This is a genomic window from Escherichia sp. MOD1-EC6162 (genome assembly GCF_002965125.1).
In the GTDB taxonomy this organism is placed as follows: Bacteria; Pseudomonadota; Gammaproteobacteria; order Enterobacterales; family Enterobacteriaceae; genus Escherichia; species Escherichia marmotae.
On record NZ_PTSB01000011.1, the window covers coordinates 1 to 55,284 of the forward strand.

General features: G+C 49.2%; 65 protein-coding genes and 3 tRNA genes. 36 read left to right on the forward strand and 32 right to left on the reverse strand.

Going from position 1 to position 55,284, the window contains the following annotated elements; translation table 11 throughout:
• The first annotated feature begins 522 nt into the window (after window positions 1–522).
• From drpB to A9587_RS11000, 4 genes are all read left to right on the forward strand, one after another.
• The gene (drpB, locus tag A9587_RS10985) at window positions 523–804 is read left to right on the forward strand and encodes a cell division protein DrpB (RefSeq protein ID WP_242664688.1); all 282 of its coding nucleotides are present in this window, start codon (window positions 523–525) and stop codon (window positions 802–804) included.
• A 39-nt stretch (window positions 805–843) separates the two neighbouring features.
• Entirely contained in the window at window positions 844–1,539 is a 696-nt protein-coding gene (locus tag A9587_RS10990) for a phosphohydrolase (RefSeq protein WP_016248840.1), read from the forward strand.
• 66 nt (window positions 1,540–1,605) lie between these two features.
• On the forward strand, window positions 1,606–3,024 hold the full coding sequence (gene dcm, locus A9587_RS10995; protein WP_001157228.1) for a DNA-cytosine methyltransferase: 1,419 nt from the start codon (window positions 1,606–1,608) through the stop codon (window positions 3,022–3,024).
• Window positions 3,005–3,475: a very short patch repair endonuclease gene (locus tag A9587_RS11000; protein ID WP_000785975.1), complete on the forward strand. Its 471-nt coding sequence runs from the start codon at window positions 3,005–3,007 to the stop codon at window positions 3,473–3,475. The genes dcm and A9587_RS11000 overlap by 20 nt, the downstream gene beginning before the upstream one ends.
• On the opposite strand, the gene yedA is transcribed toward A9587_RS11000, so the two are convergent.
• Window positions 3,464–4,384 carry a drug/metabolite exporter YedA gene (gene yedA, locus A9587_RS11005; RefSeq protein WP_001212246.1) on the reverse strand — a complete coding sequence of 307 codons (921 nt, stop codon included), beginning with the start codon at window positions 4,382–4,384 and terminating at the stop codon, window positions 3,464–3,466. The genes A9587_RS11000 and yedA overlap by 12 nt on opposite strands.
• A 172-nt stretch (window positions 4,385–4,556) precedes the next feature.
• Between yedA and A9587_RS11010 the strand changes: the two genes are divergently transcribed.
• The 3 genes from A9587_RS11010 (at window position 4,557) to dgcQ (ending at window position 7,622) form a co-directional block, all read left to right on the forward strand.
• Window positions 4,557–5,474, forward strand: coding sequence for a DUF808 domain-containing protein (locus A9587_RS11010; protein ID WP_105263867.1), 918 nt, complete (start codon window positions 4,557–4,559; stop codon window positions 5,472–5,474).
• A 78-nt stretch (window positions 5,475–5,552) separates the two neighbouring features.
• Window positions 5,553–5,735 (forward strand): YodC family protein, encoded by a 183-nt coding sequence (locus A9587_RS11015; protein WP_105263868.1) that lies wholly within the window; start codon window positions 5,553–5,555, stop codon window positions 5,733–5,735.
• Window positions 5,736–5,927: 192 nt separating this feature from the next.
• The gene (dgcQ, locus tag A9587_RS11025) at window positions 5,928–7,622 is read left to right on the forward strand and encodes a cellulose biosynthesis regulator diguanylate cyclase DgcQ (RefSeq protein WP_016248837.1); all 1,695 of its coding nucleotides are present in this window, start codon (window positions 5,928–5,930) and stop codon (window positions 7,620–7,622) included.
• On the opposite strand, the gene A9587_RS11030 is transcribed toward dgcQ, so the two are convergent.
• Together A9587_RS11030 and yodD are read right to left on the reverse strand one after the other, a co-directional pair.
• Entirely contained in the window at window positions 7,619–8,434 is an 816-nt protein-coding gene (locus A9587_RS11030) for a mannosyl-3-phosphoglycerate phosphatase-related protein (protein WP_000949098.1), read from the reverse strand. The two genes, dgcQ and A9587_RS11030, sit on opposite strands and share 4 nt — an antisense overlap.
• Window positions 8,435–8,730: 296 nt before the next feature.
• On the reverse strand, window positions 8,731–8,958 hold the full coding sequence (gene yodD, locus A9587_RS11035; RefSeq protein ID WP_001516578.1) for a peroxide/acid resistance protein YodD: 228 nt from the start codon (window positions 8,956–8,958) through the stop codon (window positions 8,731–8,733).
• Between the two features lie 162 nt (window positions 8,959–9,120).
• On the opposite strand from yodD, the gene dsrB reads away from it, so the two are divergent.
• Window positions 9,121–9,309 carry a protein DsrB gene (gene dsrB, locus A9587_RS11045; protein WP_000867217.1) on the forward strand — a complete coding sequence of 63 codons (189 nt, stop codon included), beginning with the start codon at window positions 9,121–9,123 and terminating at the stop codon, window positions 9,307–9,309.
• Window positions 9,310–9,352: 43 nt separating this feature from the next.
• On the opposite strand, the gene rcsA is transcribed toward dsrB, so the two are convergent.
• The 14 genes from rcsA to fliF form a co-directional block, all read right to left on the reverse strand.
• Window positions 9,353–9,976, reverse strand: a complete 624-nt coding sequence (rcsA, locus tag A9587_RS11050) for a transcriptional regulator RcsA (RefSeq protein WP_000103995.1) — start codon at window positions 9,974–9,976, stop codon at window positions 9,353–9,355.
• A 289-nt stretch (window positions 9,977–10,265) separates the two neighbouring features.
• Window positions 10,266–11,051, reverse strand: coding sequence for a flagellar biosynthetic protein FliR (fliR, locus tag A9587_RS11055; protein ID WP_105263869.1), 786 nt, complete (start codon window positions 11,049–11,051; stop codon window positions 10,266–10,268).
• A gap of 8 nt (window positions 11,052–11,059) precedes the next feature.
• Window positions 11,060–11,329, reverse strand: coding sequence for a flagellar biosynthesis protein FliQ (fliQ, locus tag A9587_RS11060; RefSeq protein WP_000187358.1), 270 nt, complete (start codon window positions 11,327–11,329; stop codon window positions 11,060–11,062).
• Window positions 11,330–11,339: 10 nt separating this feature from the next.
• Complete coding sequence (fliP, locus tag A9587_RS11065) at window positions 11,340–12,077, reverse strand: flagellar type III secretion system pore protein FliP (RefSeq protein ID WP_001253435.1); 738 nt, start codon at window positions 12,075–12,077, stop codon at window positions 11,340–11,342.
• Window positions 12,077–12,442, reverse strand: coding sequence for a flagellar biosynthetic protein FliO (gene fliO / locus A9587_RS11070; protein ID WP_001059112.1), 366 nt, complete (start codon window positions 12,440–12,442; stop codon window positions 12,077–12,079). The genes fliP and fliO overlap by 1 nt, the downstream gene beginning before the upstream one ends.
• Before the next feature lie 2 nt (window positions 12,443–12,444).
• Complete coding sequence (fliN, locus tag A9587_RS11075) at window positions 12,445–12,858, reverse strand: flagellar motor switch protein FliN (protein ID WP_105263870.1); 414 nt, start codon at window positions 12,856–12,858, stop codon at window positions 12,445–12,447.
• Window positions 12,855–13,859, reverse strand: a complete 1,005-nt coding sequence (fliM, locus tag A9587_RS11080) for a flagellar motor switch protein FliM (RefSeq protein WP_105263871.1) — start codon at window positions 13,857–13,859, stop codon at window positions 12,855–12,857. Before fliM ends, fliN begins: the two co-directional genes overlap by 4 nt.
• 4 nt (window positions 13,860–13,863) lie before the next feature.
• Window positions 13,864–14,328, reverse strand: coding sequence for a flagellar basal body-associated protein FliL (gene fliL / locus A9587_RS11085; RefSeq protein ID WP_000133098.1), 465 nt, complete (start codon window positions 14,326–14,328; stop codon window positions 13,864–13,866).
• Window positions 14,329–14,432: 104 nt separating this feature from the next.
• Window positions 14,433–15,560, reverse strand: coding sequence for a flagellar hook-length control protein FliK (locus tag A9587_RS11090; RefSeq protein WP_000620131.1), 1,128 nt, complete (start codon window positions 15,558–15,560; stop codon window positions 14,433–14,435).
• Window positions 15,557–16,000, reverse strand: a complete 444-nt coding sequence (fliJ, locus tag A9587_RS11095) for a flagellar export protein FliJ (RefSeq protein ID WP_000807573.1) — start codon at window positions 15,998–16,000, stop codon at window positions 15,557–15,559. The genes A9587_RS11090 and fliJ overlap by 4 nt, the downstream gene beginning before the upstream one ends.
• 18 nt (window positions 16,001–16,018) lie before the next feature.
• A complete protein-coding gene (fliI, locus tag A9587_RS11100) occupies window positions 16,019–17,392 on the reverse strand; it encodes a flagellar protein export ATPase FliI (RefSeq protein ID WP_000213265.1) in 1,374 nt (457 codons plus the stop codon).
• A complete protein-coding gene (gene fliH, locus A9587_RS11105; RefSeq protein ID WP_105263872.1) occupies window positions 17,392–18,078 on the reverse strand; it encodes a flagellar assembly protein FliH in 687 nt (228 codons plus the stop codon). Before fliH ends, fliI begins: the two co-directional genes overlap by 1 nt.
• Complete coding sequence (gene fliG, locus A9587_RS11110) at window positions 18,071–19,066, reverse strand: flagellar motor switch protein FliG (protein WP_105263873.1); 996 nt, start codon at window positions 19,064–19,066, stop codon at window positions 18,071–18,073. Before fliG ends, fliH begins: the two co-directional genes overlap by 8 nt.
• Complete coding sequence (gene fliF / locus A9587_RS11115) at window positions 19,059–20,717, reverse strand: flagellar basal-body MS-ring/collar protein FliF (RefSeq protein WP_105263874.1); 1,659 nt, start codon at window positions 20,715–20,717, stop codon at window positions 19,059–19,061. The genes fliG and fliF overlap by 8 nt, the downstream gene beginning before the upstream one ends.
• A 214-nt stretch (window positions 20,718–20,931) precedes the next feature.
• Here fliF and fliE point away from each other — a divergent pair, with 214 nt between their 5' ends.
• Window positions 20,932–21,246, forward strand: coding sequence for a flagellar hook-basal body complex protein FliE (fliE, locus tag A9587_RS11120; protein WP_001274304.1), 315 nt, complete (start codon window positions 20,932–20,934; stop codon window positions 21,244–21,246).
• 404 nt (window positions 21,247–21,650) lie between these two features.
• Here the strand turns inward: fliE and pliG are convergent, their stop codons facing one another.
• Both pliG and A9587_RS11130 read right to left on the reverse strand, forming a co-directional pair.
• Window positions 21,651–22,052 (reverse strand): g-type lysoyme inhibitor PliG, encoded by a 402-nt coding sequence (gene pliG / locus A9587_RS11125; RefSeq protein WP_000700038.1) that lies wholly within the window; start codon window positions 22,050–22,052, stop codon window positions 21,651–21,653.
• A gap of 192 nt (window positions 22,053–22,244) precedes the next feature.
• A complete protein-coding gene (locus tag A9587_RS11130; protein WP_000373061.1) occupies window positions 22,245–22,649 on the reverse strand; it encodes a DUF1398 domain-containing protein in 405 nt (134 codons plus the stop codon).
• Between the two features lie 326 nt (window positions 22,650–22,975).
• Between A9587_RS11130 and zinT the strand changes: the two genes are divergently transcribed.
• Window positions 22,976–23,623 carry a metal-binding protein ZinT gene (zinT, locus tag A9587_RS11135; protein WP_077784584.1) on the forward strand — a complete coding sequence of 216 codons (648 nt, stop codon included), beginning with the start codon at window positions 22,976–22,978 and terminating at the stop codon, window positions 23,621–23,623.
• A gap of 125 nt (window positions 23,624–23,748) precedes the next feature.
• On the opposite strand, the gene yedF is transcribed toward zinT, so the two are convergent.
• On the reverse strand, window positions 23,749–23,982 hold the full coding sequence (gene yedF, locus A9587_RS11140) for a sulfurtransferase-like selenium metabolism protein YedF (protein ID WP_000790504.1): 234 nt from the start codon (window positions 23,980–23,982) through the stop codon (window positions 23,749–23,751).
• Window positions 23,979–25,184, reverse strand: a complete 1,206-nt coding sequence (gene yedE / locus A9587_RS11145) for a selenium metabolism membrane protein YedE/FdhT (RefSeq protein WP_105263875.1) — start codon at window positions 25,182–25,184, stop codon at window positions 23,979–23,981. The genes yedF and yedE overlap by 4 nt, the downstream gene beginning before the upstream one ends.
• Before the next feature lie 186 nt (window positions 25,185–25,370).
• On the opposite strand from yedE, the gene yedD reads away from it, so the two are divergent.
• Window positions 25,371–25,784, forward strand: a complete 414-nt coding sequence (gene yedD / locus A9587_RS11155; RefSeq protein WP_001516567.1) for a lipoprotein YedD — start codon at window positions 25,371–25,373, stop codon at window positions 25,782–25,784.
• A 33-nt stretch (window positions 25,785–25,817) separates the two neighbouring features.
• Here yedD and amyA read toward each other — a convergent pair whose 3' ends face one another.
• The 4 genes from amyA to fliD all read right to left on the reverse strand — a co-directional run bounded on the left by amyA (window position 25,818) and on the right by fliD (window position 29,588).
• Window positions 25,818–27,305: an alpha-amylase gene (amyA, locus tag A9587_RS11160; protein WP_001516566.1), complete on the reverse strand. Its 1,488-nt coding sequence runs from the start codon at window positions 27,303–27,305 to the stop codon at window positions 25,818–25,820.
• 77 nt (window positions 27,306–27,382) lie between these two features.
• Window positions 27,383–27,748 carry a flagella biosynthesis regulatory protein FliT gene (gene fliT / locus A9587_RS11165; protein ID WP_001015042.1) on the reverse strand — a complete coding sequence of 122 codons (366 nt, stop codon included), beginning with the start codon at window positions 27,746–27,748 and terminating at the stop codon, window positions 27,383–27,385.
• Window positions 27,748–28,158, reverse strand: coding sequence for a flagellar export chaperone FliS (gene fliS, locus A9587_RS11170; protein WP_000286599.1), 411 nt, complete (start codon window positions 28,156–28,158; stop codon window positions 27,748–27,750). The genes fliT and fliS overlap by 1 nt, the downstream gene beginning before the upstream one ends.
• 14 nt (window positions 28,159–28,172) lie before the next feature.
• Window positions 28,173–29,588 carry a flagellar filament capping protein FliD gene (gene fliD / locus A9587_RS11175; RefSeq protein WP_001516565.1) on the reverse strand — a complete coding sequence of 472 codons (1,416 nt, stop codon included), beginning with the start codon at window positions 29,586–29,588 and terminating at the stop codon, window positions 28,173–28,175.
• A gap of 245 nt (window positions 29,589–29,833) precedes the next feature.
• Between fliD and A9587_RS11185 the strand changes: the two genes are divergently transcribed.
• The 8 genes from A9587_RS11185 (at window position 29,834) to sdiA (ending at window position 37,128) form a co-directional block, all read left to right on the forward strand.
• Entirely contained in the window at window positions 29,834–31,144 is a 1,311-nt protein-coding gene (locus tag A9587_RS11185) for a FliC/FljB family flagellin (protein ID WP_000079767.1), read from the forward strand.
• Window positions 31,145–31,449: 305 nt separating this feature from the next.
• Entirely contained in the window at window positions 31,450–32,169 is a 720-nt protein-coding gene (gene fliA / locus A9587_RS11190; protein ID WP_000839544.1) for an RNA polymerase sigma factor FliA, read from the forward strand.
• Between the two features lie 45 nt (window positions 32,170–32,214).
• Window positions 32,215–32,766 (forward strand): flagella biosynthesis regulatory protein FliZ, encoded by a 552-nt coding sequence (gene fliZ / locus A9587_RS11195; protein ID WP_024191890.1) that lies wholly within the window; start codon window positions 32,215–32,217, stop codon window positions 32,764–32,766.
• An 87-nt stretch (window positions 32,767–32,853) separates the two neighbouring features.
• Complete coding sequence (gene tcyJ / locus A9587_RS11200) at window positions 32,854–33,654, forward strand: cystine ABC transporter substrate-binding protein (RefSeq protein ID WP_000779811.1); 801 nt, start codon at window positions 32,854–32,856, stop codon at window positions 33,652–33,654.
• Window positions 33,655–33,758: 104 nt separating this feature from the next.
• Window positions 33,759–34,745 (forward strand): D-cysteine desulfhydrase, encoded by a 987-nt coding sequence (dcyD, locus tag A9587_RS11205; protein ID WP_001128252.1) that lies wholly within the window; start codon window positions 33,759–33,761, stop codon window positions 34,743–34,745.
• Between the two features lie 14 nt (window positions 34,746–34,759).
• Window positions 34,760–35,428 carry a cystine ABC transporter permease gene (tcyL, locus tag A9587_RS11210; RefSeq protein WP_001158227.1) on the forward strand — a complete coding sequence of 223 codons (669 nt, stop codon included), beginning with the start codon at window positions 34,760–34,762 and terminating at the stop codon, window positions 35,426–35,428.
• Window positions 35,425–36,177 (forward strand): L-cystine ABC transporter ATP-binding protein TcyN, encoded by a 753-nt coding sequence (gene tcyN / locus A9587_RS11215; RefSeq protein WP_001273019.1) that lies wholly within the window; start codon window positions 35,425–35,427, stop codon window positions 36,175–36,177. Before tcyL ends, tcyN begins: the two co-directional genes overlap by 4 nt.
• A 228-nt stretch (window positions 36,178–36,405) precedes the next feature.
• A complete protein-coding gene (sdiA, locus tag A9587_RS11220; RefSeq protein WP_001154282.1) occupies window positions 36,406–37,128 on the forward strand; it encodes a transcriptional regulator SdiA in 723 nt (240 codons plus the stop codon).
• Window positions 37,129–37,194: 66 nt separating this feature from the next.
• Here the strand turns inward: sdiA and yecF are convergent, their stop codons facing one another.
• Both yecF and A9587_RS24460 read right to left on the reverse strand, forming a co-directional pair.
• Entirely contained in the window at window positions 37,195–37,419 is a 225-nt protein-coding gene (gene yecF, locus A9587_RS11225) for a DUF2594 family protein YecF (RefSeq protein WP_000106471.1), read from the reverse strand.
• Entirely contained in the window at window positions 37,406–37,546 is a 141-nt protein-coding gene (locus A9587_RS24460; protein ID WP_228929308.1) for a hypothetical protein, read from the reverse strand. The genes yecF and A9587_RS24460 overlap by 14 nt, the downstream gene beginning before the upstream one ends.
• Before the next feature lie 332 nt (window positions 37,547–37,878).
• Here A9587_RS24460 and uvrY point away from each other — a divergent pair, with 332 nt between their 5' ends.
• The 7 genes from uvrY to yecA all read left to right on the forward strand — a co-directional run bounded on the left by uvrY (window position 37,879) and on the right by yecA (window position 42,282).
• Complete coding sequence (gene uvrY, locus A9587_RS11230) at window positions 37,879–38,535, forward strand: UvrY/SirA/GacA family response regulator transcription factor (RefSeq protein ID WP_000611331.1); 657 nt, start codon at window positions 37,879–37,881, stop codon at window positions 38,533–38,535.
• Window positions 38,532–40,364, forward strand: a complete 1,833-nt coding sequence (uvrC, locus tag A9587_RS11235) for an excinuclease ABC subunit UvrC (RefSeq protein ID WP_000116020.1) — start codon at window positions 38,532–38,534, stop codon at window positions 40,362–40,364. Before uvrY ends, uvrC begins: the two co-directional genes overlap by 4 nt.
• Window positions 40,365–40,420: 56 nt before the next feature.
• Window positions 40,421–40,969: a CDP-diacylglycerol--glycerol-3-phosphate 3-phosphatidyltransferase gene (gene pgsA / locus A9587_RS11240; RefSeq protein ID WP_001160187.1), complete on the forward strand. Its 549-nt coding sequence runs from the start codon at window positions 40,421–40,423 to the stop codon at window positions 40,967–40,969.
• A 151-nt stretch (window positions 40,970–41,120) separates the two neighbouring features.
• A tRNA-Gly gene (locus A9587_RS11245) sits at window positions 41,121–41,196 on the forward strand.
• A gap of 53 nt (window positions 41,197–41,249) precedes the next feature.
• Window positions 41,250–41,323, forward strand: a tRNA-Cys gene (locus tag A9587_RS11250).
• Window positions 41,324–41,335: 12 nt separating this feature from the next.
• Window positions 41,336–41,422, forward strand: a tRNA-Leu gene (locus tag A9587_RS11255).
• Window positions 41,423–41,616: 194 nt separating this feature from the next.
• Window positions 41,617–42,282 (forward strand): UPF0149 family protein YecA, encoded by a 666-nt coding sequence (gene yecA, locus A9587_RS11260; RefSeq protein WP_000847906.1) that lies wholly within the window; start codon window positions 41,617–41,619, stop codon window positions 42,280–42,282.
• A gap of 56 nt (window positions 42,283–42,338) precedes the next feature.
• Here yecA and tyrP read toward each other — a convergent pair whose 3' ends face one another.
• Window positions 42,339–43,550 (reverse strand): tyrosine transporter TyrP, encoded by a 1,212-nt coding sequence (gene tyrP / locus A9587_RS11265; RefSeq protein ID WP_000797551.1) that lies wholly within the window; start codon window positions 43,548–43,550, stop codon window positions 42,339–42,341.
• Between the two features lie 190 nt (window positions 43,551–43,740).
• On the opposite strand from tyrP, the gene A9587_RS11270 reads away from it, so the two are divergent.
• Window positions 43,741–43,980: a YecH family metal-binding protein gene (locus A9587_RS11270; RefSeq protein WP_000443798.1), complete on the forward strand. Its 240-nt coding sequence runs from the start codon at window positions 43,741–43,743 to the stop codon at window positions 43,978–43,980.
• A 37-nt stretch (window positions 43,981–44,017) separates the two neighbouring features.
• Here A9587_RS11270 and ftnA read toward each other — a convergent pair whose 3' ends face one another.
• Both ftnA and yecR read right to left on the reverse strand, forming a co-directional pair.
• Window positions 44,018–44,515, reverse strand: coding sequence for a non-heme ferritin (ftnA, locus tag A9587_RS11275; RefSeq protein WP_000917208.1), 498 nt, complete (start codon window positions 44,513–44,515; stop codon window positions 44,018–44,020).
• 178 nt (window positions 44,516–44,693) lie between these two features.
• On the reverse strand, window positions 44,694–45,017 hold the full coding sequence (gene yecR / locus A9587_RS11280) for a YecR family lipoprotein (protein WP_000681531.1): 324 nt from the start codon (window positions 45,015–45,017) through the stop codon (window positions 44,694–44,696).
• A gap of 263 nt (window positions 45,018–45,280) precedes the next feature.
• On the opposite strand from yecR, the gene azuC reads away from it, so the two are divergent.
• Both azuC and yecJ read left to right on the forward strand, forming a co-directional pair.
• On the forward strand, window positions 45,281–45,367 hold the full coding sequence (gene azuC / locus A9587_RS11290; protein WP_010723106.1) for a stress response protein AzuC: 87 nt from the start codon (window positions 45,281–45,283) through the stop codon (window positions 45,365–45,367).
• A gap of 112 nt (window positions 45,368–45,479) precedes the next feature.
• Window positions 45,480–45,731, forward strand: a complete 252-nt coding sequence (gene yecJ / locus A9587_RS11295; protein ID WP_000082115.1) for a DUF2766 family protein YecJ — start codon at window positions 45,480–45,482, stop codon at window positions 45,729–45,731.
• Between the two features lie 84 nt (window positions 45,732–45,815).
• On the opposite strand, the gene A9587_RS11300 is transcribed toward yecJ, so the two are convergent.
• Complete coding sequence (locus tag A9587_RS11300; RefSeq protein ID WP_000246123.1) at window positions 45,816–46,319, reverse strand: non-heme ferritin-like protein; 504 nt, start codon at window positions 46,317–46,319, stop codon at window positions 45,816–45,818.
• 782 nt (window positions 46,320–47,101) lie between these two features.
• Between A9587_RS11300 and araF the strand changes: the two genes are divergently transcribed.
• The 5 genes from araF to otsA all read left to right on the forward strand — a co-directional run bounded on the left by araF (window position 47,102) and on the right by otsA (window position 53,042).
• Window positions 47,102–48,091 carry an arabinose ABC transporter substrate-binding protein AraF gene (gene araF, locus A9587_RS11310; protein ID WP_000548681.1) on the forward strand — a complete coding sequence of 330 codons (990 nt, stop codon included), beginning with the start codon at window positions 47,102–47,104 and terminating at the stop codon, window positions 48,089–48,091.
• A gap of 69 nt (window positions 48,092–48,160) precedes the next feature.
• Window positions 48,161–49,675: an arabinose ABC transporter ATP-binding protein AraG gene (gene araG / locus A9587_RS11315; RefSeq protein WP_001187777.1), complete on the forward strand. Its 1,515-nt coding sequence runs from the start codon at window positions 48,161–48,163 to the stop codon at window positions 49,673–49,675.
• A 14-nt stretch (window positions 49,676–49,689) separates the two neighbouring features.
• Window positions 49,690–50,676, forward strand: coding sequence for an arabinose ABC transporter permease AraH (gene araH / locus A9587_RS11320; protein ID WP_000100211.1), 987 nt, complete (start codon window positions 49,690–49,692; stop codon window positions 50,674–50,676).
• Window positions 50,677–50,839: 163 nt separating this feature from the next.
• Complete coding sequence (otsB, locus tag A9587_RS11325; RefSeq protein WP_000138763.1) at window positions 50,840–51,643, forward strand: trehalose-phosphatase; 804 nt, start codon at window positions 50,840–50,842, stop codon at window positions 51,641–51,643.
• Window positions 51,618–53,042: an alpha,alpha-trehalose-phosphate synthase gene (gene otsA, locus A9587_RS11330; RefSeq protein WP_001516559.1), complete on the forward strand. Its 1,425-nt coding sequence runs from the start codon at window positions 51,618–51,620 to the stop codon at window positions 53,040–53,042. The genes otsB and otsA overlap by 26 nt, the downstream gene beginning before the upstream one ends.
• Before the next feature lie 6 nt (window positions 53,043–53,048).
• On the opposite strand, the gene uspC is transcribed toward otsA, so the two are convergent.
• Complete coding sequence (gene uspC, locus A9587_RS11335; protein WP_105263541.1) at window positions 53,049–53,477, reverse strand: universal stress protein UspC; 429 nt, start codon at window positions 53,475–53,477, stop codon at window positions 53,049–53,051.
• 778 nt (window positions 53,478–54,255) lie between these two features.
• Here uspC and flhD point away from each other — a divergent pair.
• Complete coding sequence (flhD, locus tag A9587_RS11340) at window positions 54,256–54,606, forward strand: flagellar transcriptional regulator FlhD (RefSeq protein ID WP_001516558.1); 351 nt, start codon at window positions 54,256–54,258, stop codon at window positions 54,604–54,606.
• Between the two features lie 2 nt (window positions 54,607–54,608).
• Window positions 54,609–55,187: a flagellar transcriptional regulator FlhC gene (flhC, locus tag A9587_RS11345; protein WP_016248815.1), complete on the forward strand. Its 579-nt coding sequence runs from the start codon at window positions 54,609–54,611 to the stop codon at window positions 55,185–55,187.
• Window positions 55,188–55,284: the final 97 nt, after the last annotated feature.

The window sequence follows — 55,284 nt, forward strand, 5'->3', positions numbered from 1 at the left end:
TTTAAAAGATTTCAAAATGTTTCTATCTTATTTAATATAATTCAAAATTATGAATTTCAGATACAAAAATTCATGTCATTTATGGTTGTATATCAATAGATTATTGATTTTGCGGAAGGATAGTTTGTGTCAATGAGTGTTGCACCAAAGACCCTGAGTGATCTTGCGCACATTATGAATGGCATAAAAAAAGCCGGCATCATGCCGGCCCAAAAATATAAACAAGACGATAAAGGCTAATAACGGAGTTATCATGACACAGAAAACGAAAAAGGTATAATTGTATTCAGTGCTAATATATTCAATATGTGAATTAATTAATTATCCACTGCCGAAAGGAAAATACTTTCTTATTTGTTTTTTCTACAAATAATAGCCATTGGCTAAGATTTATATATTTGTTCAAAAAATGAGTGAGACTTGACTGTCTCAACTAATGTGGAAAAATGTGACTTTTATCACATAATAGTGCTAAGTCTGAATTTCCCGGGTTATCTCAAAATGGAGTACGGTTCGACAACGATGGAAGAGAGACTTTCTCGCAGCCCTGGCGGCAAACTGGCTTTATGGGCTTTCTATACATGGTGTGGCTATTTCGTCTGGGTAATGGCGCGTTACATTTGGGTGATGAGCAGGATCCCGGATGCCCCCGTGTCGGGATTTGAAAGTGATTTAGGCTCTACCGCAGGAAAGTGGTTAGGGGCATTAGTGGGATTTTTGTTTATGGCCCTGGTCGGAGCGTTGTTAGGTGGTATTGCGTGGTACACCCGACCCCGACCCGTGCGTAGCAGACGCTATGAGTAAAAACTGCTAAGGTTGCGACTCATTTGCAGCGGAGCGTGTATGGATTTACAACACTGGCAGGCACAGTTTGAAAACTGGTTTAAAAACCATCAAACGCACCAGGACGTGGCCCATGACCTGTGTCATTTTCGTCGTGTCTGGGCGACAGCGCAGAAACTGGCGGCAGATGAAGACGTCGATATGCTGGTCATTTTAACCGCCTGTTATTTTCACGATATTGTGAGCCTGGCGAAAAATCATCCGCAACGGCAGCGCTCCTCATTACTGGCGGCAGAAGAGGCGCGTCGCATTTTAAGTGCGGAATTTGTCGATTTTCCGCCAGAGAAAATAGACGCCATTTGCCATGCTATCGCGGCACACAGTTTCAGCGCACAAATTACACCTTTAACGGCGGAAGCCAAAATCGTGCAGGATGCAGACAGACTGGAAGCCTTAGGCGCGATTGGTCTGGCGCGAGTGTTTGCGGTCTCAGGCTCGCTGGGTGTGGCGTTGTTTGACGGTGAAGACCCGTTCGCGCAGCATCGCCCGCTTGATGATAAACGCTACGCGCTGGATCATTTCCAGACTAAGCTGCTGAAACTACCGCAAACCATGCAAACGACAAAAGGTAAACAACTGGCGCAACACAACGCCCGTTTTCAGGTGGAGTTTATGGCTAAACTCAGCGCTGAACTGGCGGGCGAGAATGAAGGTGTGGATCATGACGTGATTCGTGCCTTTTCTCCAGCAGGCTGACCGCGTGGCCCTAAACTGAAGTAATTATGTTAACCTGTCGGCCATCTCAGATGGCCGGTTAAATCTATGCAGGAAAATATATCAGTAACCGATTCATACAGCACCGGGAATGCCGCACAGGCAATGCTGGAGAAACTGCTGCAAATTTATGATGTTAAAACATTGGTGGCACAACTTAATGGCGTGGGTGAGAATCACTGGAGCGCGGCGATTTTAAAACGTGCGCTGGCGAATGATTCGGCATGGCACCGTTTAAGTGAGAAAGAGTTCGCTCATCTGCAAACGTTGTTACCCAAACCACCTGCACATCATCCGCACTATGCGTTTCGTTTTATCGATCTGTTTGCCGGAATTGGTGGCATCCGTCGCGGTTTTGAGTCGATTGGCGGTCAATGCGTGTTTACCAGTGAATGGAATAAACATGCGGTACGCACCTACAAAGCGAATCATTATTGCGACCCGGCTACGCATCACTTTAATGAAGATATCCGCGACATTACCCTGAGCCATAAAGAGGGCGTGAGCGATGAAGCAGCGGCGGCACATATTCGTCAGCACATTCCTGAACATGATGTTTTATTGGCCGGTTTTCCTTGCCAGCCGTTTTCCCTGGCTGGCGTATCGAAAAAGAACTCTCTTGGTCGCGCGCACGGTTTTGCCTGCGATACCCAGGGGACGTTGTTTTTTGATGTGGTACGCATTATCGACGCCCGCCGTCCGGCGATTTTTGTACTTGAAAACGTCAAAAACCTGAAAAGTCACGACCAGGGCAAAACGTTCCGCATCATCATGCAGACGCTGGACGAACTGGGCTATGACGTAGCCGATGCAGAAGATAATGGCCCGAACGATCCGAAGATCATTGATGGCAAACATTTTTTACCGCAGCACCGTGAACGCATTGTGCTGGTGGGTTTCCGTCGCGATCTTAATCTGAAGCAAGATTTTACCCTGCGTGATATCAGCGATTGTTTCCCTGCGCAGCGAGTGACGCTGGCGGAGTTGCTGGATCCGATAGTCGAAGCGAAATATATTCTGACGCCGGTGCTGTGGAAGTACCTCTATCGCTATGCGAAAAAACATCAGGCGCGCGGTAACGGCTTCGGGTACGGGATGGTTTATCCGAACAATCCGCAAAGTGTCACGCGCACGCTTTCTGCCCGCTATTACAAAGATGGCGCAGAAATTTTAATCGATCGCGGCTGGGATATGGCAACAGGTGAGAAAGACTTTGACGATCCGCAGAATCAGCAACATCGTCCGCGTCGGTTAACACCTCGTGAATGCGCACGGTTGATGGGCTTTGAAGCGCCGCATGAAGCGAAATTCCGCATTCCGGTTTCTGACACTCAGGCCTATCGCCAGTTCGGCAACTCGGTAGTCGTACCGGTCTTTGCCGCGGTGGCAAAACTGCTCGAGCCAAAAATCAAACAGGCGGTAGCGTTGCGTCAGCAAGAGGCACAACATGGCCGACGTTCACGATAAGGCCACGCGTAGCAAAAATATGCGCGCGATTGCCACGCACGATACAGCAATCGAGAAGCGCCTGGCCAGCCTGTTAACCGGACAGGGGCTGATGTTTCGCGTTCAGGGTGCCAGTCTACCCGGACGTCCGGATTTTGTCCTCGATGAGTATCGCTGCGTGATATTTACCCACGGCTGCTTCTGGCACCATCATCATTGCCATTTGTTCAAAGTTCCTGCCACACGAACGGAGTTCTGGCTGGAGAAGATAGGTAAAAATGTCGAGCGCGATCGTCGTGATATTAATCGATTGCAGGAACTCGGCTGGCGTGTATTGATTGTCTGGGAGTGTGCGTTACGTGGGCGAGAGAAGTTGACGGACGCGGCGCTGACCGAGCGTCTGGAAGAGTGGATCTGCAGCGAGGGTGCCAGCGCGCAGATCGACTCTCTGGGGATTCATTTACTCGCTTGATGTGTCCTGAATGACGGGGGCGACAACGGGTTTAGCAGGAAAGAGATATTTCCCCAGCGTTACCAGCACCACCGCGAAGACAATCACGCCCAGTGCCAGCCATTCAATCCGCGATAGCGTTTCGCCACCCAGCCCCGTACCCAGCAATACCGCGACCACCGGGTTAACATAAGCGTAGCTGGTCGCCAGGGCCGGGCTGACATTGCGGATTAAATACATATAAGCGTTGATGGCGATGATCGAACCAAACAGCGCCAGATAGCCGACCGCCAGGAAGCCCGAAAGAGAAGGGAGCGCCGTCAGTTTTTCACCCGCAATCATCGATGCGATCATTAACACCACGCCTGCCGCCAGCATTTCAATGGCTCCCGCCATCATCCCCACTGGCAGAGTGATTCGTGAGCCATAAACTGAACCAAATGCCCAACTCACAGACCCGATCAAAATCAGGATCGCGCCCCACGGATTGCCGCTTAAATTACCGCCACTGTTGAGCATGATGATCCCCGCTAACCCAATGGCGATGCCAAGCCACTCCAGTTTGCGCGTTTTTATGCCAAACAGGCGGCTGAAGCACAGGGTAAAGAGTGGCACCGTTGCCACCACCACGGCGGCAATGCCGGAAGGGACGTTTTGATGTTCGGCTACCGTTACCATGCCGTTACCGACAGCCAGCAGTAACAGGCCAATAAGCGCGGCATTAAGCAGTGGACGTAGCGGCGGCAATTTGTGCCCGCGCAGCAGTAAAAATGCCATTAGTAAAATACCGGCTGCCAGAAAGCGCACGCCCGCCATCATTAACGGTGGCCAGCTTTCTACCCCAATCCGAATGACAAAATAGGTTGAGCCCCAAATGATATACAGCGCAAACAGTGCGCCAAAAAGCGGTAACAACTGGCGGAAACGCATAATCCCTCACGATGGAAATAAAAAGGCGGTTCATAGTAAACGTGAAAATCATTTCACTGGCGAGAGATATAATCGTAATTGATTGTTAATAAAATGTTGACTTGTGAAGCAAGTATCAGACAAGCCGATTTTGCTTCATACTTAGCACCGTCAACAATAAAAATGAGAGGGAATGCTTTTGGCCGGGAGTAGTTTATTGACGTTGCTCGATGATATCGCCACTTTGCTGGACGATATCTCCGTGATGGGCAAGCTGGCGGCGAAGAAAACCGCTGGTGTATTAGGGGATGACTTGTCGCTCAATGCGCAACAAGTTTCAGGTGTGCGTGCCAACCGGGAATTACCCGTGGTCTGGGGCGTGGCGAAGGGATCGCTCATCAACAAAGTGATTCTGGTGCCGTTGGCGCTGATCATCAGTGCGTTTATCCCGTGGGCGATTACACCGCTGTTGATGATTGGCGGTGCATTTCTCTGCTTTGAAGGGGTAGAGAAGGTGCTGCATATGCTGGAGGCGCGTAAGCATAAAGAGGATCCGGCACAGAGTCAGCAGCGTCTGGAAAAACTGGCAGCGCAGGATCCGCTGAAGTTCGAAAAGGACAAAATAAAAGGGGCGATTCGTACCGATTTTATTTTGTCTGCGGAAATTGTCGCTATCACGCTGGGGATTGTGGCGGAAGCGCCGTTGCTTAATCAGGTGCTGGTACTTTCAGGGATCGCACTGGTGGTTACCGTGGGCGTCTACGGTCTGGTGGGGATCATCGTTAAGATTGATGATCTGGGTTACTGGCTGGCGGAAAAATCCAGTACGGTTATACAGGCGCTGGGCAAGGGGTTATTGATTATCGCGCCCTGGCTGATGAAAGCGTTATCGATCGTCGGCACGCTGGCGATGTTTCTCGTCGGTGGTGGCATTGTGGTACATGGTATTGCGCCGCTGTATCATGCTATTGAACATTTCTCCGGGCAGCAGAGTGCGCTGGTGGCGATGATATTACCGACTGTTTTAAATCTGATTCTTGGTTTTATCATCGGTAGCATCGTCGTATTGGCAGTGAAAGCAGTAGCGAAAATGCGCGGTCAGGTACATTAATATTCTCACTGGCTGGTATGCAAAATTCGCCATTCTCGACTAAGGTGAACAAGTTTCACTCGAAAAAAGGAGGCGAGTATGAGCTTTGTGGTGAGTGAGGAAGTAACGGTTAAAGAGGGCGGCCCGCGGATGATTGTTACCGGGTATTCCAGCGGCATGGTTGAGTGTCGCTGGTATGACGGTTACGGCGTCAAACGGGAAGCCTTTCATGAAACTGAGCTTGTTCCGGGGGAGAAGCGTCGTTCATCGGAAGAAGTTTAAAAGCGTATAATTAACACCAGGGCAGATAAGGCGTTCACGCCGTATCCGGCGATTGTGCCAACGTTGGCATTGAAAGCCTGATGCGACGCTGGCGCGTCTTATCATGCCTCGTTATAAAAATATTGTTGTTTGGCGGTACGCTATTGCCAGGTTATGCCAGAATCATAAGAAAGCAGGTTGGGAGTTGTCAGGGTGCTGCACGAGACAGAAATGGAAAACCAGAGCTGGCTGAAAAAACTCGCGCGCCGCCTGGGGCCTGGTCATGTCGTTAATCTCTGCTTTATTGTGGTGTTGATCTTCTCAACTTTACTCACATGGCGTGAAGTCGTCGTACTGGAAGATGCCTATATTTCAAGTCAGCGTAACCATCTGGAAAATGTTGCCAACGCGCTTGATAAACAACTGCAATATAACGTTGATAAGTTATTATTTTTGCGTAACGGGATGCGCGAAGCCCTCGTTGCGCCGCTCGATTTCACCTCTCTGCGCAATGCCGTTACCGAGTTCGAACAACGTCGCGATGAACATGCCTGGCAGATAGAACTCAACAGACGACGTACCCTGCCGGTAAATGGCGTCTCTGATGCGTTAGTCAGCGAGGGGGATCTGCTTTCTCGCGAAAATGAATCCCTGGACAACGAAATTACCGCCGCGCTGGAAGTCGGTTACTTGCTGCGACTGGCGCACAACTCCTCGTCGATGGTTGAACAGGCGATGTATGTCTCGCGCGCCGGATTTTACGTTTCTACGCAGCCGACGCTGTTTATGCGAAGTGTGCCCGGGCGTTACTACGAATTTGTCACCCAACCCTGGTTTATCGGTCATTCACAACGAGAAAACCGCCAACGTGCGGTGCGTTGGTTTACCTCTCAGCATGACCATAACAATGTTACTGAACCACAAGTCACTGTAAGCGTGCCGGTTGACAGCAATAATTACTGGTATGGCGTGCTGGGAATGAGTATTCCCGTGCGTTCAATGCAGCAATTTTTACAAAATGCTATCGATAAAAATCTCGACGGTGAATATCAACTCTACGACAGTAAACTGAAATTATTGACCTCTTCCAACCCGGAGAATCCTACCGAAGATCTCTTTGATCCTCGCGAACTGGCATCACTTGCGCAGGCCATTGAACACGATACGCGCGGTGGAATCCGGATGAACAGTCGCTATGTTAGCTGGGAACGGCTGGATCATTTTGACGGGGTATTAGTGCGAATCCATACGCTTAGCGAAGGTGTGCGTGGTGATTTCGGCAGTATCAGCATTGCATTAACCCTGTTGTGGGCGCTCTTCACAACCATGTTACTTATCTCCTGGTATGTGATTCGCCAGATGGTCAGCAATATGTTTGTCCTGCAAAGCTCGTTGCAATGGCAGGCGTGGCACGACACTTTAACCCGCCTGTATAACCGTGGCGCACTGTTCGAAAAAGCGCGTCCGCTGGCCAAAATGTGCCAGACACACAAACATCCTTTTTCTGTCATTCAGGTCGACCTTGACCATTTTAAAGCGATTAATGACCGCTTTGGTCACCAGGCGGGCGACCGTGTGTTGTCACATGCTGCCGGATTAATTAGTCGTTCATTACGACCCCAGTATGTTGCCGGACGGGTTGGTGGTGAGGAGTTTTGTGTGATTCTGCCTGGCGCCAGCCTGGAGCAGGCAAAAGAAGTTGCCGAACATATTCGTCTGAAGCTGAATGAAAAAGAGATGTTGATTGCCAAGAGCAAGACTATCCGCATCAGTGCTTCATTGGGGGTGAGCAGCAGTGAAGAAACCGGTGATTATGATTTTGAACAATTGCAATCGCTGGCCGATCGTCGGCTGTATCTCGCTAAACAAGCAGGACGTAATCGGGTCTGCGCCAGTGATACCCCTTAACGGACGGTAAAAAAGTGATCCAACCCCTCGCGCCAGCCATCAGGACCTTCTCGCTGCGTTCGCCAGACACGAGGCGGATCCTCATTTTGCAGATGAATGCCTTCCCGGTTTAGCCCTTTCACAATGACCGCGTAATCCATCACTTCCAGTAATGGCGCGTCATTTGGACCATCGCCTAAGCCAAGCGTCGTCGGACGTTCTCCGCCTGATTGTTGATATGCCGCGATGATCCAGTTGGCGGCCTGATCTTTTCCGGCAGAGGCGTCCAACACATGCCAGAAGCGAGCGCCCTGGACAAACTGCAACCCTAACTCGTTCAGGCGAGCGGTAAATTGCGTCATTTGCTCGTCACTGTCGCGCCAGATGAGCGTGACCGAGGCTTCATGCAATTGCGTCAGCGCCGCCTGGCTACGGCTTAATCCAGTCCATTCAGCAATGGTTGTCTCATCGACATCATCAAAAGTGGTGAATTTGAAATGTTCTTTCTCGCGTAACGTATTCAACACCAGACTGATTTCACTATGGGCAATACCCGAGATGATACGGGGGAAACCATCTATATCTTGCCATTGATGATCCAGTTGGATCACCGCTCCGTTTTCGGCAATCAGCGGCAACCCTTGCAGACCCAGGATTTTTTGCAAGTACAGCATTTCCGCCGACGTTTTACTGCTGCAGAGAATCACTGGAACGTCTGCTTCTCGTAAACGGTTTAGCCAGGGAGCGGCAGGCTGCCAGTCATAGCTATGACTGTCCAACAGGGTGCCATCGAGATCGGTGAAAATCAGCAGTGGTTGTTGAATTGAAAGCATGGTAGCGCATACTCCCTTTACCAGGATGTTTCTCAAAATAGCACGATTTGTATTTGATCATTTTTTGGGAGCGATCCCGCCCGTAGCAGAGGCCATAAGGGGTGACGAAAGTCACAATTTCATTCATTAGTGATATTAATCATTCATGTAAAGAATATTTCCTTGTCAGCGAAAAAAATTGCAGATAAGGTGATGAACACATCAGATTTCCTGGTGTAACGAATTTTTTAAGTGCTTCTTGCTTAAGCAAGTTTGATCCCGACCCCCACAAGGGCCGGGATTTTTTTATGTCGCATTTAGCGGTTTACTTCCGAGACGCTAAAGTCATGAATATCCAGTTCAAAGGCATCCGCTAATTCACGCCATGTATGGTATTCACGACCATCGATACTGACGTGTTCTGAATCACTCTGGCTGCGATGAACTTCGCTTTCGCTAATTTCATTGATCGCCGCCAGCAGGGCATCGACATCGACGCTGACCTCACGTTTTGCGGTATCGCTGTACTCTTTTGCGGTTTTCATCATCTTTCCTCGCAACCGTTACTCATTTGATGCTGCTGACCGTGATGCACGCCTGGCATCTTTTAAGTATAGACCGTCGAGAAAATCAGCACTCGCGCTCATCCGGCGCTGCCAGCAAAAAGAAATTGTTCTACACTGGCACAAAGCCACAGGAGGAAAATGATGAAGGTGAATGATCGGGTAACAGTCAAAACGGATGGCGGTCCGCGTCGTCCTGGCGTGGTACTGGCAGTTGAGGAGTTTAGTGAAGGCACAATGTACCTGGTTTCGCTGGAAGACTACCCGCTCGGCATCTGGTTCTTTAATGAGGCAGGGCATCAGGACGGTATCTTTGTGGAGAAAGCAGAGTAATTTCATTCAGCCTGACTGGTGGGAAACCACCAGTCAGAATGTGTTAGCGCATGTTGACAAAAATACCATTAGTCACATTATCCGTCAGTCGGACGACATGATAGATAACCTGTTTATTATGCGTTTTGATCTTACGTTTAATATTGCCTTTATGCGATGAAACGGTCTTGGCTTTGATATTCATTTGGTCGGAGATCTGAATGGTTCCCTGACCAGCCATCCACATTCGCAACATACTCGATTCGGTTCGACTCAATGATAACGTCGGCATATTTAAAACAGTGGCCATTGTTGTCTCTTTTTTCAGAATATCGCCAAGGATATCATCGAGAGATTCCGGTTTAATTGATTTAGAACTAATCAATAAATTTTTTCTGACCAACAGATATTCATCAAAATGAACATTGGCAATTGCCATAAAAACGATAAATAACGTATTGGGATGTTGATTAATGATGTGCTTGATACGCTGACTGTTAGAAGCATCGTGGATAAAACAGTCCTCATTAATAAACACCACTGAAGGGCGCTGTGAATCACAAGCGATGGCAAGGTCATCAACGGTTTCGATGTCGTTGATTTCTCTTTTTTTAACCCCTCTACTCAACAGATACCCGGTCAAACCTAGCCGGGTGTAACTACATAAATCCATAATAATCGTTGACATGGCATACCCTCACTCAATGCGTAACGATAATTCCCCTTACCTGAATATTTCATCATGACTAAACGGAACAACAAGCATCACCTAATGCGGCACTCTCGCGATTTTTCAGGCGGACTTACTATCCCGTAAAGTTCTTTATAATTTGCCTGGAATTGTCTTAAAGTAAAGTAAATGTTGTGATATGTGAGTGAGACTAAAATAAATATTGCGCCAGCGGAGTATCCTGGAAGATGTAGCCTGATTTTATTTTTCGGATAATCCTTAGGATAACACGATAAACATTACGGAATCATATTGCTGGAAATTCGCTAATAATATCGGCAAGCAAATTAAAAATTTCACTGAATAAATGTTCGCAAAACGGAGCAATTAACGGCATTAATGCTGCCATTAATGAAATACCGACCGTCAGAGTTAATGGAAAACCGATAACGAAAATTGATAATTGCGGAGCCATACGATTAAGTAATCCCAGCGCCAGATTCAGTGTCAGCAGCAGGGTAATAATCGGTAATGCCAGCATCAATCCGCTGAGAAAAATTAAACTTCCTGCTTTGGTGAGCGCCAGAAACGCATTGTTGTTAAGCGGCTCGCCCCCAATAGGCAGAGTGTGAAACGTATCGACCAGCAGCGAAATCAACCATAAATGGCCGTTAAATGTCAGGAACAACAGCAGAGCCAGCATATCCATAATACGCGCCAGAACGGGCATATTAAGATGGCTGCCTGGATCGACGAATGTCGCAAATGAAAGCCCCATTTGCAGACCGATAATTTCTCCAGCAGTTCGCACAGCGGCAAAGGCAAATTGCATGGTAAACCCAAGGGCAATGCCAATCAGGATTTGCTGCACCGCCAGCCACAGGGCATGGAACGAAAAAACGGGAACATCGTTGGCTGGTAATGCCGGGGCAATAGCGAAAGTGATCATCATCGCGAGTCCCAGTTTCACCCGTTTCGGTATACTACGTTCGCTTAAAATGGGCGCGGTGGAGATCAGCGCCAGCACGCGCAGCAATGGCCAGAAATACAGACTTAACCAGGAAAGCCATTGTTCGCTTGTTACCTGCAACATAGCACGCGCTACCCGATGATATACGGCAGGTTAGTGAACAAGGTGCGGACGTAATCCAGCAACAGGTTGAGCATCCACGGCCCGGCAATAATAATGGCGATAAATACGGCGATGATTTTCGGAATAAACGATAGCGTCATTTCGTTAATCTGCGTGGCAGCCTGCAAAATGCTGATAATAAGGCCAGTCACCAGCGCCACCAGTAGCAGCGGGGCGGCCAGCGCCAGAGCGACTTTCATCGCTTCCGTCCCCATCATCATGACCGATTCAGGTGTCATTTTGCCCCCTCTAACTATAAAAGCTCTGCGCCAGCGAACCGACCAGCAATTGCCAGCCATCCACCAGCACAAACAGCATCAGTTTAAATGGTAGAGCAATGGTCGCGGGGGGCACCATCATCATCCCCAACGCCATCAACACGCTGGCGATCACCAGGTCGATAATCAGGAAAGGAATGAAAATTGTGAAGCCTATCTGGAATGCGGTTTTCAGCTCGCTGGTCACATAGGCCGGTAGCAAAATGCGCATCGGCACGGCTTCCGGTCCCGGCAAGGGGCTGGTATTTGCCAGTCTGGCAAACAACCCTAAATCTGCCTCGCGGGTCTGACGCAGCATAAACTCACGCAGCGGTTGCGCCCCTTTTTCCAGCGCCTCCTGCATTGAGATTTTCTCTTCGCTGAATGGCTGGTACGCATCGACATAAATTTTGTCGATAACCGGTGACATAATAAAAAAGGTCAAAAACAGCGCCAGCCCCAGCAATACCTGGTTGGGCGGGGCGGAGGGGGTTCCCAGCGCGTTACGCAGTAAACCAAAAACGATGATGATGCGAGTGAAACTGGTCATCATCAGTAAAATCGCCGGAATAAACGTCAGCGAGGTGATGAACACCAGCGTCTGCACCGGAAGCGACCAGCTTTGTCCTCCGCCAGGCAGCGGTTGGCTGGTGATGCCAGGCAGTTGCGCAAAGGCGAGGGGGCTGACCAGCCAGAGAAGAGCAGGAGCGACAGATAACAGACGACGCATCAGGATCTCCCGTTACGCTTGAGCAAATTTTTCATTAGCGACTGGAAATCGGCCTGTGGCATCTCTTCCGTTGGCGCAGAAGGGGGAAGTTTATGCAACAGATTGATTTGCCCTGCGGTGACGCCGAGTACCAGTCGTGCATCTTCCACATCGATCACCACTACCCGCTCGCGCGCGCCAAGTGAAGCGCTGGCGCTGACTCTTAACCCGCGGGCGTCGCTGCGTTTGGCGGCAAATCCCAGCCGTTTCACCAGCCACGCTGCAGCGAGAATCAGGACAATAATGGCAATTAATGCGCCACTCACCTGCAGGAGCGGCGCAGTGGAAACCGGCGTGGTTGGTTGCACGGTGGCGTGGTTATTCATCACTAACGGCTCAGGCGGCGCATCCGCTCAGACGGGGTAATGATATCGGTGATCCGCACGCCATATTTATCGGCAACGACCACAACTTCGCCCTGGGCGATTAAATAGCCATTGATCAGAATATCCAGCGGTTCGCCAGCCAGACCGTCCAGCGCCACCACTGATCCTTGCGTCAGGCGCAACAGCTCTTTGATAGTCATTCGTGTGCGACCCAGTTCGACGGTCAGTTTGACCGGAATATCCATAATCAGGTCGATATCCTGCAATGTTCCACTGACGTCGCCGCCACCAAGCTGTTGGAACACCGCCTCAGTGGCGCTTTTGCTGCTGGTTGATTTTTGTTCGCTCAACGCTTCAGCCCACAGATCGTCCATTGCGCCGTTGTTGTCATCGGCCGGATTATTCAAGTCACTCATTTGGGCTGTTCCTCGTTCAGAGAATTCAAAATCGGGTTAATCAAATGTTCTATCCGTAACGCATACTGGCCATTGATGGTGCCGTACTGGCTGGTCAGCACCGGAACGCTGTCAACGTGCGCGATGATACGATCGGGTTTTTCTATCGGCAGGACATCGCCGGGTTTCAGTTTCAAAATCTGCGACAGGCGCAGCGAAATATCGGCAAAGTTGGCGATCAACTCCAGTTGTGAATGCTGTACCTGACGCACCAGATTATCGCGCCAGTTCTGATCTTCATTACGCGAGTTTTCCAGTGGCGGGTTAACCAACAATTCCCGCAGCGGCTCGATCATGCTGAATGGCAGGCAGATATTAAATTCACCGGTCAGGTTGCCAATTTCGACATGAAAAGGCGTATTAACCACAATGTCGTTTGGTGAGGTGGTGATATTGGTAAATTTCACCTGCATTTCCGAACGTACATACTCGACTTCCAGCGGATTAATCGCCTTCCAGGCGTCGCTATAGCCTTCAAGCGCCAGCTTTAACATGCGGTTGATGACGCGCTGTTCGGTATGGGTAAACTCGCGACCTTCCACTTTGGTAGGGAACCGACCATCGCCGCCAAACAGGTTATCCACGGCAATAAACACCAGGCTTGGCGAGAACACCACCAGTCCTGTGCCGCGCAGCGGTTTCAGGTGGATAAGGTTAAGGTTGGTCGGCACCGGCAGGTTGCGGGCAAATTCATGATATGGCTGGATACGGATCGCCCCGACGGTGATGTCCGGGCTACGACGCAGCAGGTTAAACAGCCCCATGCGGAAATGTCGGGCAAAACGTTCATTAATGATTTCCAGCGCCTGCAAACGTTCGCGCACAACCCGTCGTTGCGTATTGGGATCGTAAGGCCGAATGTCATTGTCGCTGGTCACGCCGGAAGTCGGTTCGTCTTTGACCTCGCTGTCGCCATTCAACAGTGCATCAATTTCAGCTTGAGAAAGAATACTATCGCCCATGTCGTTATCGCAGAATAAAAGCGGTATACAGCACGTCGGTGACATCCTGTTTCGGTTGCCCGGCAACAAGCGGGGTGGAGAGTATGGCTTTAATCGCGGCAATCAGCTTTTGCTTGCCTTCTTCGGTTGCCAGCACGGCGGCATCCTGACGCGAAAACAGTAACAGCAAGCGACTACGGACTTCCGGCAAATACTCGCTCAGGCGCGAACGGGTGGTTTCATCTTTTAGTCGCAGAGTAATACCGATATAAAGCACACGATCCGCATCGCCCAGGTTGACCGTAAAAGTGTCCAGTGCGTAGAAGACCGGTGAGGGCATGACATGTTGCTGCGCATTGTCGTCAGTCGCCGCCTGATGCGAGTGCCAGTAGCTGTACCCCGCGCTGGCGCAGGCCGCGAGAGTAATGAATACCAGAATCGGGAACCAAAGCGATCGCTTGCTTTTCTTGCTTATCGCGTAATCAGTCATGTGTTGCGGTCTTCCTGTGTCGCTACTGCTTATCGGTTAATTATCCTGTGTCTTGATCGCGACAAAGCGGGGAAAAGACGCAGATTAAGGGGGTACCTCTGACGTTAGGCGAAAATATCAACGCCACTGTTGCCTGCTACACGCCCTCGTAAAGAGGCAGAAATTGGCAGTGCATCGTCATCTTCGCCAGCCTGGCGTTCATGGTTTATTGTGCGCTGGCCTTGCTGTTGCTGAGACGCTGCCTGTTGCTGACCGCTAGAACTTTCGCCGCTGATATTGCTCTGCCCCAACTGAATACCGCTTTCTGCCAGTTGTGTACGCAGTACCGGAAGAGCCGCTTCCAGGGCGGCGCGCACGTGCTGATGCGGCGAAACCATCTGGATTTGCGCCTGGTTGTCATCCACTTTGAGGGAGATGTGCACTTCACCTAAATCCTGCGGGTGCAAACGCAATTCAGCGCTTTGTTGCCCCTGACGGGTAAACAGTGAAATATGTTGGCTTAAGGATTGTTGCCATTCATGGGAACCCAGCGGGGCACTCAAAACAGGCGCTGCGACGGTGGGCAGAGGCTGCGTCTGGTGTGGAGTGATTAGCGGGCTGGCAGCAGCAGTCACTGGCGAAGGTGTGCTGATGACTTCCGCTTTGCTCTGGGCTTCAGCTACCAGCGGTGTTAATGGCTGGACTGACGCTTCAGCGGTGTCGCCAGGCTGTGCTGTTGTGCGTTGCGCAGAAGTCAGTTTTGTGGGGTGTGCTGGCTTTTCTGTCGGTAACACGGTTGATGGTGTGTCAGTTACTTTGGGCGTATTGTCAAAACCCGGCAACATTGCGAAAAGGGCGCTCAGGCTGGCCGCGGCGTCTTCATTAAGATCATCCGCTTTTTCGTCTTTTGCCGTGTCTTTGTCTGGCACCGCAGCCAGCGTAATCGCCTGAGCGGTGATTAATGGTGTTGATGTGGATTGTTCGTCGTTGATGACGGGCTGTGTTCCATCCACAGAGATCCGTAAATCTGGTTGTTGCGCGTCGTTCTGAATATCGCTGACCAGCGGCTCGACTTTGATGACAAGTTTATCTGTCGCCACCAACAATGGGGGCGTAGATTTGTTGTTTGTTGTCTCGCCTGCTAATGCTCCGCTCAACAAAACGAGAAAATCTTGTGCGCTATCGGTGGCTTTACCGCCGGACAGCGTGGTGGTGTCAACGTCAGCGGTAATCAAGGGCGCTAAGCGAATCATTCTGGTTTCCTCATGGCGGCGCGCTGGGCAAACTCATCCATCTTTTTCTGGTCGAGGCGGTTTTCTGCTAACAGTGCCGCCGTGGATTGCCGTTCCTGCAGTGTCTGCCAGGCCTGCAAACGTTGTTTCTTTTCCCGCCAGTTATTCAGGGCAACATCAACTTTCTGTGTCCACTGTGTAAGTTGCTGGTGGTGCTGAGTAATGGCTTTTTCCAGCGTCTGGATAAATTGCTGATAATTAATCCAGCGATTGCTGGTCATTCCTGCACTCATATCGCTATTCAGGTTGTTACGATATTCATTCTGATAATCGATCAGCATTTTGAGTTGCTCTTCTGCCTGCTGGCATCCGCGACGCATTTCACCCAACAGTCGTGCGGCGTTATCCACCTCTTTTTCTGCCAGATCTTTCAGGGTCGCCAGTGCGCCATGTTCTGCCATCTGCTGTTATCTCTTGAGTTATGACACCGTTGGGAAAATGTGCTCCAGCCCCTGGAGAGAGTCTTCCCAGTCCGCGCGTTCAAAAATGCCTTGTTGCAAATAGCCCTCAAGCTGCGGCCATAAGGCGATGGCTTTATCGAGCATGGGATCGCTGCCTTTGGCATAAGCACCAACGCTGACCAGGTCGCGGTTGCGCTGAAAACTCGACAACAACTGTTTGAATGTGCGCACCCGCGCGTAATGTTGCTCGCTGATCAGTGCTGTCATTGCACGGCTGATTGACGCTTCAATATCAATTGCCGGATAGTGTCCGGCTTCCGCCAGACGACGAGACAGTACGATGTGCCCGTCGAGGATCGCCCGCGCGGAGTCGGCAATCGGATCTTGCTGATCATCACCTTCGGTGAGCACGGTATAAAAAGCGGTAATCGAGCCGCCGCCGCTGATGCCGTTTCCGGCACGCTCGACCAACGCCGGTAGTTTGGCGAATACCGATGGAGGATAGCCTTTGGTGGCAGGCGGTTCGCCAATCGCCAGCGCAATTTCACGCTGAGCCATCGCGTAGCGGGTGAGGGAATCCATAATTAGCAACACATGCTGACCCCGATCGCGAAAATCTTCGGCAATGCGCGTGGCATAGGCGGCACCTTGCATTCGCAGGAGCGGAGAAACATCGGCTGGTGCGGCAATCACCACCGAGCGCGCACGCCCTTCAGCACCGAGGATATTCTCAATAAAATCTTTTACTTCGCGTCCACGTTCACCAATTAAACCAACGACAATCACATCTGCACGGGTGTAACGCGCCATCATCCCCAGCAACACACTTTTGCCGACGCCGGAACCGGCAAACAGCCCCATACGCTGCCCGCGTCCGACGGTAAGCAGGGCATTGATTGGACGCACGCCCGTATCCAGCACGTGCTCAATCGGCGTACGTTGCAATGGGTTAAACGGCGGGGTAATTAATGCACCGGTTTCGGTCGTATCGGGGGAGGGCTGGCCGTCGAGTGGTTTACCGCTACCGTCCAGAACGCGACCTAACAACGCCGGACCGAGCGGTAATTGCTTGCCGCTTTGCAACCCTTGTGGGGAGATGTTTTTGGCATAAACGCGTGCGCCAGGCAGTACACCTTCCACTTCCTCCAGCGGCATTAAAAACAGCCGTTGACCGTTAAAGCCAACCACTTCGCTTTCCACTTCGTGAGTTTCAGCGCCATTCTGGCGTTCAATCACACAGGTTGCGCCGAGCGGTAGTTGTAATCCGGTGGCTTCCAGCACCAGCCCGGTAGCGCGGGTTAATCGCCCGTAGCGGCGTACCGCAGGAAGTTGCGCAATTTTGGCTTCAAAGCTATCCAGCGAGGTTAACCAGCGTGTCAGGCGAGTGGTCATCACACCACTCCAGGTGCTGCCAGACGGCAGAGTTCTTGCCAACGGGTGGCGACACTGGCATCGAGATCGCCTTCATCGGCAGAGACTTTACAGCCGCCGGGATGCAGAGTTGGATCGCCGCGCAACCGCCAGCCGTGCAGGCTTAACGTTGCGCCAAGCATCTCATCGACGCGTTGCAGGTCATCCGGATGCACGCGTAACTGTGGTTTGCCGCTGAATAACGGTTCCTGCTGTAGCAACTGCTGGATCTGTTTGATCAGTGCCTGGCTGTCCACCGTGGGCGTCTGACCGATCACCTGACGCGCCGCCTCCAGAGCCATTTGCATCAGCCGCGAAGCTATCACGCTATCCAGCGCGTCAAGGGTGGTCTGGAATTCGCTGACCAGTTGCTGTATCCGCGCATGAATCGGTGCTTGCTGAGATTTCGCCTGCACCAGTCCTTGTTCCAGCCCCTGTGCCAGACCCTCCTGATAGCCTTGTTCATGGCCTGTCTGGCGACCTTCGGCAATCCCCGCCTGATAACCTTGCTCGTGAGCCTGCATTTGCAGTTGTGCCAGTTGTTGTTCAAGGCTGGGCTCGATCTCTTCAGTGACGGTTTCTTCCGGCTCCATCAGCGGCACAAACTCTGCCTGTGGCGGCGCAAGATCGTCAGGCGTCCAGGTTTTCCACGGCAGGTTATCAGACATAGGTGTCCTCGCCGCTGCCAATCACCATCTCGCCGGTTTCGGCAAGACGGCGCACAATCAGCAGAATCGCTTTCTGCTCGTTCTCCACCTGCGACAAACGTACCGGACCACGGTTGGCGAGGTCGTCGCGCAGGATATCGGCGGCGCGTTGCGACATATTGCGCAGGAACTTCTCGCGCAGTGGCTGTTCGGCACCTTTCAGGGCGATCAGCAGCGATTCGGAATCCACTTCCTGCAACAGACGCTGGATACTGCGATCGTCGACATCCACCAGATTTTCGAACAGGAACATTTCGTCGATGATTTTCTGCGCCAGCTCACCGTCAAATTCACGCACGGCGGTAATAACCGCCTCTTCCTGCTGGGTTTTCATCAGGTTGATAATTTCGGCTGCTGTTCTCACGCCGCCTATTTTGCTGCGTTTGAGATTCTGACCGTCGAGCAGACCATTCAGCACTTCGGTCAGTTCCGCCAGCGCGGCAGGCTGTACACCGCCAAAGGTGGCGATACGCAGCATCACGTCGTGACGCAGACGTTCATCGAACAACGCCAGAATATCGGCGGCCTGGGCGCGCTTCAGATGTACCAGAATGGTGGCGATAATCTGTGGATGTTCATCGCGAATAAGATCGGCGGCACTCTGCGGCTCCATGAAGTTGAGCGTTTCTATGCCGCTGGCGGTGTCGCGGGTTTCGAGAATATCTTCCAGCAGGCTGGCGGCACGCTCTTCGCCCAGCGCTTTCACCAGCACCGAACGCAGATAATCGTTGGCGTTAATATTCAGGGCGGCGAACTGTTCAGCTTCTTGTTCAAACTCCGCCAGCACTTCAGTTAACTGTTTATTGGAGATCTGCGTGACATTTGCCATCGCTGCGCTCAGGGTTTGCACTTCGCGCTGGGAGAGGTGCTTGAACACTTCAGCCGCCCGATCTTCGCCAATGGTCATTAGCAAGATGACGCTTTTATCGGTGCCTGTCAGGTTACTCATGATCGTTATTTATCCACTGGCGAATGACCAGCGCTACTACGCGCGGATCGTTATCAGACATGTCACGGATACGCTGGCTCATTACTTCCGCTCCCAGACGTTGGTTAGCACGGCGTTGCTGCAATTGTTCGTCTTTGCTGAGGCGTACTTCCACCGCATCTTCCACTTCCTGGCGAGCCTGTGGCTGCTGTTGTACGGCGCTCGCCGCCTCGGCGCGGCGTGTTAACTGCGGGCGTACCGCTTTACGCCACAGCAGCCACGCCACCAGTAGCACCAGCAACCAGCGACCGGCAGCCAGCAGTTGATCGATAAACACTTGTTGTTGCCAGAACGGCAGTTCTCCACCGCTTTCGTCACCGCTGTTGAAGTGGGAGTTGACGACATTGAGTGAATCGCCGCGCTTTTCAGAAAAGCCCATCGCCTCGCGGGTCAGATCTTCAATTTGCTTCATCTGTTCGGCGCTCAGTGGCAGCGGTTTACCATCCGGCAGCGTTTTGTAATTCACCACGACGGCGACCGACAAACGTTGCACGTCGCCTACGTTCATTTTGGTATGACGAATAGTGCGATCGACTTCGTAGTTGCTGGTTTCATTACGCTGGGTGCTGCGCGGGCCGCTATTACTGGTGGTGCTTGTTTGTTGCTGACGGTTGTTTTGATTTGCCGGAGGCGTACTGATTGGCGCGTTATTGGCAGGCGCGGGCTGATTCGATAATGCGCCAGGCACGCCGCCAGGGTAACCGGAACCGCTTTGTTCGCTCTCATTCAGTTGACGGGAACGGAGCGCCGCCTGTGACGCATTGCCATTAGGGCGATACTGTTCTTCGGTTTGCTCTTTACTGGCGAAATCCAGTTGTGCCGTCACCTGAGCGTGAATATTGCCGTTGCCGACAACTGGTGACAGGATCGCTTCAATACGCCGCTGAATGCGACCTTCGACATCACTGGCATATTTTAACTGGACGTCATTAAGATCGCGCCCGCTGGTGCTGGACTGGGTTAACAGATGCCCACCCTGATCCACCAGCGTGACGTTACCCGGTGGCAATCCGGCTACCGCACTGGAAACCAGATGCACAATGGCACTGATTTGCCCTTCATCCAGCGCGCGACCAGGTAAAAGATTTACCGTCACTGATGCCGAAGGGGATTTTTGTTCACGGACAAATAAAGACGGTTTCGGCATCGCCAGATGCACGCGCGCTCCTTTTACCGGGCCGATAGTTTCGATGGTACGGGAAAGTTCACCTTCCAGCGCTCGCTGATAATTCACCTGTTCGCTGAACTGGCTGATACCAAACTTTTCCTGATCGAGCAGTTCAAAACCGACCGCGCCGCCTTTAGGCAAGCCTTGCTGTGCCAGACGCAGACGTAGCTCGTGAACTTTATCTGCCGGAACTTCAATCGCGCCGCTGGCTTCGCTGAAGCGGTAAGGAATATTCATTTGTGTCAGTTGGCTGACGATCGCACCGCCATCCTGATCGGAAAGATTGCTGAATAACGTGCGGTAATCAGGGGCTTTTGCCCACAGAATTAACGCGACCATCACTGCAACCGCCGCGGAAGCAGCAACAACCAAAGGTATTTTCGGATTTGCGCGCAGGCGATTAAGCCACTCAAGAGATTTTGTCTGGGCTGCAGTCGCATTCATCGCGCACCTCGTGGCAGATGATAGACAGCGGTATTGGCAAAGTGGAACAAGACGCACTCCCGGGTCAGCAAACTCGAAAAATTAACGGCCTCATTATTTGTGGTTTTATTTTTTTCTATGCGCCAATTAACCCATTTTTTTGTCTCTATTTAGCGCCTTTATCTTATTGACTTACTGGTAGGCTCTGCTACCAAGAATTGTCCGGGAGATGAATATGTCAGCGATACAGGGGATTGAAGGGGTTATCAGCCAGTTACAGGCCACGGCGATGAGTGCGCGTGCGCAGGGGACTCTGCCGCAACCGACCATCAGTTTTGCCGGACAGCTTCATGCTGCGCTCGATCGCATTAGCGATACGCAAACCACCGCCCGCACACAGGCAGAAAAATTTACCCTCGGTGAACCCGGCGTAGCGCTAAACGATGTGATGACCGAGATGCAAAAAGCGTCGGTTTCGATGCAAATGGGGATTCAGGTGCGTAATAAGCTGGTGGCGGCGTATCAGGAAGTGATGTCCATGCAGGTGTAGGTTTTGTAACCTGTTGACTATGAGAGTGAAAAGAAGCGCGGCTGTCGGATTGGAGCCGCGGGACAAGGTCCAAAATTATCTAAGAGTTGTTGAATTTCCCAGCTTCTGTTGAAGCATATGCATCTTACTAATAACTAAAAAAGGTTTAAACTAAAAAATTAACCGTATTTTCAGGTAAGTCTTACCGACATATCCTCACCGCATTCAGACGGTTAAAGAAGCCGTATTTAGCGCGTAAACAGGGCGCGGGGGTGTCCCTTATGCCAGCAGATTCAATCGGGTGGGAAGACTCCGGGTCATATTTCATGTGGCAGGAACAGCGTCATAGACAGCCTCTGTCTGTTACTGACAGTTATCCTCAGGTACAGGAAAGCAATGACGGGGATAGCCCCGTCAATTTCTGTTTACTCAATCTGTATGTTGACGCTGTATTTTTTTACTTTGTTTTTACGAGCGTCATTACGGGTTTGAAGCACTCTTAGCTCATATTTACCGGAAGCGGGAAGGATGTACTGACCATTGTCATCAAGCTCGGGAGAATATCTGGAGAGATCAACAGAGTCGCTAATTCCTGGCCCAAAGAGGACAATATCAGCACCCTCATTGGAGATACTGATGTGCACCTTCTGGCCTTTTTTGGCATAGAAGTTATATGTGTCGTAATCGTACCCCTTTATCTCTCCTGAGTACTGGGCGCTACTATGCCCCTTTCTGAACTCAACATTAATGTCCTTGCCAGCGGCAGAGGCCGTTGAGGTTAGCAGTGCAAAAAGAAAAATGGCTTTACCTATGGCATTGATTTTCATGTGTGTTCTCCTCAGTCAGGGTAAAACTGTTCGCTGTTATAATATAACAATTTTTGGCAGGCATTTTCCATGAACTTACCGTCTGGGAGCTGCTATGAGCGTGAGTGGTGTCAGAGAAGAGAAAATCAAGCCAGAGATAATCTGACAGATACCTGTACGGATAACTGTCAGATCTGAAATGAGCTAATACATCTAAATTAAGGGTTTATTGTTCTCAACATCTTCAATATATAAGAGTGTATTATCGATAGAATAGTAACGACGTTTATTATCGTTAACGTCAGTAACCCACCGGAAGACACCCGCATTCGCGAGCGTTATACAATATTCCCGAAAAGTAGATCTTCTGGCAATGTGAGTCCGGGCTGCTTTTATTACTTGCTCAGGGTTCTTAGTGGCACTGACTTTTAATAGATTTCTGCTTCCTCTTATTAACAATACCTTGTCATCGTGTGTAACGATCCTAATGTTATCTGTAGCAAGATAGTAAATGTAATGCGCAATATGATGACGTTTTAACTCTGTGTAAAACCAGGAAAAGTTTAGCTCCGTTCTCACTTGCTCAAACATCTTTTGGAAAATAGCAACCTGATCCATCAGGGGGAATAATCTCTTGTTGGTTGTGAGAGTTTGTAGTTTGCATGATTGGTGCTATTCCTTCAATCAGATCCGATGACTTAATGTTGTCTCTGTACTGCATTCATGATTTCCCGTTATTACTGGCAGCGCAGTAAGACAAAATCATTACAATAAAAGCTTTCAACGGCGCATTTTTTCAACGGTTGTAGTTGGTGATAAAGACGTACTAAATGTAGGGTTATGGTGCGTGTGTTTGGTTAGGTTTTGCTATTCGTTCTTCAGTGTTGTCTTTATTGAATGTTATGTTATAACATTATGTGATATTGAAGCGGAGGACAAACTGGATGATGGTTGTTAATAAATTGGCTTTTGCTCTGGGGTTACTATTAGCAGGCAACTATGCACTTGCTCATGGGCATCATTCACATGGGGCACCACTGACAGAAATGGAACAAAAAGCAGCAGAGGGTATTTTTGATGATAATAACGTGAAGGATAGATCCCTCGCTGATTGGGAGGGTATTTGGCAATCGGTGTACCCCTTGCTTCAAAGTGGTGATCTTGATCCTGTCTTTAAAATGAAAGCAGAAAAAGAACCGGGTAAATCATTCGCAGATATTAAAGCCTACTATCAGAAGGGATACATAACAGATGTTGACACAATTGGCATCGAAAATGGTGTTATGGAGTTCCATCGAGGGGAGGAGATGACTTCCTGTAAATATAATTACAGTGGGTTTAAAATACTGACATATAAATCAGGGAAGAAAGGTGTGCGTTATCTGTTTGAGTGCCGGGAACCAGCCAGTAAAGCCCCTAAGTTTGTGCAGTTTAGTGATCATATTATTGCCCCTCGTAAATCATCCCATTTTCATATATTTATGGGGAATACGTCACAACAGCAGTTACTTGAAGAAATGGACAACTGGCCAACTTATTATCCTTATCAGTTACAGACGAAAGAAATTGTGGATGAGATGCTTCACCACTAATTCATTCCTGCATGGTCATCAAATATTGAGACTATTTTTCTGATATACCACGGACTTTCTGTACGTCCACAATGGAGAATTCGTAGCAAAGATACTCCCGCTGCCTGAAACAGCGGGAGAAAAGATTACTTCTGAATTAAATAACGAATGGTCGGCCCGTCTTGTTGGATATCCAGTACGGTATAGCCGTGGTTACGTGCGTCCAGTGGAATATTATTAATTGACTGCGGACAGTCGCTGACCACTTCGAGGATCTCGCCTTTTTTTAACTGCGGCATCGCCTCAAGGGTCGCGACCGCCGGATAAGGGCAGGGTTCGCCCACCATATCAAGACGGTAATCAGGAACGATATTTTTCATGCAATCTCCTTAGCAGTTTGCAGCGCCGCGCGGCGGAATAAGCGTTTCTCCCAGCCGATAATCAACATCAGGGCAGCGAACAACAGTAAATATGTCACCAGCAGGCCGCCCATTGGGCCAAAGGTTTTCAGCAGGTTGATTTTGTCCCAGTCGGTGGCCAGTGCCGGGGCGAAGTCATCCCAGTAATAAGCCAGAATCGTTGAGCCGATAACATTACCCAGCCCAACCCACCAGTAGTGCACCTGGCCTTCCACTGCACGGTACATCCAGCCAGTTTCGCAGCCGCCCGCCAGCACAATACCAAAGCCAAACAGTAACCCGCCAATGACGGCGTTCGGGCCAGCCCACATGATTTTCGGTTCTACACCTAACTGTACGTAACTGAAAATACCGATGGCACTTACCGCCATACCGATAATGATCGCTTTCGCCATATGGGTACGCCCGGTGATCCACATATCGCGGAACGCCGAAGTAAAGCAGATTTGCGCGCGTTCAATCAGTAAGCCAAAGCCGACGCCAAACAGCATTGCCAGCCCCAGCTTCGGTTGATTCATCGCCGTTAACAGCGCCCAGCCCAACATACCAAAAAAGACCAGCATCCCGAGGCGGAAACGACGCCGTGCCTGATCTGGTTTTTGTGTTAGCGGTGAGGCGGCAGAGACTTTTTGCATTTTTACCGGGATACGGAAGACTGGCAGCAGAGTAAAGCGTGCACCAAACCATGAGCCAATGGCGGTGGCAATGGCAAAGAACCAGGCGTGCAGTGAGAACTGCGGAATGCCAGTGAAAAATGCAGCCAGGTTACAGCCCATCGCCAGACGCGCGCCGAAACCAGCGATAATCCCGCCAATAATAGCCTGCATAATGCGGATACGGCTGCGCGGCATACGTAATTTAACGTTGTTGGCCCACAGAGCCGCGGCAAAACAGCCGCCAAACATACCAAGAATCATCATCCCGTCAATGCGGGTTAATGGCGATCCTTCCAGATGGATAATTTTAAAATAGCCCCACTCTTCGGCATGGACGCCAAACAGTTGCAGGAGCTGACCACCCCAACGGGTAAATTCGCCGGTAACAGCCCAAAAGGTGCCGGTGATGCCAAAATAATAAGTGGAGAGAATACCCGCCGCGATGACCGCAGGGATGGGGGCCCAGAATTTAATCAACCAGGCTTGTTTGAATTGCTGCCATGACATGTATATAGCCTCTGAACTCAGAAGGTTTGAAACAAGAGCCGCGAATAATACACCAGACAAATTCTTTTTCGTGGTAATAATTCACAAAAATAATGGTTAGATCAAATTTCTCTTTGGGCCTGGAAAGGCTGGCAGCATCAAGGCATTAATGCCACAATCTTCTTTTCTTCTCATGCAGGATGAATGATGAAAAAACTCGCAATTGCAGGCGCACTTATGCTGCTGGCTGGCTGTGCCGAAGTTGAAAATTATAACAATGTTGTGAAAACGCCCGCGCCAGACTGGCTGGCGGGCTACTGGCAGACTAAAGGGCCGCAACGTGCTCTGGTCAGCCCGGAAGCGATAGGTAGCCTGATTGTCACTAAAGAGGGTGATACGCTGGATTGCCGTCAGTGGCAGCGGGTGATTGCTTTACCGGGTAAGTTGACGCTGATATCTGATGATCTCACTAACGTTACTGTCAAACGTGAACTGTACGAGATTGAGCGTGACGGTAACACTATTGAATACGATGGCATGACGATGGAACGCGTGGATCGACCAACGGCTGAATGTGCTGCTGTGCTGGAAAAAGCGCCGTTGCCGACGCCACTACCGTAATGAAATATCCCCGGTTTGCCGCCGGGGATGTGTTTAAATCACCTCTTCGATAACCCACACACTGACGCTACCGCCGTTGCAAAAAAAGGTCGCTTCGCCATTTTCATCGGTCACCACGCTCTCTTGCCGATTGCCCAGAAAATCACGCCAGGTTTTATTGCCGTAATTCTCTCCCAGATGAATGGTTTTTTCGCCATCGTCACCGTTTGACATCACCACCACACAGCCTGGATATTCGTCGGTGCCGCTGCGACTAAAGGCAATACAGTTCGGATGATCGAAAAATAACGTCTGTACACCGTGGGCGAAGCGCTGGCGGGCGAGGATTAACTCATCGAGCTGTTCGATTATTGGCATATCTATCGGATAGGTTTGCCCGTCACCGCCGACATCTTCGTAATGAGCACCGTACAGATCAGGGTAGAACACTGAAGGGACGCCATTTTCCCGCAGCAAAATAAGGGCATACGCCAGCGGTTTAAACCACGGTTCTACCGGAGCTTCAAGGGCTTGTAACGGTTGGGTATCGTGGTTGGCGACCAGTGTAACGGCATGGAAAGGATCGGCTTCCACCAGCGTACCGGTGAATATCTGCGTCATATCGTAGTTGCGCCCCATTCGGGATGCTTCATGGAATTTCATTTGCAGCGGCGCATCAAATAGCATGGTTTTGCCTTCTACCTGGGCAATATATGTTTGCAGCTTATCTACTTCACGCGACCAGTATTCCGCCACAATAAATAGCGGTTTTGGCGCGACTTCCTGCACGTGTTCGATCCACTCTTTATAAAACCAGGCTGGAATATGTTTTACTGCGTCGAGACGAAAACCGTCGCACTGCGTTTGCTCCATCACCCAGCGTGCCCAGTATTTAAGCTCTTCCGTGACGGCATGGTTGCGAAAATCGATATTTTCGCCCATCAGATAGTCGAAATTACCTAACTCATCATCAACCTGGTCATTCCAGCCTTCGCCGGTGTAGTCGTTGACGATTTTAAAAATGCCATCTTCGTTTGGATTTTCGATATGGTCGATGCCGCTAAAACATTTGAAGTCCCAGATGAACTGCGAGTATTGACCGGCACGAGCCGGGAAGGTGTAACGGGTCCAGCCTTCGCACTCAATGATTTCATCATCAATTTGCGTGCGATCATCTGCATTGACGCGCTGTACGCGAATGGCTTCTTTTTCGTCAGCCCCCATTTTGTGGTTGACGACCACGTCCAGCAGTACGGCAATATCATTGCGTTTGAGTGCGTCAATGGCCGCCAGCAACTGTGCTTTATCGCCATATTTGGTGGGGATGCTGCCTTTCTGATCAAACTCGCCTAAATCAAATAAATCATAGGAGTCGTAGCCAACAGAATACCCGCCCGATGCGCCTTTATAGGCGGGCGGCAGCCAGATCATATTGATACCAATATCATTTAAACCGTCGGCGCGCTCGGCCAGTTCAGGCCAGAGCTTGCCGCCTTCCGGGTAATACCAATGAAAACATTGCAACAGCGTGGGGTTACGCATTCTTCGACTCCGCTCAAGGGGAACATTAGAAGCGTAGCCGTAATCGGATTATTCGCGAGCAATCAGCTCTTTAAGCTTCAAAAGAGATTTTCCTGCGGCGCCAGCACGTAGCCACCCTGATCGCCGTAGGTGCTTAACACCGATTTTTGCATTGATGACTGACCGACCAGTTTCGCCAGTTCATCCATCCGAATCTGCAATAACTGTTTTACTTTGTTTTCGTTTTCCAGAACGAGGCGCAGCATAGGTCTGAGTTGCTCCTGGATCATGGCAGAGGGTTCCATTTCTTCCGTTAAATGTGCAATTTTTTGCACCGCATTGACATATTCCATTTCGCTGGCGATGAGTTCATCCCACCGTCCTTCTGTCGCCAGGCGTAACATGAGCTGGCTTTTTTCGACGAGTTGTTGCCAGGCAAAATACAAGTGCGGTGCATGGTTCATCAGACAGGGTCCTGAATCAATGAAGGGGAGAGTAGAGACTCTTTCCAGGCATCGGCAAGATTGCGCATTAAAGTTTCCACTTCTGCGACTGCGGAGACATCGTTGCGTAAATTAGCTTGCAGCAAACGCCTGATCATATAGCTATAGAGTGCAATCAAATTCTGGGTTAATTCGTCCTGACTTTCTTCGTCAAGACTGAGTCTCAGCCCGTTCTCAATAATGTTGATCGCTTTTGACAAAGAGACGCCTTTGCCTTCCTGATTGTTGTCCTGCATAAACAAGCGCGCTCTTACCAGCGCACTCAACACGCCGTCAAATAGCATGGTGACCAGTTGCTGTTGGCTGGCACTCATTACGGCGCTTTCGACGCCAATTTGTGCGTAGGCCTGGGTGCCTTTTGCGCTGTACATTGTCTCTCCTGAGATTATTTCGAACTGCTATTTGAGGTGTCGAACTGTTGTGTCAGATAGCTGCTGGTGGAGTTCAGCGAGTTCATTAACACATCTAATTGGGTGAACTGGGCTTTATAGCGCGCCATTAATGTATCGATACGTTCGCTGGCGGCATTGTATTGATCGGTCAAATTGTTCAGCGTTTTGCTGACGCCATCTTTTGCGGCCTGGATTATCCCGGTGGAGGAGAGCCAACTGGTCAGGTTGCTGCTAATGCTGGTGGTTACGCCTGTACTTTTACCGTCACCAATAAACATTTCACCGACGCCAGCAGCATCTTTTTTCAGCGCTGTTTGCAGTTTGTCGGTCGCTATTTCCAGCTTTCCGGTACTGGCATCGCTGGTAATGCCAATTTGTGCCAGCGTTTTATAGTTTGAACTGCTGTGGGTATTGGCGAGCAAGGTTTTAAGCTGAGTCTGGATGGTACGCAGTGTGGAGTCACCGAGTAATGCACCATTGCTGGAATCCTGGTTTTCAGCACCGGCATCGACGGCTGTGTATTTCGTTAAGTTGCTGAAGGTATCCTGTAATGCGTTATAGGCATCCACCCACGCTTTAACCGCATTTTCAGCTTTGGATGTATCTTTACTGATGGTCAGTGTCTGATTACCGGTGGTGACGTCATTCAGGTTGAGGGTGATATCTTCCAGCGCGTCACTGATAGTATTGCTGCTGTTTTCAATCTCAACGTTATTGACCGTCAGTTTGGCGTTCTGCGCGGTGACGCTTTCAACCATGCCATTGCTGCTATCACCCGAAGTTCCGTTGTAACCCATAAAACTTTGCAGGGTGCTGTCACCGCTGACGCTGAGCTTCATGGCGTTGTCGCTACCGGTATCATTGGCGGTGATGGACAAACGATACTCGCCGTTACCCACATTGATGATACTGGCGCTGACACCAGCTTTGGCGTTGTTAATGGCATCGCGAATACCGGAGAGCGACGAATCAGCCGCACTGATATCAATCGTGACCGGCTCTTTACCGCCGCCTTGCTGGATGGTCAGTACGCTATCGCTGGTGGCGATGGCGGCTTTACTGTCTTTTTGACTATTTTGGGTGGTCAGCGTCTGCGCCTGCGCCAGTTGGCTGACGCTAATGGTGTATTTCCCGGCAATCGCGCTGCCCGTGGTCGTGGCGCTGAAAGCTGATGAACTGCTGGTGGTTGAGGTGGCGGTAAATAAATCGGCTTTATTCAGTGCTGTATTGGCCGTCTGGAAACTCTCCAGCGCGCTTTTCAGCGTCCCGTAGGCGCTCAGTTTCGCGGTGTAAGAACTTTGCTGTTTCGATATCGGCGTCAGGGTAGATTTTTCTGCCGCCTCCAGACTGTCGAGGATGCTGCTTAAGTCCAGCCCCGACCCAACCCCAAGCGTTGAAATACTCGCCATATAGATTCCTTAATCATGCGACATGTAGAACGAATACCGGGGTTATCGGCGTAAGTGGGGCAAAGTTTACGATTTATTTTTGGGCTTAATGACACGAACAGCAACGAGGAAGGGGAGTATTTCGACCGCTAGAAAAAAATTCTAAAGGTTGTGAGTGACCAGACGATAACAGGGTTGACGGCGACGAAGCCGAAGGGTGGAAGCCCAATACTTAAACCGTAGACTTGAAAACAGGAAAATGAATTATGGCACAAGTCATTAATACCAACAGCCTCTCGCTGATCACTCAAAACAACATCAACAAAAACCAGTCTGCGCTGTCGACTTCTATCGAACGCCTCTCTTCTGGCCTGCGTATTAACAGTGCGAAAGATGACGCTGCCGGTCAGGCGATTGCTAACCGTTTCACCTCTAACATTAAAGGCCTGACTCAGGCTGCGCGTAACGCCAACGACGGTATTTCTCTGGCGCAGACCACAGAAGGTGCGTTGTCTGAAATCAACAACAACTTGCAACGTGTGCGTGAGTTGACCGTTCAGGCGACGACCGGTACTAACTCTGATTCTGACCTGTCATCTATTCAGGACGAAATCAAATCCCGTCTGGATGAGATTGACCGTGTTTCCGGTCAGACCCAGTTCAACGGCGTGAATGTACTGGCAAAAGACGGTTCGATGAAGATTCAGGTTGGCGCGAATGATGGCCAGACTATTAGCATTGATTTACAGAAAATTGACTCTTCTACATTAGGGTTGAATGGTTTCTCCGTTTCTGCTCAATCACTTAACGTTGGTGATTCAATTACTCAAATTACAGGAGCCGCTGGGACAAAACCTGTTGGTGTTGATTTCACTGCTGTTGCGAAAGATCTGACTACTGCGACAGGTAAAACTGTCGATGTTTCCAGCCTGACGTTACACAACACCCTGGATGCGAAAGGGGCTGCCACCGCACAGTTCGTCGTTCAATCCGGTAGTGATTTCTACTCCGCGTCCATTGACCATGCAAGTGGTGAAGTGACGTTGAATAAAGCCGATGTCGAATACAAAGACACCGATAATGGACTAACGACTGCAGCTACTCAGAAAGATCAGCTGATTAAAGTTGCCGCTGACTCTGACGGCGCGGCTGCGGGATATGTAACATTCCAGGGTAAAAACTACGCTACAACGGCTCCAGCGGCGCTTAATGATGACACTACGGCAACAGCCACAGCGAACAAAGTTGTTGTTGAATTATCTACAGCAACTCCGACTGCGCAGTTCTCGGGGGCTTCTTCTGCTGATCCACTGGCACTTTTAGACAAAGCCATTGCACAGGTTGATACTTTCCGCTCCTCCCTCGGTGCCGTTCAAAACCGTCTGGACTCTGCGGTAACCAACCTGAACAACACCACCACCAACCTGTCTGAAGCGCAGTCCCGTATTCAGGACGCCGACTATGCGACCGAAGTGTCTAACATGTCGAAAGCGCAGATCATCCAGCAGGCGGGTAACTCTGTGCTGTCTAAAGCTAACCAGGTGCCGCAGCAAGTTCTGTCTCTGCTGCAGGGCTAATCGTCGTAATATAATGACAGCAAACGCCAAATTGCCTGATGCGCTACGCTTATCATGCCTACAAGGTGAATCGCAATTAATTAAATTTGCATATTCGCGTAGGTCGGATAAGGCGTTTACGCCGCATCCGGCAAGATGAGGCGGACTTTGTCAGCTATCTTAACCCCGCTCCAGCGGGGTTATTCTGCTCGCTATTTACCGATTACCCCAAATAACCCCTTATTTCACCCATTAATCGTCCGATTAAAAAACCTGCAGAAACGGATAATTATGCCGATTATTTATATAACGCAGGGCTGTTTATCGTGAAATCACTCTATACCGCTGAAGGTGTAATGGATAAACATTCGCTGTGGCAGCGTTATATCCCGCTGGTGCGTCACGAAGCATTGCGCCTGCAGGTTCGACTGCCCGCGAGTGTAGAACTTGACGATCTGCTACAGGCAGGCGGCATTGGATTACTTAATGCTGTTGAACGTTATGATGCCCTGCAAGGAACGGCATTTACAACTTACGCAGTGCAGCGTATCCGTGGTGCTATGCTGGATGAACTTCGCAGCCGTGACTGGGTGCCGCGCAGCGTGCGACGCAATGCACGTGAAGTGGCGCAGGCAATAGGGCAACTGGAGCAGGAACTTGGCCGCAACGCCACAGAAACGGAAGTGGCAGAACGTTTAGGGATTGAAATCGCTGATTACCGGCAAATGTTGCTTGATACTAATAACAGCCAACTTTTCTCCTATGATGAGTGGCGCGAAGAGCACGGTGATAGCATCGAACTGGTTACTGACGATCATCAGCGGGATAACCCGTTACAGCAGTTACTGGACAGTAATTTGCGCCAGCGGGTAATGGAAGCCATCGAAATGTTGCCGGAGCGTGAACAGTTGGTATTAACGCTCTATTACCAGGAAGAGCTTAATCTCAAAGAGATTGGCGCGGTGCTTGAGGTCGGTGAATCGCGGGTTAGTCAGTTACACAGCCAGGCTATTAAACGGTTACGCACCAAACTGGGTAAGTTATAACTCAGGTAAATGCCGCACATTAATTTTGAATACCAGGAGTTCTTAATAATGATGCAGCACCAGAAAAGGCGGCCATTAAGCCGCTATCTTAAAGATTTTAAACACAGCCAGACTCATTGCGCATATTGCCGTAAATTACTCGATCGCATTACCCTGGTTCACGATGGCAAAATAGTCAATAAAATCGAGATTTCCCGTCTTGATACACTGCTTGATGAAAATGGCTGGTATGAGGAACAAAAATCATGGGCAGCGTTATGCCGTTTCTGCGGTGATTTACACTGCAAAACCCAGAGTGATTTTTTTGATATTATCGGCTTTAAGCAGTTTCTTTTTGACCATACTGAAATGAGCCCCGGTACAGTGCGCGAATATGTGGTTCGTCTACGTCGTTTGGGTAATTATTTAAGCGAACACGATATTTCCTCTGACCTGTTGCAGGATGGTTTTCTTGATGAAAACCTCGCACCCTGGCTGCCCACCACCAGCACCAATAATTATCGCATCGCATTACGTAAGTACCAGTGTTACCAGATGCAAACCCGCGGCGACCTTGCGCAGAAATCCCCCAGTCTGTCAGCTTCTGATATATATTAAATAAGAATAAGATGTAGCAGAGTTGTTTTTGTGTCTACGAACAATGGCTCTACACTGCAAACCAACATAACAACATTCGGGGTGAATATGAAATTAGTACATCTGGGGCGTCAGGCGTTGATGGGTGTTATGGCCGTGGCGCTGGTTGCGGGTATGAGCGTGAAAAGTTTTGCCAACGAAGGCCTGCTCAATAAAGTGAAAGAGCGAGGCACTTTGCTGGTAGGACTGGAAGGGACTTACCCGCCGTTTAGCTTTCAGGGCGATGACGGTAAATTGACCGGTTTTGAAGTGGAGTTTGCTCAACAACTGGCAAAACATCTGGGCGTTGAAGCCGCATTAAAACCGACCAAGTGGGATGGTATGCTGGCGTCCCTGGATTCTAAGCGCATCGATGTGGTGATTAATCAGGTTACCATCTCAGATGAACGTAAGAAAAAATACGATTTCTCTACCCCTTACACCATTTCCGGTATTCAGGCGCTGGTGAAAAAAGGTAATGAAGGCACAATAAAAACCGCAGACGACCTGAAAGGTAAAAAAGTTGGCGTTGGTTTAGGCACCAACTATGAAGAGTGGCTGCGTCAGAATGTTCAGGGTGTTGATGTGCGCACCTATGATGATGACCCGACCAAATATCAGGATCTGCGCGTAGGCCGTATTGATGCCATCCTGGTTGACCGTCTGGCGGCGCTGGATTTGGTGAAGAAAACCAATGATACGCTGGCAGTAACCGGCGAAGCCTTCTCCCGCCAGGAGTCAGGTGTCGCGCTGCGTAAAGGTAACGAAGACTTGCTGAAAGCAGTCAACGATGCCATTGCAGAAATGCAAAAAGATGGAACCTTGCAAGCTCTTTCCGAAAAATGGTTTGGTGCTGATGTGACCAGGTAATCAGCATAATGACAAAAAAGGGCGCTTTAATCGGCGCCTTTTTTATTTAAGCGTTTTCAGCGTGCATAATAACAATATCACAACAACAGACATCGGAGGCTTTTATGCCACTGCATAATTTAACTCGTTTTCCACGGTTGGAGTTTATCGGCACACCGACACCGCTCGAATATCTGCCACGTTTTTCTGATTATCTCGGTCGGGACATTTTCATCAAACGGGATGACGTCACCCCGTTGGCAATGGGCGGAAATAAGTTACGTAAACTGGAATTTCTCGCAGCAGACGCCTTGCGCGAAGGTGCTGACACACTGATTACAGCCGGAGCGATTCAGTCTAACCATGTGCGCCAGACTGCCGCAGTGGCCGCAAAACTTGGTCTGCATTGCGTGGCGCTGCTGGAAAATCCCATTGGCACTACTGCAGAAAATTATTTAACCAACGGCAACCGCTTGTTGTTAGATCTCTTCAATACCCAGATTGAAATGTGCGACGCGCTGACCGATCCCAATGCCCAACTGGAAGAGCTGGCGACTCGCGTCGAAGCGCAAGGCTTTCGCCCATACGTCATTCCGGTTGGCGGTTCCAATGCTTTAGGCGCGTTGGGCTATGTGGAGAGCGCGCTGGAAATCGCGCAACAGTGTGAAGGGGCGGTTAATATTTCTTCGGTGGTGGTGGCGTCGGGCAGTGCCGGAACGCATGCCGGGCTTGCAGTAGGGCTGGAACAACTGATGCCAGAAAGCGAACTGATTGGCGTGACCGTGTCACGTTCCGTTGCTGACCAGTTGCCAAAAGTGGTTAGCCTGCAACAGGCAATCGCGAAAGAGCTGGAACTGACCGCGTCAGCAGAAATTTTACTCTGGGATGACTACTTTGCCCCTGGCTACGGCGTGCCAAATGACGAAGGCATGGAAGCGGTGAAACTGCTGGCGCGGTTGGAAGGCATTCTGCTTGATCCTGTGTATACCGGAAAAGCGATGGCGGGGCTGATTGATGGCATCAGTCAGAAACGCTTCAAAGACGAAGGGCCGATTCTGTTTATTCATACTGGCGGTGCACCTGCGCTGTTCGCCTATCATCCTCACGTCTAGCTCCGGAAACGCTCATGCAAGAAAGTATACAACTGGTTATTGATTCTTTGCCGTTCCTGCTAAAAGGGGCTGGGTATACGCTGCAACTCAGCATCGGCGGTATGTTTTTCGGTTTGCTGTTGGGGTTTATTCTCGCGCTGATGCGCCTGTCACCCATATGGCCCGTACGCTGGCTGGCGCGTTTTTACATCTCCATTTTTCGCGGTACGCCGCTCATTGCACAACTGTTTATGATCTACTACGGTCTGCCGCAGTTTGGCATTGAATTAGATCCGGTTCCGTCAGCGATGATTGGACTGTCACTGAACACCGCCGCCTATGCTGCCGAAACGCTGCGGGCAGCGATTTCGTCTATTGATAAAGGTCAGTGGGAGGCGGCTGCCAGTATTGGCATGACGCCGTGGCAAACTATGCGTCGCGCAATTTTGCCGCAGGCGGCGCGGGTGGCACTGCCGCCGCTGTCGAACAGCTTTATCAGCCTGGTGAAAGATACCTCACTGGCCGCGACGATTCAGGTGCCGGAACTGTTTCGTCAGGCGCAGTTGATAACCTCGCGTACTCTGGAAGTGTTCACCATGTATCTGGCGGCTTCGCTCATCTACTGGATTATGGCGACAGTGTTATCGACGTTGCAGAACCATTTTGAGAATCAACTAAATCGCCAGGAGAGAGAGCCAAAATGAGTGCCATTGAAGTTAAAAACCTGGTGAAAAAATTCCACGGTCAGACGGTGCTGCACGGTATCGATCTGGAGGTCAAAACCGGCGAAGTGGTGGCAATTATCGGCCCGAGTGGTTCCGGCAAAACCACGTTGCTACGCAGCATAAATTTGCTGGAACAGCCAGAGGCGGGGACCATCACCGTTGGCGATATTACTATTGATACCGCACGTTCGTTAAGTCAGCAAAAATCGCTGATTCGCCAGTTGCGCCAGCACGTCGGGTTTGTGTTCCAGAACTTTAATCTGTTCCCGCATCGTACGGTGCTGGAAAACATTATTGAAGGGCCTGTGATCGTTAAAGGCGAACCGAAAGAAGAGGCCACGACACGCGCCCGCGAACTGCTGGCGAAGGTCGGGCTGACGGGGAAAGAGACCAGCTATCCGCGTCGTTTGTCCGGCGGTCAACAGCAACGTGTGGCGATTGCGCGTGCGCTGGCGATGCGCCCGGAAGTCATTCTGTTTGACGAACCTACCTCGGCGCTGGATCCGGAGCTGGTGGGCGAAGTCCTGAATACCATCCGCCAACTGGCGCAGGAAAAGCGCACGATGGTCATTGTGACGCACGAAATGAGCTTTGCTCGTGACGTTGCTGACCGCGCGATCTTTATGGACCAGGGGCGGATAGTCGAGCAGGGGCCAGCAAAAGCGTTATTTGCTGATCCGCAGCAGCCCCGTACCCGCCAGTTCCTTGAGAAGTTTCTGTTGCAATAATAAGAAAAAATCAGCCCCGTCGGCTTTCCAGACGGGGCGAGAACGCGCTCTCAATCTGGTGAATTGCTTAACAAATCAGCATAACTTATTAATAACATAAAAGAATGCTATGTCTTGCAAAAGTAATTCATTGTCTGAATAATATAAATTATATATAAATCTTATTTATGTGATAGTTTGAGTTATCAATATAAATGATACTCACTCTCAGGAGCGTTGCGGTTAACTATGCAGGATACGGATTTTTTCAGTTGGCGTCGCACGATGCTGTTACGTTTTCAGAGAATGGAGGCCGCGGAAGAGGTCTACCATGAAATAGAGCGGCAGGCTCAACAACTCGAGTACGATTTCTATTCATTATGTGTGCGTCACCCGGTGCCATTCACGCGACCGAAAGTGGCCTTCTACACCAATTACCCGAAATCATGGATTAGTTATTATCAGGCAAAAAACTTTCTTGCCATTGATCCGGTGCTTAACCATGAAAACTTCAGTCAGGGGCATTTATTGTGGAATGATGACTTATTTAGCGAAGCGCAGCCGCTATGGGAAGCCGCGCGTGCACATGGTATACGCCGTGGTGTCACTCAGTATTTAATGCTGCCAAACCGGGCGCTGGGTTTTTTGTCCTTTTCCCGTAGTAGTACGCGTGAAATACCTGGCCTTAGTGATGAACTGCAATTAAAAATGCAGTTATTGGTGCGCGAAAGTCTGATGGCGTTGATACGCTTAAATGATGAAATAGTGATGACGCCAGAGATGAATTTCAGCAAGCGGGAAAAAGAAATTCTGAAATGGACCGCGGAAGGAAAAACGTCAGCAGAGATAGCGATGATCTTGTCAATCTCTGAAAATACGGTCAATTTTCATCAGAAAAACATGCAGAAAAAAATCAATGCACCGAATAAGACGCAGGTTGCCTGCTACGCTGCTGCAACTGGCTTAATATGACATCAATTACATTCTGCGTGCCAGATGCAAAACCGGCTGAAAGGCGCGCTTTCAGCCGGTTTTATATTACTGACGGTAGGCTTGTTTAATTTGCTTAACCGTTTTGGAAAATATTGCAGCCTGGGTTTCGTCTTCGATCAGCGCAAGCTGTTTTTCCATCTTTAACATCACGCGGCCCGCGTCAGCTTGTCCCATCGCCTGCAGCATCAGCGTCAGCATCGCTTTCAGGCAGGAGACTTCATTTGCCAGATCTTGATTATTCTCGGCAGTAGAAAAATCAGGCGTACTCATTTATTTTCCTCGTCATGTTGCAATAAAAATTTGCGGTGAAAAATGTTAAGGCGGCGGAGTATACCATAAGCTTTGCTAAAAATATTAGTGGTTGTTTTTTGTGCGCTGTATCGTCAACTATATTAATTCAGTCAATATAATGACCAATAAATATTTTTATCATGAATGTTTTTTGCTCGTATTGTTCGGGTTAATTAATGTTACATATTCATACCGCTGATTTTTCATTTGTGCTGAATAAAGTCAATTTTTGTCACATCTCGCCGTTGGTTGTGCTGTGAAACGAACCGGCAAACCTTTGATGACGGGCGTGATCATAACTGTGGACAATCGAATTTACAAAAACGAGAGAAAAATCGAATACCCACCATTTTTAACGTTTCAAAGTTGCAATAAAACCCGCTAATATACTAATGACTAACTATCAGTAGCGTTATCCCTATTTCTGGAGATATTCCTTTGATCAACGTTCTACTTGTTGATGACCACGAACTGGTGCGCGCAGGGATACGACGCATTCTGGAAGATATAAAGGGTATTAAAGTTGTCGGTGAGGCATCCTGCGGTGAAGACGCCGTTAAGTGGTGCCGGGCAAATACCGTTGACGTTGTGCTAATGGACATGAGTATGCCTGGCATTGGTGGTCTTGAGGCGACGCGTAAAATCGCCCGCTCGACAGCCGATGTCAAAATCATCATGCTTACGGTTCATACCGAAAACCCTTTACCAGCGAAAGTGATGCAGGCCGGTGCCGCGGGCTATCTCAGCAAAGGCGCAGCCCCGCAGGAAGTCGTGAGCGCGATTCGTTCTGTTTATTCAGGGCAGCGTTATATTGCTTCTGACATTGCTCAACAAATGGCGTTAAGCCAAATCGAACCAGAAAAAACAGAAAGCCCGTTTGCCAGTTTGTCGGAACGTGAATTGCAGATTATGCTGATGATTACCAAAGGCCAGAAGGTCAATGAGATCTCAGAACAGCTTAATCTCAGCCCGAAAACGGTGAACAGCTATCGCTACCGTATGTTTAGTAAATTAAACATACATGGCGATGTTGAGTTGACTCACCTGGCAATTCGCCATGGTCTGTGTAATGCGGAGACATTAACAAGTCAGTGAGTGTTCAGTTTGACGCAAAAGCGTTTTTAAAAACCGTAACCAGCCAGCCGGGCGTTTATCGCATGTATGATGCTGGTGGTACGGTTATTTATGTCGGCAAAGCGAAAGACCTGAAAAAACGGCTTTCCAGTTATTTCCGTAGCAACCTCGCTTCGCGCAAAACCGAAGCGTTGGTCGCCCAGATCCAGCAAATCGATGTCACGGTTACCCACACCGAAACAGAAGCGTTATTGCTGGAGCACAACTACATTAAACTCTATCAACCGCGTTACAACGTTCTGTTACGCGATGATAAATCTTATCCCTTTATCTTCCTGAGTGGCGATACCCATCCGCGTCTGGCTATGCATCGCGGCGCGAAACATGCCAAAGGTGAATATTTCGGCCCGTTCCCAAACGGTTATGCCGTGCGTGAAACCCTGGCGCTGCTACAAAAAATTTTCCCGATTCGCCAGTGTGAAAATAGTGTTTATCGCAACCGCTCGCGTCCGTGTCTGCAATATCAGATAGGGCGTTGTCTGGGGCCGTGCGTTGAAGGGCTGGTGAGTGAAGAAGAATACGCCCAGCAGGTAGAGTATGTGCGCCTGTTTTTATCCGGCAAGGACGATCAGGTGCTTACCCAACTGATTAGCCGCATGGAAACAGCCAGCCAGAATCTGGAATTTGAAGAGGCTGCACGTATTCGCGACCAAATCCAGGCGGTGCGGCGCGTAACCGAAAAACAGTTTGTCTCCAATACTGGTGATGATCTTGACGTTATTGGCGTGGCGTTTGATGCAGGCATGGCTTGTGTCCACGTCCTGTTTATTCGTCAGGGCAAGGTGCTCGGTAGCCGTAGTTATTTCCCGAAAGTACCTGGCGGTACGGAATTGGGCGAAGTGGTGGAAACTTTTGTCGGCCAGTTCTATTTACAGGGTAGTCAGATGCGCACTTTGCCGGGTGAGATCCTGCTCGACTTTAATCTTAGCGATAAAACGCTGCTTGCCGATTCTCTTTCGGAACTGGCGGGGAGAAAGATTAACGTTCAGACCAAACCACGTGGCGATCGGGCACGTTACCTGAAGCTGGCGCGCACCAATGCGGCGACTGCGTTAACCAGCAAACTTTCGCAGCAATCTACTGTTCACCAGCGTCTGTCTGCGCTTGCCAGCGTGTTGAAACTGCCGGAAGTGAAGCGGATGGAGTGTTTTGATATCAGCCATACCATGGGCGAACAAACAGTCGCTTCGTGTGTGGTGTTCGATGCTAACGGCCCGCTGCGAGCGGAGTATCGACGCTATAACATTACTGGTATTACGCCGGGCGATGATTATGCGGCGATGAATCAGGTGCTGCGTCGGCGTTACGGAAAAGCTATCGACGACAGTAAGATCCCGGACGTGATCCTTATCGACGGTGGCAAAGGACAGCTTGCGCAGGCGAAAAATGTTTTCGCTGAGCTGGATGTCTCATGGGATAAAAACCATCCGCTGTTACTTGGGGTAGCGAAAGGGGCCGATCGTAAGGCTGGTCTGGAAACGCTGTTCTTCGAGCCGGAAGGAGAGGGATTCAGCCTGCCGCCAGATTCACCTGCGCTGCATGTCATCCAGCATATTCGCGATGAATCACACAATCATGCGATTGGTGGTCACCGCAAAAAACGGGCAAAGGTCAAAAATACCAGCACCCTGGAAACCATCGAAGGTGTCGGGCCAAAACGCCGGCAAATGTTGTTGAAATATATGGGCGGTTTGCAAGGTTTACGTAACGCCAGCGTCGAGGAAATTGCAAAAGTGCCGGGTATTTCGCAAGGTCTGGCAGAAAAGATCTTCTGGTCGTTGAAACATTGATGTCTCTGTAGCAACATAGGGGTAATCTTACTGACAACAGATAGTTACCCGTCATTATGCAATTTAATATCCCTACGTTGCTCACACTGTTCCGTGTCATCCTTATCCCATTCTTTGTATTGGTTTTTTATCTACCTGTTACCTGGTCACCGTTTGCTGCTGCGCTCATTTTCTGTGTCGCAGCGGTGACTGACTGGTTCGACGGTTTTCTGGCGCGTCGCTGGAACCAGAGTACCCGGTTTGGTGCTTTCCTTGATCCAGTAGCAGATAAAGTGCTGGTAGCCATCGCTATGGTGCTGGTAACAGAACATTACCATAGCTGGTGGGTGACTTTACCGGCAGCAACGATGATTGCCCGTGAAATTATCATCTCCGCGTTGCGCGAATGGATGGCTGAATTGGGTAAACGCAGCAGCGTGGCCGTATCCTGGATCGGTAAAGTTAAAACTACTGCTCAAATGGTAGCGTTGGCCTGGCTGTTATGGCGCCCGAACATTTGGGTTGAATACGCTGGTATTGCACTTTTCTTTGTGGCAGCGGTACTGACTTTGTGGTCAATGTTGCAATATTTGAGCGCTGCGCGCGCAGATCTGCTTGATCAGTGATCGTTTCGACGCAAAATTCAGCAAACGATCAAAACTGGTGAAAAATATCGTTGACTCATCGCGTCAGGTAAGTAGAATGCAACGCATCGAACGGCGGCACTGATTGCCAGACGATAATAAAATCAAGTGATTAGCTGATTGCTTGATGAATGCGGGAATAGCTCAGTTGGTAGAGCACGACCTTGCCAAGGTCGGGGTCGCGAGTTCGAGTCTCGTTTCCCGCTCCAGTTTAAAAGACATCGGCTCAAGCGGGTGTCTGGCTGAAAAGCCTGAAGAATTTGGCGCGTTAACAAAGCGGTTATGTAGCGGATTGCAAATCCGTCTAGTCCGGTTCGACTCCGGAACGCGCCTCCACTTTTTTCCCGAGCCCGGATGGTGGAATCGGTAGACACAAGGGATTTAAAATCCCTCGGCGTTCGCGCTGTGCGGGTTCAAGTCCCGCTCCGGGTACCATGGGAAAGATAAGAATAAAATCAAAGCAATAAGCAGTGTCGTGAAACCACCTTCGGGTGGTTTTTTTGTGTCTGCAACTTGTCGTTACACCCCTCTTATTTTTAATCACCGGGTAATCCACGCAAAAAGTATCTCTCTGCCAGACCGACATGTAAGATAGGCGCTGGCGAGTCGAGATCCACAAGGAAAAGCGTATGAAAACTGGACCGTTAAACGAAAGTGAGTTGGAATGGCTGGATGATATCCTGACCAAATACAACACTGAACACGCCATCCTTGATGTGGCTGAGCTGGACGGTTTATTGACGGCGGTGTTGAGTTCTCCGCAAGAAATTGAACCAGAACAGTGGCTGGTTGCTGTCTGGGGCGGGGCGGATTATGTGCCGCGCTGGGCGTCAGAAAAAGAGATGACGCGCTTTATGAATCTGGCTTTTCAACATATGGCCGATACCGCAGAACGTCTGAACGAATTTCCTGAGCAGTTTGAACCGTTGTTTGGCCTGCGAGAAGTTGACGGTAGCGAGCTGACGATTGTTGAGGAGTGGTGCTTTGGCTATATGCGTGGCGTTGCCCTCGCTGACTGGTCGGCATTGCCAGATTCGTTAAAACCGGCGCTTGAGGCGATAGCTCTACACGGTACAGAAGAAAACTTTGCGCGGGTAGAGAAGTTGTCGCCAGAAGCATTTGAAGAAAGCGTAGAAGCCATTCGACTGGCAGCGCTTGATTTACATGCTTACTGGATGGCGCATCCGCAGGAAAAACCTGTTCAGCAACCGATCAAAGCAGAAGAAAAGCCGGGCCGTAACGATCCTTGTCCGTGCGGCAGTGGTAAGAAATTTAAGCAGTGCTGCCTGCATTAAGAGGGCATATTGGGTGCTGGAGATGTTTCCGGCACCCAACGTTGTTATCAAGGCGATTATCCCACTTCGGGTAACAATCCTGCCGCAATCAAAAATTGCACACCAATCACGCCAATGCCGCAGAGAAACACTAACACCAGCGCCGGACGGCCACCTTTCACTCGATAAGCAGCTTGTGGATTATGCTTTCTGCTCTGCCAGGTCAGCAGGGAAGGGATAATTAACGCCAGCACCGCCAGCGCCACACCGGCGTAACCCAGCGCCATCACAAAGCCACGTGGGTAAAACAGCGCAAACGCCAGCGGCGGCAGAAAAGTAATTGCACCAGTTTGCAGTCGCCCTCCAACGGTATTTGAACGCTGAAACAAATCTGCCAGATAATCAAATAAGCCTAACGCTACGCCGAGAAAGGATGTTGCGAGGGCTAAGTCAGCAAATAAATGCACCGCCAGTTCGACATGCGGTGAGGCCACCACTTCGCGTAACGCCTGTAACAGTCCGTTTAACCCGGCATGATTAGCCAGCAGCCCCATAAAGGTTGTTGAATCAATGCTGCCCAGCGTCGCCAGTTGCCAGAAGATATACGCCACCAGAGGGATCGCACTACCAGTAATAAACACCCAGCGCAGCTTGCGAATGTTGCCATCCATATAACTAACGATGCTCGGCACACTACCGTGGAAGCCAAACGAGGTAAAAATTACCGGGATCGCAGACAACGCAAGTCCTTGTTGCAGCGGCAGGGTTAAAAGATTCATTTTATGAATATGCGGCAACAGCAGTACCAGCATCACCACCAGAAAAATAATTTTGGCGCTAAACAGAAAGCGGTTAAACAAATCGACCAGCGACGTCCCGACACAAACCACACCACCGGCAACAAAAGTGAACAACAACACGCCAGCGGTTGCCGACACTGGAATGCCTGTCCAGTCGCTGATGCTGGAGGCAAGTAATTCACCTGCACCGCTGATGTACGCCGCCGTCAGGGCATACATTAAAAACATCATACTGAAGCCAGTCAGCCACTGCCCATAACGCCCCAGATAGCGCTTTGCCAGCGTGCCCAGACCGGTGTCTGCCGGGACATGCTGGTACACCTCCAGCAGTAACAGTGCTGTGTAGCACATCAATGCCCAAAGCCCAATCAATAAGATTAACGTGACGCTAAAACCGACACCTGCCGCTGCCAGCGGCATTGCCAGCATACCCGCGCCAATTGTGGTTCCTGCCACGATAAAAACACTTCCCAGAGTTCTGTTTTTCACGCTTTCTTCTGTCCTGACGATCTTTATAAGTGATATCTGCGGCGCAGGTTAAGGCATTCTACATTTTTCGTCAAATCGACGTTACATTAGATGTAAATAAAACTGTACGATAAAATGCATTCAGAACTGCGCTGGCGCAAAGCCTTGATGAGCGGCTATCGCTACGCTATGCCTTTTTTGAGGAGGAACGATGGAATCTATTCACGGTCATGAAGTGTTAAATATGATGATTGAATCAGGTGAGCAATATACGCACGCCAGTCTGGAGGCGGCGATTAAAGCGCGTTTTGGTGAACAGGCGCGTTTTCATACCTGCTCAGCAGAAGGGATGACTGCGGGCGAGTTGGTGGCGTTTCTGGCGGCGAAAGGTAAATTTATTCCCAGCGAAGAAGGGTTCTCAACCGATACAAGTAAAATTTGCCGTCACTGATATGCAACGGCGGCAGAAAATCTGCCGCCGGAGAAGATTAGTTTTGCGTGTCGAGGGTAGAGAGTTCTTTATCGATGAAATAAAGACCTTCGCCGCTTTTACCTGCCAGGCTTAATTTATCAATAATCGATTTGAACAATTTCTCTTCTTCATGTTGCTCAGAAACATACCATTGCAGGAAATTAAATGTCGGGTAATCCTGATTGGTCATGGCAGCATGAGCCAGTTCGTTAATTTTCTGCGTGATTAATTGTTCATGCTTATAAGTTTCCTGGAATAATTCATCAAGTGAAGAATATTCAGCAAACGGGGATTCGACAGTATTAATACGCGGTAAGTTTCCGGTATCGGTCAGATAGTCAAACAGACGCTGCATATGCGTCATCTCTTCCTGGGCGTGACGGCGCAGAAACGCGGCCGCGCCTTCAAAGGTATGGTAGCTGCACCAGGCGCTCATTTGTTGATAAAGCAGCGAAGAGTACAGTTCCAGGTTCATCTGCTCATTGAGTTTTTCAATCATTTCTGGTTTCAGCATGATAGTGCTCCACAAAGGTTATTTTTGTTTCTGTGGCGCCACTATAATTTGTTATTTTATTATTTGCAAAAGGTAAAATATTAAATTCAATTATTAAAAATACGAATGGGAATAAAACGCATTACTGCTATTTATGGCATCAATTAACCAGCGAAGCCTCCCTCGCTGATTAAGGTCTTTATTGATAAGTCGAGGGTATTAAAATTTGGCACTGATACGACAGTGTAAATTCCGTATTCAGACATAACGACCCCGCAAACACACTACAGTTACTTACAGGTTGCCCAAACGCAATGGCGCGGGTAAACCCTGCCTGCTGACATGCACGTTGCGCTATTTCCTGATTGAGATAGCTGTCAGTACGGGCGTTTTGTAAAAATGCCTGATCGTAAACGAGGCGCACAATACCGCTCGTGGCGTTGACTTCGCTCAATTGAGCCTGACGAGTTACGGTGCAGCCCGCTAATGTTAAAAGTGAAAGAACAATTATCAGATGTTTCATGTCACTGCCTGAAGAGGAAGAAGAAACAGGTATTGTACTTGCGGATACGACCAGACTATGGACAGAAAAGACGACGGATCGGTGCTATTCCTTGCTTTTTCCAGAGGTCAGACAGTTAGCGGTGACTTTATGGTTATCATTTTTATAACATTAAAGGGGTATTTATGTGATTCAGGTCACATAAAGATTGATTTTTGTGATGATTGTCATATTATAAGTGCAAAGACGATAACACCTGCATAACAAATGGTCGGAGTGCCGCGATGAAACTGCGCAAAATCCTGAAAAGTATGTTTAATAACTATTGCAAGACGTTCAAAGATGTACCGCCAGGCAATATGTTCAGATAACAAGAAACCTGCTCCGGCAGGTTTTTTGTATCCTGAGGACGGTGGATGTGACTATCGCTGAAGAAGTGAAGCCGCTACTATATCGGCTTTCAAATGCTATCAGGAGTTTACAATGTCCCAGCCGCTGAATGCCGATCAGGAACTGGTTTCTGATGTTGTCGCTTGCCAGTTGGTGATCAAACAAATTCTCGACGTACTCGATGTGATTGCACCTGTTGAGGTTCGTGAAAAAATGTCTGGCCAGTTGAAGAATATTGATTTTACTAACCATCCCGCCGCAGCCGATCCGGTTACGATGCGTGCTATCCAGAAAGCTATCGCATTGATTGAACTCAAGTTTACCCCACAAAGTGAATCCCATTAAAAAAACCGCTGCTTCAAGAGTATGAAGCAGCGGTTTTCTCAACAATTTTTATATCCGGCGCGTGATTTAAGGCGTCGATTTTTATTAGTGTATCTGATGCGACACAACATTAAGAACATGCTGGTCGGTCTGGACAGGGCACATACCGGCACGTTTCGCGCTGCGTACTTCATCAAGAATGGTTTGCAGTAACAGGCCATCGTGCTGCTGTTCTTTTTCCAGATCGCGCAGGAAATCGACGGTTGAATCATCATTCAATTCTTTAGCTTCATCGGCTAATTGTGCCAGCTTGCTTGAACGCTGCTCGTATTCTTCCATCGTTTTTTGGAAGAGTTCTTCCAGAGAGTTAAGCTTTTCACCTGGCACATCAATAGCTTTAACGATGGGCGTCGCGCCGATACTTTTCATAAAATTAAACATGCGCATCATTTGGGTCACGTTACTCTGTGCCTGGGCGCGAAGGAAAGTAGCGGTGCCATTCAGACTTTGTTCAGAACACCAGTTGCTCAGGTGAAGGTAGAGATTGGATGCGTAAAACTCGCGGTTCATTTGGGTGTTGAGTTTGAGAAGCATTCCAGTGGTTGCCATACCTAATATCCTTATATCCAGAAGACGTGAGGTGCAAGATGAATCAAAACACCGTAATTACTGTTTGCAGAATAATTCCTTTCTGCATGTCCGAAATGTGATCGTGGAGTCAATTCTGACGATGATCTGAAATAAGCATAACGTCTGAACGAATATAAGAAAATCCTTAAATCACCAAGTTTATAATTTTTTACATTTCATTGATAAGAGCAATGGGTTTGCAATAATTGTCAATGCTGTGCATTTGTGTATCTCATTGATATTAAATTAAAATATTAATGACATGATGACGATGTGATATTTTAAAACTTTTCCTGACTATGAGAGGTGGCTCTCATTATCGATTTACTCTTAATTAATGATGGTGGTGATAATTAACGCCGAAATGAATTTTGTACAAGCGCTTACCCATTTTACCATTCAGCTTAAAATGGACAGACTTCTGTCCGGTAATAATTAGATTAAAAAAAAGGCACTCCAGACCACTCAACGCATACCACAAGGACTTCCAGGCTAATGTCATGGACTAATCTGCTAATGCACTTTTTATTTGTCAGACAATTGTTGTTTCCAGTATGTCATTTCTCGCTAAATTCATGCACGTTCTGACTGTAATTCTGCGATGTGATATTGCTCTCCTATGGAGAATTAATTTCTCGCTAAAACTATGCCAACACGGCCAATTATCTTTTCGTTAAAGGTAATGCTTTGTTTTCCGATTAAATTAACCAAAGTTCTTAGTTTTTACCCTACAAAAAATGATGCTAAAGCTGGAGATAACCATGCACAAATTTACTAAAGCTCTTGCGGCCATCGGTCTGGCTGCTGTTATGTCACAATCCGCTATGGCAGAAAACCTGAAACTCGGTTTCCTGGTAAAGCAACCCGAAGAGCCGTGGTTCCAGACCGAATGGAAATTTGCCGATAAAGCCGGGAAAGATTTAGGCTTTGAAGTTATTAAGATTGCCGTACCGGATGGTGAAAAAACGCTAAACGCTATCGACAGCCTGGCGGCCAGTGGCGCGAAAGGATTTGTCATTTGTACGCCAGACCCGAAATTGGGTTCCGCTATTGTGGCGAAAGCACGTGGCTATGGTATGAAAGTTATTGCCGTGGATGATCAGTTTGTAAATGCCAAAGGTAAGCCGATGGATACCGTGCCGTTGGTGATGATGGCGGCGACCAAAATTGGCGAGCGTCAGGGCCAGGAACTGTATAAAGAGATGCAGAAACGAGGTTGGGATGTAAAAGAAAGTGCCGTAATGGCGATTACAGCTAACGAACTGGATACCGCTCGTCGCCGTACTACAGGCTCTATGGACGCGCTGAAAGCTGCCGGATTCCCGGAAAAACAAATTTATCAGGTTCCTACCAAATCTAACGATATCCCGGGGGCATTTGACGCCGCCAACTCCATGCTGGTTCAGCATCCTGAAGTTAAACACTGGCTGATCGTCGGGATGAACGATAGCACTGTGCTTGGCGGCGTGCGCGCGACGGAAGGTCAGGGCTTTAAAGCGGCAGATATCATCGGTATCGGTATCAACGGCGTGGATGCAGTAAGCGAGTTGTCCAAAGCCCAGGCTACCGGTTTCTACGGTTCACTGCTGCCAAGCCCGGACGTACATGGTTATAAGTCCAGCGAAATGCTCTACAACTGGGTAGCGAAAGACGCAGAACCACCGAAATTCACTGAAGTTACCGATGTCGTTCTGATTACGCGCGACAACTTTAAAGAAGAACTGGAGAAAAAAGGGTTAGGCGGTAAGTAATCTGCCGAAAAAATTCCCCTCTGCGTGATGCAGAGGGGGTGTGAATGACCAGTGATTCACGGAGACGTTATGCAACAGTCTACCCCGTATCTCTCATTTCGCGGCATTGGTAAAACCTTTCCCGGCGTTAAGGCGCTTACGGACATCAGTTTTGACTGCTATGCCGGTCAGGTTCATGCGTTGATGGGTGAAAATGGTGCCGGTAAATCAACACTCTTAAAAATCCTTAGCGGCAACTATGCGCCAACCACGGGTTCTGTCGCAATTAGCGGACAGGAAATATCCTTTTCCGACACTACCGCTGCGCTTAACGCGGGGGTTGCGATTATTTACCAGGAACTGCATCTCGTGCCGGAAATGACCGTCGCGGAAAATATTTATCTCGGCCAGCTTCCTCATAAAGGCGGCATAGTGAATCGTTCGCTGCTGAACTATGAAGCGGGTTTACAACTTAAACATCTGGGGATGGATATTGACCCCGGTACGCCACTGAAATATCTCTCCATCGGCCAGTGGCAGATGGTTGAAATAGCCAAAGCGCTGGCGCGTAACGCCAAAATTATCGCCTTTGATGAGCCAACCAGTTCTCTGTCGGCACGAGAAATTGACAACCTTTTCCGCGTCATTCGTGAACTGCGAAAAGAGGGGCGAGTGATCTTATACGTTTCTCACCGTATGGAAGAAATATTTGCCCTAAGTGACGCCATTACCGTCTTCAAAGATGGGCGTTATGTCAAAACCTTCACTGATATGCAGCAAGTAAATCATGAGTCACTGGTACAGGCGATGGTAGGTCGCGATCTCGGTGATATCTACGGCTGGCAACCGCGCAGCTATGGTGAGGAGCGGCTGCGTCTGGATGCAGTGAAAGCACCAGGTGTACGCACGCCAATAAGCCTGACTGTTCGCAGTGGCGAAATCGTCGGTCTGTTTGGACTGGTAGGGGCAGGGCGTAGCGAATTAATGAAAGGTATGTTTGGCGGTACGCAAATCACTGCCGGTCAGGTTTATATCGACCAAAGGCCGATCGATATCCGTAAACCGGGCCACGCTATTGCTGCTGGTATGATGCTCTGCCCGGAAGATCGCAAAGCGGAAGGCATTATTCCGGTGCATTCCGTTCGTGACAATATCAACATCAGCGCCCGTCGCAAGCATGTGCTCGGCGGTTGTGTGATCAACAACGGCTGGGAAGAAAACAATGCTGATCACCACATTCGTTCGCTCAACATCAAAACGCCGGGCGCAGAGCAACTGATCATGAATCTCTCTGGTGGTAATCAGCAAAAAGCCATTCTTGGGCGCTGGTTATCGGAAGATATGAAGGTCATTTTGCTGGATGAACCAACGCGCGGCATTGATGTGGGCGCTAAGCACGAAATTTACAACGTGATTTATACGCTGGCGGCGCAGGGCGTGGCGGTGCTGTTTGCCTCCAGCGATCTGCCCGAAGTCCTTGGCGTAGCTGATCGTATTGTCGTCATGCGTGAGGGCGAAATCGCCGGTGAATTGCTACACGAACAGGCAGATGAGCGTCAGGCACTAAGCCTTGCTATGCCTAAAGTCAGCCAGGCTGTTGCCTGAGTAAGGAGAGTATGATGTCTTCTGTTTCTACATCGGGGTCTGGCGCGCCTAAGTCGTCATTCAGCCTCGGCCGTATCTGGGATCAGTACGGTATGCTGGTGGTGTTTGCGGTGCTGTTTATCGCCTGTGCCATTTTTGTACCGAACTTTGCCACCTTCATTAATATGAAAGGTCTCGGGCTGGCAATATCCATGTCGGGAATGGTGGCTTGCGGCATGTTGTTCTGCCTCGCTTCGGGGGACTTTGACCTTTCCGTCGCTTCGGTAATTGCCTGCGCAGGTGTCACGACGGCGGTGGTTATCAATCTGACCGAAAGCCTGTGGATTGGCGTGGCGGCAGGCTTGCTGCTGGGCGTCCTCTGTGGTCTGGTGAATGGTTTTGTTATCGCCAAACTAAAAATTAACGCCTTGATTACGACGCTGGCGACGATGCAGATTGTTCGTGGTCTGGCGTACATCATTTCTGATGGTAAAGCGGTCGGTATCGAAGATGAAAGTTTCTTTGCTCTTGGTTATGCCAACTGGTTCGGCCTGCCTGCGCCAATCTGGCTTACGGTGGCTTGTCTGATTGTCTTCGGTTTGCTGCTGAACAAAACCACCTTTGGGCGCAACACGCTGGCGATTGGTGGTAATGAAGAGGCGGCGCGTCTGGCTGGTGTACCCGTTGTCCGCACCAAAATCATTATCTTTGTTCTCTCTGGTCTGGTATCGGCAATTGCCGGGATTGTTCTGGCTTCACGTATGACCAGCGGTCAGCCGATGACTTCGATAGGCTATGAGTTGATTGTTATCTCCGCCTGCGTTTTAGGCGGCGTTTCTCTGAAAGGTGGCATCGGAAAAATCTCATATGTAGTGGCGGGTATCTTAATTTTAGGCACTGTAGAAAACGCCATGAACCTGCTCAATATTTCTCCGTTTGCGCAGTACGTTGTCCGTGGCTTAATCCTGCTGGCGGCGGTGATCTTCGACCGTTATAAGCAAAAAGCGAAACGCACTGTCTGATGTTTTTTTCAGCATAAATTTAGTTCGACTTTCCTCCACAGCCAACCGCCACAAAGGTTGGCTGTTCTTTTTTGCAAATGGCGAGCTACGTCACACTGTCTATACTTACATGTCTGTAAAGCGCGTTCTGCGCGAACTATAAAAAGATAAGGAGGAGTACCGGGTGACAGAACCGTTAACCGAACCCCCTGAACTATCCGCGAAATATGCCTGGTTTTTTGATCTCGATGGAACGCTGGCGGAAATCAAACCGCATCCTGATCAGGTCGTCGTGCCTGACACTATTCTGCAAGGACTTCAGCTACTGGCAACCGCAAGTGATGGTGCATTGGCATTGATATCAGGGCGCTCAATGGTGGAACTTGACGCACTGGCAAAACCTTATCGCTTCCCGTTAGCGGGCGTGCATGGGGCGGAGCGCCGTGACATCAATGGTAAAACGCATATCGTTCACCTGCCGGAAGCGATTGCTCGTGATATTAGTGTGCAACTGCATACGGCGATTGCCCAACTTTCCGGCACGGAGCTGGAATCCAAAGGGATGGCGTTTGCACTGCATTATCGTCAGGCACCGCAGCATGAAGACGCCTTATTGACGTTAGCGCAACGTATTACTCAGATTTGGCCGCAAATGGCATTACAACAGGGAAAGTGTGTCGTCGAGATTAAACCGCGAGGCACCAGTAAAGGGGAGGCTATTGCTGCATTTATGCAGGAAGTTCCCTTCATCGGCCGGAAGCCGGTGTTTCTGGGCGATGATTTAACCGATGAATCTGGCTTCGCGGTTATTAATCGACTGGGGGGAATGTCAGTAAAAATTGGTACAGGCGCAACTCAGGCATCATGGCGGCTGGCGGGCGTGCCGGATGTCTGGGGCTGGCTTGAATTGATAACCAACGCATTACAAAAACAAAAAAGAGAAAATAACAGGAGTGATGACTATGAGTCGTTTAGTCGTAGTATCTAACCGAATTGCACCACCAGACGAGCACGCCGCCAGTGCCGGTGGCCTTGCTGTCGGCATACTGGGGGCACTGAAAACTGCAGGTGGACTGTGGTTTGGCTGGAGTGGCGAAACAGGGAATGAGGATCAGCCGCTAAAAAAGGTGAAAAAAGGAAATATTACCTGGGCCTCTTTTAACCTCAGTGAAAAAGATCTCGACGAATACTACAACCAATTCTCCAATGCCGTTCTCTGGCCGGCATTCCATTACCGACTCGATCTGGTGCAATTTCAGCGTTCAGCGTGGGAAGGCTATTTACGCGTGAATGCGTTACTGGCAGACAAATTACTGCCGCTGCTGGAAGATGATGACATTATCTGGATCCACGATTATCACTTGTTGCCATTTGCGCAGGAATTACGTAAACGCGGCGTGAACAATCGCATCGGTTTCTTCCTGCATATTCCTTTTCCGACACCGGAAATCTTTAATGCGCTACCAATTTATGACACATTGCTGGAACAGCTTTGTGATTATGATTTGCTGGGGTTTCAGACAGAAAACGATCGTCTGGCGTTCCTGGATTGCCTTTCCAACTTGACGCGGGTCACGACACGTAGCTCGCGCAATCACACGGCCTGGGGCAAAGCATTTCGTACAGAAGTTTACCCGATTGGTATTGAACCGGATGAGATTGCTAAACAGGCTGCCGGGCCGCTACCGGCAAAACTGGCGCAATTAAAAGCGGAACTGAAAAATGTGCAGAATATCTTTTCTGTCGAGCGGCTGGATTATTCCAAAGGTTTGCCAGAACGTTTTCTTGCTTATGAAGCGCTGCTGGAAAAATATCCGCAACATCATGGTAAAATTCGTTATACCCAGATCGCGCCGACCTCGCGTGGTGATGTGCAAGCGTATCAGGATATTCGTCATCAGTTGGAAAATGAAGCCGGGAGAATTAACGGTAAATATGGGCAATTAGGCTGGACGCCGCTTTATTATCTGAATCAGCATTTTGATCGTAAATTATTGATGAAAATCTTCCGCTATTCCGATGTCGGGTTAGTGACGCCGCTGCGTGATGGGATGAATCTGGTCGCAAAAGAGTATGTCGCCGCTCAGGATCCTGCAAATCCGGGCGTACTGGTACTTTCTCAGTTTGCTGGTGCGGCAAACGAACTGACGTCAGCGCTAATTGTTAACCCATACGATCGTGATGAAGTCGCGGCGGCGCTCAATCGGGCGTTGAGCATGTCGCTGGCGGAACGTATTTCCCGCCATGCAGAAATGCTGGAAGTTATTATCAAAAACGATATTAAACACTGGCAGGAGTGCTTTATCCGCGACCTAAAGCAGGTAGTACCGCGAAGCGCGGAAAGTCAGCAACGCGATAAAGTCGCTACCTTTCCAAAGCTGGCGTAAGTGGAATTAATCCCCTTTAAGCGGAACTAACAGCACATCAACCTCACTTGAGGCAATCACACTTTTCGCTGAGCAGGACGCTCGCGAAAAGAAACTGTGATTATGGTTACCGCAAATCACCAAATCGAACTTATGTTTACGGCATACTGCCAGAATATGTTCGCTTAACTCTCCGTAAGCAATAAATGTCTCTTCTACCGGATATCCCGCATCCTGAATTAATTTATCAAGAAAGTTTTGTGTTTCTTCCTGCATCACGCTGCGTAAATCTTCAAGCATCGGCGCGGCTAATTGATTGAACATTTCCGGGTCGGAAGCGAGAGTGATTAAACTTATGCGCCCATTTACCGGACGGGCGACAGAAACCGCTTTTGCTAACAGTTGCTGACTTTCTGGTGAGACAGCAACAGCAACAAGAATATTGGTATAGCTCATAACCTGCTCCTTATTCTGTGAACTTCAGGTGTTATTACAGCTTTACTCTGAATGAGGTACTGATGCAATAACAACTCAGTCAAAACAGTAAATATTAGGCTGGTTATTAGTAAGTGAAGCTAATTAATAGCGTGTAGTTATCACATGATTACAGATGAGGTTATAAAAACTAAAATTATCAATCCCCCTTATAGAACAAATGGATAATATTTATAGAACATTATTGTAACATACGAGATGTTCCCGGATTTATTTTCACTTGAAGAGACTCATGTTATGTAACTCTCTGTTTGAAAATAAGTTATAGGAGGTGAATATATTTATTTTATATGTAGCAGGTGGTTATTTACGGTGATTTATATTAACAGTGCGCAACATCATCATTTTATCTACCCACTTCATTTTTGAAGCCAGGCAAGCTGAAAAACTTTTTAACAGAATGAAATATGACCAAAACAAAAGTATGACTTATACATTAATGTTAAGTAATTGATTATTTTGTGTGATCTGAGTCACACATTATCGAAAATCGCAACACCGCTCCGTTGTATGTGTGAGTGGTGACGAGTACAGTTGCGTCGAATTAGGAAAAATCTTAGATAAGTGTAAAAAACACTGTTCTCTGTAAGGGATTGTTTCATCTCTTACACTGCCTGTGTGTTTTTTCGTTGATCGCAACTATTCCATTGTTCTTTACTTTTTACCGGGATTTCCCGGCGACATCACGGGGTGCGGTGATACCGCATAAAAATAAAGTTAGTTATTCTGGATGGGAATAATGCATACCTCCGAGTTGCTGAAACATATTTATGACATTAATTTGTCATATTTACTTCTTGCACAACGTCTGATCGTTCAGGACAAAGCGTCCGCCATGTTTCGTCTCGGTATTAATGAAGAAATGGCAACAACGTTAGCGACGCTGACTCTTCCTCAAATGGTTAAACTGGCAGAAACCAATCAACTGATTTGCCATTTCCGCTTTGACAGCCACCAGACTATTAATCAGCTAACGCAGGATTCCCGCGTTGACGATCTCCAGCAAGTTCATACCGGCATCATGCTATCTACGCGTTTGTTGAATGATGTTAATCAGCCCGAAGAAGTGCTACGTAAAAAAAGGGCCTGACAATGAGCGAAAAAAGCATTGTTCAGGAAGCCCGGGATATTCAACTGGCAATGGAGTTGATCACCCTTGGCGCTCGTTTGCAGATGCTGGAAAGTGAAACACAATTAAGTCGTGGACGGCTGATCAAACTCTATAAAGAACTGCGCGGAAGCCCCCCACCGAAAGGCATGTTGCCATTCTCCACCGACTGGTTTATGACCTGGGAACAAAATGTTCATGCGTCGATGTTTTGTAATGCATGGCAGTTTTTACTGAAAACAGGGTTATGTAACGGCGTCGATGCAGTGATCAAAGCCTATCGTTTATACCTCGAACAGTGCCCGCAAGCCGAAGACGGTCCGCTACTGGCGTTGACCCGCGCCTGGACACTGGTGCGATTTGTTGAAAGTGGTTTACTACAACTTTCCAGTTGCAAATGTTGCGGCGGTAATTTTATCACCCATGCCCATCAGCCTGTTGGCAGCTTTGCCTGCAGCTTATGTCAACCGCCATCACGTGCGGTAAAAAGACGTAAACTTTCTCAAAACCCTGCCGATATTATCCCTCAACTGCTGGATGAACAGAGAGTACAGGCTGTTTAACTCACACGATGTGGCGAAACACTCCAGCAGCGGTAAGTGATTGCCGCTGCTTTTTTTTCCCAACGGTAAGTTAGCGTCTGACGACTGAACATCCTGT

Coding starts and splice junctions, on each gene's coding strand:
- drpB (WP_242664688.1), top strand. CDS start 523: ATGGAAGAGAGACTTTCTCGCAGCCCTGGCGGCAAACTGGCTTTATGG.
- A9587_RS10990 (WP_016248840.1), top strand. CDS start 844: ATGGATTTACAACACTGGCAGGCACAGTTTGAAAACTGGTTTAAAAAC.
- dcm (WP_001157228.1), top strand. CDS start 1,606: ATGCAGGAAAATATATCAGTAACCGATTCATACAGCACCGGGAATGCC.
- A9587_RS11000 (WP_000785975.1), top strand. CDS start 3,005: ATGGCCGACGTTCACGATAAGGCCACGCGTAGCAAAAATATGCGCGCG.
- yedA (WP_001212246.1), bottom strand. CDS start 4,384: ATGCGTTTCCGCCAGTTGTTACCGCTTTTTGGCGCACTGTTTGCGCTG.
- A9587_RS11010 (WP_105263867.1), top strand. CDS start 4,557: ATGCTTTTGGCCGGGAGTAGTTTATTGACGTTGCTCGATGATATCGCC.
- A9587_RS11015 (WP_105263868.1), top strand. CDS start 5,553: ATGAGCTTTGTGGTGAGTGAGGAAGTAACGGTTAAAGAGGGCGGCCCG.
- A9587_RS11030 (WP_000949098.1), bottom strand. CDS start 8,434: ATGCTTTCAATTCAACAACCACTGCTGATTTTCACCGATCTCGATGGC.
- yodD (WP_001516578.1), bottom strand. CDS start 8,958: ATGAAAACCGCAAAAGAGTACAGCGATACCGCAAAACGTGAGGTCAGC.
- dsrB (WP_000867217.1), top strand. CDS start 9,121: ATGAAGGTGAATGATCGGGTAACAGTCAAAACGGATGGCGGTCCGCGT.
- rcsA (WP_000103995.1), bottom strand. CDS start 9,976: ATGTCAACGATTATTATGGATTTATGTAGTTACACCCGGCTAGGTTTG.
- fliR (WP_105263869.1), bottom strand. CDS start 11,051: ATGTTGCAGGTAACAAGCGAACAATGGCTTTCCTGGTTAAGTCTGTAT.
- fliQ (WP_000187358.1), bottom strand. CDS start 11,329: ATGACACCTGAATCGGTCATGATGATGGGGACGGAAGCGATGAAAGTC.
- fliP (WP_001253435.1), bottom strand. CDS start 12,077: ATGCGTCGTCTGTTATCTGTCGCTCCTGCTCTTCTCTGGCTGGTCAGC.
- fliO (WP_001059112.1), bottom strand. CDS start 12,442: ATGAATAACCACGCCACCGTGCAACCAACCACGCCGGTTTCCACTGCG.
- fliN (WP_105263870.1), bottom strand. CDS start 12,858: ATGAGTGACTTGAATAATCCGGCCGATGACAACAACGGCGCAATGGAC.
- fliM (WP_105263871.1), bottom strand. CDS start 13,859: ATGGGCGATAGTATTCTTTCTCAAGCTGAAATTGATGCACTGTTGAAT.
- fliL (WP_000133098.1), bottom strand. CDS start 14,328: ATGACTGATTACGCGATAAGCAAGAAAAGCAAGCGATCGCTTTGGTTC.
- A9587_RS11090 (WP_000620131.1), bottom strand. CDS start 15,560: ATGATTCGCTTAGCGCCCTTGATTACCGCTGACGTTGACACCACCACG.
- fliJ (WP_000807573.1), bottom strand. CDS start 16,000: ATGGCAGAACATGGCGCACTGGCGACCCTGAAAGATCTGGCAGAAAAA.
- fliI (WP_000213265.1), bottom strand. CDS start 17,392: ATGACCACTCGCCTGACACGCTGGTTAACCTCGCTGGATAGCTTTGAA.
- fliH (WP_105263872.1), bottom strand. CDS start 18,078: ATGTCTGATAACCTGCCGTGGAAAACCTGGACGCCTGACGATCTTGCG.
- fliG (WP_105263873.1), bottom strand. CDS start 19,066: ATGAGTAACCTGACAGGCACCGATAAAAGCGTCATCTTGCTAATGACC.
- fliF (WP_105263874.1), bottom strand. CDS start 20,717: ATGAATGCGACTGCAGCCCAGACAAAATCTCTTGAGTGGCTTAATCGC.
- fliE (WP_001274304.1), top strand. CDS start 20,932: ATGTCAGCGATACAGGGGATTGAAGGGGTTATCAGCCAGTTACAGGCC.
- pliG (WP_000700038.1), bottom strand. CDS start 22,052: ATGAAAATCAATGCCATAGGTAAAGCCATTTTTCTTTTTGCACTGCTA.
- A9587_RS11130 (WP_000373061.1), bottom strand. CDS start 22,649: ATGGATCAGGTTGCTATTTTCCAAAAGATGTTTGAGCAAGTGAGAACG.
- zinT (WP_077784584.1), top strand. CDS start 22,976: ATGATGGTTGTTAATAAATTGGCTTTTGCTCTGGGGTTACTATTAGCA.
- yedF (WP_000790504.1), bottom strand. CDS start 23,982: ATGAAAAATATCGTTCCTGATTACCGTCTTGATATGGTGGGCGAACCC.
- yedE (WP_105263875.1), bottom strand. CDS start 25,184: ATGTCATGGCAGCAATTCAAACAAGCCTGGTTGATTAAATTCTGGGCC.
- yedD (WP_001516567.1), top strand. CDS start 25,371: ATGAAAAAACTCGCAATTGCAGGCGCACTTATGCTGCTGGCTGGCTGT.
- amyA (WP_001516566.1), bottom strand. CDS start 27,305: ATGCGTAACCCCACGCTGTTGCAATGTTTTCATTGGTATTACCCGGAA.
- fliT (WP_001015042.1), bottom strand. CDS start 27,748: ATGAACCATGCACCGCACTTGTATTTTGCCTGGCAACAACTCGTCGAA.
- fliS (WP_000286599.1), bottom strand. CDS start 28,158: ATGTACAGCGCAAAAGGCACCCAGGCCTACGCACAAATTGGCGTCGAA.
- fliD (WP_001516565.1), bottom strand. CDS start 29,588: ATGGCGAGTATTTCAACGCTTGGGGTTGGGTCGGGGCTGGACTTAAGC.
- A9587_RS11185 (WP_000079767.1), top strand. CDS start 29,834: ATGGCACAAGTCATTAATACCAACAGCCTCTCGCTGATCACTCAAAAC.
- tcyJ (WP_000779811.1), top strand. CDS start 32,854: ATGAAATTAGTACATCTGGGGCGTCAGGCGTTGATGGGTGTTATGGCC.
- dcyD (WP_001128252.1), top strand. CDS start 33,759: ATGCCACTGCATAATTTAACTCGTTTTCCACGGTTGGAGTTTATCGGC.
- tcyL (WP_001158227.1), top strand. CDS start 34,760: ATGCAAGAAAGTATACAACTGGTTATTGATTCTTTGCCGTTCCTGCTA.
- tcyN (WP_001273019.1), top strand. CDS start 35,425: ATGAGTGCCATTGAAGTTAAAAACCTGGTGAAAAAATTCCACGGTCAG.
- sdiA (WP_001154282.1), top strand. CDS start 36,406: ATGCAGGATACGGATTTTTTCAGTTGGCGTCGCACGATGCTGTTACGT.
- yecF (WP_000106471.1), bottom strand. CDS start 37,419: ATGAGTACGCCTGATTTTTCTACTGCCGAGAATAATCAAGATCTGGCA.
- pgsA (WP_001160187.1), top strand. CDS start 40,421: ATGCAATTTAATATCCCTACGTTGCTCACACTGTTCCGTGTCATCCTT.
- yecA (WP_000847906.1), top strand. CDS start 41,617: ATGAAAACTGGACCGTTAAACGAAAGTGAGTTGGAATGGCTGGATGAT.
- A9587_RS11270 (WP_000443798.1), top strand. CDS start 43,741: ATGGAATCTATTCACGGTCATGAAGTGTTAAATATGATGATTGAATCA.
- ftnA (WP_000917208.1), bottom strand. CDS start 44,515: ATGCTGAAACCAGAAATGATTGAAAAACTCAATGAGCAGATGAACCTG.
- yecR (WP_000681531.1), bottom strand. CDS start 45,017: ATGAAACATCTGATAATTGTTCTTTCACTTTTAACATTAGCGGGCTGC.
- azuC (WP_010723106.1), top strand. CDS start 45,281: ATGAAACTGCGCAAAATCCTGAAAAGTATGTTTAATAACTATTGCAAG.
- yecJ (WP_000082115.1), top strand. CDS start 45,480: ATGTCCCAGCCGCTGAATGCCGATCAGGAACTGGTTTCTGATGTTGTC.
- A9587_RS11300 (WP_000246123.1), bottom strand. CDS start 46,319: ATGGCAACCACTGGAATGCTTCTCAAACTCAACACCCAAATGAACCGC.
- araF (WP_000548681.1), top strand. CDS start 47,102: ATGCACAAATTTACTAAAGCTCTTGCGGCCATCGGTCTGGCTGCTGTT.
- araG (WP_001187777.1), top strand. CDS start 48,161: ATGCAACAGTCTACCCCGTATCTCTCATTTCGCGGCATTGGTAAAACC.
- araH (WP_000100211.1), top strand. CDS start 49,690: ATGTCTTCTGTTTCTACATCGGGGTCTGGCGCGCCTAAGTCGTCATTC.
- otsA (WP_001516559.1), top strand. CDS start 51,618: ATGAGTCGTTTAGTCGTAGTATCTAACCGAATTGCACCACCAGACGAG.
- uspC (WP_105263541.1), bottom strand. CDS start 53,477: ATGAGCTATACCAATATTCTTGTTGCTGTTGCTGTCTCACCAGAAAGT.
- flhD (WP_001516558.1), top strand. CDS start 54,256: ATGCATACCTCCGAGTTGCTGAAACATATTTATGACATTAATTTGTCA.
- flhC (WP_016248815.1), top strand. CDS start 54,609: ATGAGCGAAAAAAGCATTGTTCAGGAAGCCCGGGATATTCAACTGGCA.